This is a genomic window from Oceanobacillus jordanicus, from assembly GCF_022095695.1.
GTDB classification, from domain to species: Bacteria; Bacillota; Bacilli; order Bacillales; family Amphibacillaceae; genus Oceanobacillus_B; species Oceanobacillus_B jordanicus.
Genome location: NZ_JAIFZM010000007.1, coordinates 1 through 57,671 on the forward strand (window position 1 = coordinate 1; position 57,671 = coordinate 57,671).

Genomic DNA, 57,671 nt, shown 5'->3' on the forward strand with positions numbered 1-57,671 from the left:
ATTTTAGTTGCTTTTTCATGGGCTCTACGCTCTCCATATGAATTCTTACTCGCATTATTTAGAAACTTAGCCAATGTTTCTGTATCAATAGCCTGAATATCTTCAGGCATAGGATAATGCTTAAGCAATTCTGAAGAAGAAGTGCCAAAAACTTCTGAAAACATATCTTCATATTCTGGGAAGACTTGGTCCAAAAGAGCTATAATCTTGCGCTTAATATCTGAACTTTGGTCAACGAGAGAATAACGTAGCCTTTCTAATTGTTTTAATTGAAGTAAATCCTCTTCTAAAAAAGGCGTGGCATCAGGCATATCGATACGTATAACCTGTGCGATAAGAAAAGCATCTCGTGCGTCTGTTTTCGTCTTACGAATGAAGAAGTTCCGTAAAGCGTCCGATCTTAAGGGGTTAAATGCTGTTACTTTAAAACCAAGTTGGTTTAGGTATGTGAATATAGAAAGCCAGTAATGCCCTGTGGCTTCTAGCCCAATAACACAATTTTCTATGGTAAGTTGATGGTTGTTTATAAACGTTAATAGTTTCTCACTACCACGTTTAGAATTAGCGAAGCGTAGACTTTTACCGATAGGTTTACCAATATTGTCAATAAGACCAGCTTCGTGCTCCTTTTTACCAATATCAATACCTAGATAATGCATACTAACACCGCCTGTATGAAAAATTAACCAGATAGGAGAATCCTCCACTTCTTTATAGATAATCATGCTCGTTAGATATTCGACAACACGTGCCATCCAGCTAATTCGAGTATTCTATAAAGGGGAGGTGTCAAACTTTCCGACGAAGATTATACTTCAAGCGAAGCTACCGACACCCTCCACCTGATTACCCCCATCATACTATCTAAGTGGGGATCCTTAAATAAGGTTACCTATATCATACGAGCGGAGTATATTTCTGAAGCGGCTTTTCAAAGCCGAATCTTTCGGATTTCTCTTTTGCGTAAGTACTTTTATCCCTTCCTCTTTATATATATATTCATTTCCACATGCTCATCAAGTAGAGAAGTCTTTTCCGCAACGTCAACTAAAATTTTTTTCCCCCTCATCCTCTTTACACAAAAAAACAAACAAATTCATAAAAATTCGACAAATTCTATTAAAATTAGGTAAAATAGAAGAATAATAGATACTACATGAGATAAGTAGGGGGTGAAAAAGCTTCGACCTCTCAGACTTTTTCGTACATAATTTTTAATGCAATAATTGGAAAGCGTTTTCCCGAGAAAAGGAAGTGACAACAATGACAACGATGAATGGGATTTTTAAGTGGTTTTATGATTTAGGCAACTGGTTAGCTAAAGTGATGTACCTTCACTTTCTCTGGATTATCTTCACGGTACTAGGTCTTGGGATCTTTGGCATATCCCCAGCAACTGCTGGATTATTCTCCGTACTACATAAGTGGTTTGATGATGACTTTGACATACCAATCTTTCAGCACTTTTACTCGGTCTACAAAACACAATTTTTTAAAGCGAATGGCTTAGGTCTTATTATTATGGGATTAGGGGCCTTTTTGTATATCGATATGAATGTTTCGAAAGACATGATTGAATCCTTCCCATTACATTTATTATTATTATTCGTAACGTTTTTGTATTCAATTACAACCATCTACCTATTTCCTGTGTTCGTTAGATATAATCTTACGTTTTTCCTATATTTTAAACAGGCGTTTTTTGTTGCGTTAGCAAGACCTTTAGAAACAATCGCTATCGCAATTAGTATGCTGCTTTTATATTATCTATTTAGCTATCTGCCTGTTCTCCTATTCTTTATAGGGGCTTCTATGATTGCATTACCCATTATGTGGTTCGCCTATCGTGCCTGTGTGCAAATAGAAGAAAAGAAGGCAAGCTAGCGGTTTAACATTCTATTAAGGTGGGGGTGGGCAGATGTGGCGCGATAGGATTAGGTCTCGGCTTTTATATAAATATATTATTTCCTATCTGCTTGTATTTCTAGTTCCTTTTTTAATAATGAGCACGATCATTTATTATAATTCTGTATCAAGTCTCAGGCAGGAGATTGAACAATCCAATATTAATAAGTTGGAGCAGGTTGAACGTATTACGAATGAACGCATGAGCGAGTTAGAAACACTAGCGGCAAGAATTTCCTATGACCAACGATTAACGCCTTATATGATGAATCATGGTTATTACAGTAAAGAGGCAATTGATGAATTAGGTAAATACAAAGCAAACAGCTCTATCATTGAAGAATTATTTGTCTATTTTCATGATGAGGAAAAGATCTATTCTACAGGTGGCTCTTATTCCATTGATGCGATGCTGGAAAAAAAGTATAGCTTTCAGGATTGGGACAAAGAGACACTTTTACGTGATTTACATACCAAACTCCCATTTATCAAACCGGTTGATAATATGGTCATTAATAATGAAGAGCGTGGGAATATGGTTGCCTATTTATTTCCGATAGCACCCAATAATCCAAACCCATTTGGTACCGTAATGTTTTTCATTGAAGAGGATACCATCGCTGATCTAATTAAGAATATTTCTGGTGAATCAGAGGGGAATGTATATATTTTAAATGAAGATAATCAAGTGATATCTTCTGTCATTAGTGATGACGCGATAAAGACAGAACAATTGGATGGCTTGTCCTATGAGAAGCAAGGCGTTTCAACCGTTGAGTTAAATAATAAGGATTATTCGCTTGTCTCCATTGAATCAAACTTAAGTGGATGGAAATTTATTACCTTGATGGATACCGATCAATTCTTTAAGAGGCTAGATAATAGTACGATCTTGATCTCCGCTATTTTAGTTATCATCTTAATTATAGGATTTATACTGGCAATCATACTTGGGAAAAATCAATACAAACCGATACGGAACTTATTTGAAATCACAAAAAGAGATGGCAGGAAAAATACAGATTTAGAAGATACGAATGAATTAGAGACGATTCGTAAAACAATAACAGATGTATTTGAAGACCAGCAAATCTTGAATAAGACGATGTACTTACAGCGGCCTTTTGCTAGAGAACAGTTTTTGGTTAGACTCTTAAAAGGAGATATCCAAAATCAGGAGATCGATTCTTTATTGCATTCCTTAAATATTCAAATGGAAAGTGGACATTATTTTGTGGCCATGGTGTATTTTGAAAAAGGAACGTTTGGCGAAACAAATTTGCAGGAAAGAGAAAAGGTTTTTAGTAGCTTATCAGACATCATTTTAGAGAATGCTGTTGCCCATGGAATTGATTTATTCCATGAAGATACGATGGCTTTGGTTGTAAGTATGAACAGTAAAGATCTGAATGTTGATGAGAGACGAAAATCATTGGTGACCCATATTCAGCAATATATAGAGGAAACATCCAGCCATACACCAACAATTGGGGTGGGAGGGTTGTATGATCAAAAATCCCGAATCAATCGATCCTATATTGAGGCAGTGGCAACAATGGATTATAAATTCGCTAATCCTCAAGGTAGCCTTATATTCTTCGAAGAAATTAGTACCCATTCAGAGCAATCTCTGGGATATCCGATGGAGGAACAAATTAAGCTTGTGCAAAGTTTGAAACAGGGAGACAAGGCTGTCGCGACGGAAACACTACAAAATATGTTCCATAGCTTAGTCAATAGGGAGCATTCCATCCAGGTGCTAAAATGTATTTGCTTCGATATTATTAACACGGTGATTAAGACAATTTCGGAGATGGGATCCACAAATTATATGAAGGATATGAATCGAATTGTTGATTTTAATTCAGTCGAACAGTTACATCAAGAACTTCACACATTGATCGTAGCCGTATGTGATGAAATGGATAGTAAAAAAGAATGTCGTAATGACAAGATGGGGAACGATATTCTGGAGTATATAAATGCCAACTACAACTTATATGAACTTTCCTTAGAGAGCATAGCCATTGACGTAAAGTTGTCTGTTTCCAATCTTAGTCGATTTATTAAAGAACAAACTGGTGTTACGTTCACCCAATATGTACAGGATTTACGAATAAATGAAGTAAAGAAACAATTGAAGGAAACGGATCTTCCAATTAAGGAAATCGTGGCTCAAGTCGGCTACAAGGACGTTGCTAACTTCACCCGAAAATTCAAGAAGATCGTAGGCGTAACACCAGGCCAGTATCGCAAACTAAATAGGTGAAATAAGAAGGAGATCATGTTGAGAGACTTGGTCTCTTTTTCTTTTTTACTTTGCGAGAATAAGAGCTTTGTAAAGCGATTGTAAATAATACATAGTCCGTAAAATTGACATAGTACCGTAACAAAAAAGCTTTGTATTGTAAGCGTTTTCCGCTTTGTGAAGTGACTATCGTACAAGACGTAACATAAATGACATATTGTGAATAATTTCAGAAAATAATAACATGTAAGCAGTTACAACATACACAAACGAGAAGGAGGGACAAGCGATGAATACAAGCACAGCAACATCCAGGGAGCCGGAAATTGAATCTACTCATACTAATAAAAAGAACAAGAAAATAGTTCGTTCACCGAAGAAATTACCAAAGAAAAAAACCAACAAAAAAATTCTTCAAAATTGGCAGCTATACATATTTATATTGCCAGCATTTCTATACTTTTTAATTTTCCACTATATTCCGATGTATGGGGTGCAAATTGCATTTAAGAATTTTGTTCCGACACTGGGAATCTGGGGAAGTGAATGGGTTGGTCTTGAACATTTCACTAGATTTTTTGAATCCTATTACTTTTGGGATCTCATTAAAAACACATTAGGAATTAGTGTCTACGAATTAGCTGTAGGTTTCCCACTACCTATCATTCTAGCATTAGCGCTAAATGAGGCGAAGGATGGTCTGTATAAGAGAACGGTCCAAACTGTAACCTATGCACCACATTTCATTTCCGTTGTCGTAATGGCCGGGATGATCATTGCTTTTCTTTCGCCAGCAACAGGGATTATCAACCACGCTATTCAGTTAGTTGGGTTTGAACCAATTGCCTTTATGAGTGATCCCGATTGGTTTAAGACGGTATATGTCATGTCAGGCGTCTGGCAGAGTACAGGTTGGGGAACGATTATTTACCTTGCTGCACTAGCTGGAGTGGATCCGCAACACCATGAAGCAGCAATCGTTGATGGAGCTTCCCGTTTTCAGCGGATTTGGCACATCAACATACCCGCAATTGTCCCGACAATGGTTATTCTACTAATCATGAACGTAGGGAATATCATGGCAATGGGCTTCGAAAAAATATTATTGCTTCAAAACCCGCTTAACTTGGAATCATCCAATGTAATCGCGACATTCGTGTATCAAGCTGGTTTGTTGGATGCACAGTATAGCTTTGCAGCAGCGGTTGGTCTATTCAACGCCGTGATTAACGCCATCTTATTAATTACAGTTAATCAAATAGCGAAAAAGACCAGTGAGACAAGTCTATGGTAAGGAGGATTGTAAGGCTATGAGTACAGCTATAAAGGAGACAAACAAAGATAAGGTATTTAAAGTGTTTATTTTCCTTTTTCTTACTACCGCTCTGCTGATCGTTTTATATCCACTTATTTATATTATCAGTGCATCGATCAGTAACCCAGCAGCGGTAAATTCAGGGGAAATGTGGTTATTACCAAAGGATATTACATTTGAAGGATACCAAATGATCTTTCAAAACGATGCCATCTGGCGAGGGTATCTTAATACAATTTTTTATACTGCTTTCGGTACACTAATCAACCTGGCAGTAACGATACCAGCAGCTTATGCTTTATCCAGAAAGGATTTTTTTGGAAGGAATTTCTTCACTGGGATGTTTGTACTCACCATGTTCTTTAGTGGTGGACTCATTCCGACATACTTAGTAGTAAAAAGCTTGGGACTTATCGACACAGTCTGGGCGATGGTTTTACCGAATGCAGCAGCCGTGTGGAATATCGTCATTGCTCGTGTGTTTTTCCAATCCTCTATTCCAAAAGGCTTGGAAGAGGCTGCCATTATCGATGGGGCATCTAACTTCAAAATGTTTATGAAGATAATCTTACCATTATCTGCTCCAATTATAGCTGTTATGGCATTATTTTACGGAGTAGGTCACTGGAATGGATACTTCAATGCCTTGATTTATTTATCGGACAAAGATATGTACCCACTTCAACTTGTGTTACGAGAAATACTTGTTCTTCAAGAAATGGCGTCACAAAACTCCAATATGAGTGGAAGTATGGCCGAAGCATTGCATAGTAAACAGCAGCTTGCAGCAATCATTAAATATGGCGTTATGATTGTTTCCACATTACCAGTCATTATCGTGTATCCATTCTTACAAAGATTCTTTGTGAAGGGTGTTATGATTGGCTCACTTAAAGGATAGTAGATATAAATATTTAAGGAGGTGGTTATCCATTCCAAATAATCTGCCTGATGACGAAACCTTAACTAGATCAAAAATTTGAAAGGGGATTCAATAATGAAAAGAGGCATTATCTTATTATTAACAGCACTATTAGCGGTGTTCACCCTTGCAGCATGTAAATCCGACAAAGAAAGTAGCGGGGAATCAGCCTCCGCAAATGTGGAAGTGAATGAGGAAGGTTTTCCAATTGTTGATGAAGAAATCGAGTTATCTGTCATGGCTCCTGGTACTGGCATAGCAGAATGGGAAGACATGGCTACGCTAAAGGAATACTCAGAGATGACAAATATTAAAATGGAGTATACTACACCTCCATTAAGCGACTTTCAAACAAAATTAAACCTAGCATTTGCCAGTGGTGATGTGGCCGATATTATCTACGGTGCAGGGTCTAATAACCTTACACCTGCTATGGAAGTAGATTACGGAGAGCAAGGCGTCTTATTGCCATTAGAAGATTTGATCGAAGAACATGCTCCCAACATTAAAAAAATGCTAGAGGAAAATCCAGATATTAAAAAGTCTATTACAACGATAGATGGCCATATTTATTCGTTGCCAAAGATATCTGAAGGTTCTTCATCTTATTGGTATAAAGGACCACTATGGTTTAACGGACAGTGGCTAGATGCACTTGGTGTGGAAGAGCTACCTAAAACAACAGAGGAATTTTACGACTTGATGGTTCGTTTTAAAACAGAAGATCCGAATGGTAATGGAGAAGCAGATGAAATCCCATTACTCGATGTAAAAATGAATAGTTCCCGTGCATGGTTCCTAGCTGCGTTTGGCATGAAGGAATGGGGGATAGAAGAGAATGATGGGGAAGTAAGATATACTCCGACCACAGACAACTATAAAGAATACCTAACTTACATGAATAAACTTTATGAAGAAGAATTGCTAGATCCAGAAACATTCTCTCAATCAGATGAACAGAAAAAGGCAAAAGGACAGGATAATCGCTTAGGTATATTCCCTGACTGGTTCTCCTTCTTTACAACAGGTGAATCTGAAGAAGAAGCACTTAATAATCCAATGTTCCAGCCGTTGACAAGTCCGGTATCTGAAGAAGTAATCATTCCACTTAATCCAGGGATTAACAGAGGTGCATTCTCTATCACAAGTGAGAATCCGAACCCGGAAGCATCTATTCGCTGGGTTGACTACTTCTATTCGAAAGAAGGCTTTACATTCTTAAATGAAGGTCCTGAAGGCCTACTGTGGGAAGATCAAGATGGAGAAAGAGTTTATTTAGATACGCCAGAAGGCTATGATAGCTCGGAAGACTATCGTGGATCAATCACACCTGATTACGGCATTCCTGCACCTACCGTTAGTGGACCAATTGAAGGGAAGCCAAAGTCCGAATTTGAGGAATTTATCGATTCGGAAACGAATGAAAAAATTGTTCCTTATGGAGAGGTTCCATTCCCACTTGTTTACTTAACAGCTGAGGAACAAAAGCAAATTAACTCTATAGAGGTTGACCTGACATCCTATGTTGAGCAAATGGAAGCAAAATTCATCACAGGTGTAGAACCATTATCTAACTGGGATTCGTATGTAGAAACAATTCAAAATATGAATATCGACGAATATGTTGAAGTGCATCAAGCTGCTTACGATCGTTGGTCAGAGAGTTAAAAACCATTAATTGAAAACAAAATGAAGGCTCGTATGATCCCTTAGTGGGATAAACTCATACGGGCCTTCAAACTAAACAATTTAAGAGGTGACGTTAGGGCATGTTTCTCACAGAAGAAAAGCTGAAAGCAAGAATAAATGAACTGTCTTCCTATCGATATCGCGACACTATCTCATTATCGAAATGGTCGTTTGTTGAAGATGAAGAGGGAGAAATTGGTACATATCCGCCAAAACCTGATGGTAATTCTCCTACTATCGCAATTGGTGAACACTGGCGTGGACGAGATGTATATGCATGGATCTCTACAAATGTGACGATTCCAACAAGCTGGGCTGATAAAAAGATTGTTGGCCTTTTTGACTTTGGAAACACAGGTGGAGGGAATAATTCAGGGTTTGAATCTCTATTATTTTTAAACGGGCAACCATACCAAGGAGTAGATTCTAATCACAAAGAAGTGTTTCTTTCCGGAAGCTCTGCTGGAAATGACATTTCTCTAGATTTTAGATTATGGACAGGTCTTGAAGGTGGTGGAAAGCCAGTTATTCAGGAATACAAACTAAAATATGCCGAACTGGCATGGCTTGATGAGCAGGTTGACGATTTCTATTACAATGCTAAGGCTGTCATGGAAACAGTATTTGTATTAGAAGATAATCAGCCTGAAAAGCATGCCTTACTTCAAGCGCTTAATCAATCTATGAATTTCATTAGCTGGTTAAACCCAGGCTCAGAAGAATTCTATGAATCTGTCTACCGCGCAGGAAGTTATTTGCAAGAACAACTCGATTCCATGGAGAAAAATCATGCTGTGACCTTCCATAGTATTGGACATACACACATCGATGTAGCGTGGCTCTGGCGATTAAAACATACACGTGAAAAGTCAGCACGTTCTTTTTCAACGGTGCTTCGTCTGATGGAGCAATACCCGGAGTATGTTTTCCTACAAAGTCAACCACAGCTCTATGAATATATAAAAGAAGATTACCCGGAAATCTATGAAAAAATGAAGAAGAAAATTTCCGAAGGTACCTGGGAAGTAGATGGGGGCATGTGGCTGGAGGCGGATTGTAATATTCCGTCAGGTGAGTCGCTTGTTCGTCAACTATTGTTAGGGTCAAAATTTATCCGGGATGAATTTGGTAAAGAAAGCGAGTACTTATGGCTGCCCGATGTATTTGGGTATAGCTGGGCTTTACCACAAATCTTGAAAAAGTCTGGTATTAAGACGTTTATGACGACGAAAATCAGCTGGAGTCAGTTCAACCGTATGCCGCACGATACCTTTAACTGGCGAGGCATTGATGGTAGTGAGATTTTAACACATTTTATTACCACAACAGAGCCTTGGCCTGAGTCCCGTTACTACACATATAATGGATTTATGACGCCACAGGTAGTAAAAGAATCGTGGGATGCCTACAAGGATAAAAACATTAACCAGGACTTATTGCTGTCCTATGGATATGGCGATGGTGGAGGTGGTGTAAACCGGGAAATGCTTGAAATGCGACGCAAAATGGATAAGATTCCTGGTTTGCCAAATGTGAAACCGTCCACAGCAGGTAACTATTTTAATAAGTTACATAAGACGATAGATGAAACAAACGAATATGTGCATACATGGGATGGGGAGTTGTATCTGGAATTCCACCGTGGCACCTATACGTCGCAAAGCTTTATGAAGCGAATGAACCGAAAACTGGAATTGCTTTACAGGGAAAGCGAATGGTTAAGTGTGCTGGATAGTGTCGAGCAAAGCGCATTCGAAAACTACCCATTAGCTAAATTGACAGATGGGTGGAAGACGATTTTACGCAACCAATTCCATGATATTATCCCGGGATCATCCATTAAAGAAGTGTATGATGATGCCAGACAAGAATATAAACAGGCGAAGGAATTAGGCGAGGAAGTATGGGACAATGCTGCAACATCTCTTGTACAAGCGCAAGACTCTGTGTGGACGGTTTTCAATTCTGCCTCTTGGGAGCGTAATGATCTCGTGTTCATCCCAGGACATACTGCTTCAGGAAGCTGGGTCGATGCGGACGGTAAAGAGTTCGAAACACAATCTACAGATGAGGGCTGTTATATACGGGTTGAATCTCTCCCAGCTATGGGGTACAAGCAGATTGAATTCAAATCTACTAAAACAAAGCAAGAGGCGAAAGAAGCTTTCACTCTAGAAGCGAATCGCATCCAAACGCCGTTTTATGACCTGACATGGAATGAGAACGGCCAGCTGACAAGTATTACAGATTTAGAACATGGTCGTGAAGTACTTGCTGAAAATACGAGAGGGAATGTGCTACAGGTGTTTGAAGATAAACCACTTATGTTTGACGCGTGGGATATTGATATTTTTTACCAACAAAAGATGGAAGAAATTACAGAGCTTCAGTCTGTAGAAGTTCTGGAAGTTGGGAGCTTACAAGCGTCCATCCGGTTTGTCTGGAAATATGGCAAATCAGTAATTACACAAGACATGACTGTATATGCGAACAGCCGGCGAATTGATTTTGACACCCATGTAGACTGGCAGGAGCGGCAGCGATTATTGAAAGTAGCATTCCCTGTTGATATCCGCTCAACAGAAGCTACCTATGATATTCAATATGGAAATGTAAAACGGCCAACTCACTGGAATACAAGCTGGGACTATGCTCGTTTCGAAAGTGTTGGTCACCAATGGGCAGATTTATCTGAAGGAGCATATGGTGTAAGTATTCTTAATGATTGTAAGTATGGTTACGACATTAAAGACAACCTGATGCGGTTATCCCTATTAAAATCACCGATCCATCCAGACCCTTGGGCGGATTTGGGAGAACACCGATTCACCTATTCCGTCCTTCCGCATGAGGGAAGTTGGAAAGAAGGCGGCACGGTGAAAGAAGCGTGGTCATTGAATAATGCCTTAACCTTTAAGCAAGGGAATGCAAGACTGGATCAATTATCATTGGTTCATTGTTCAAAGGAGAATATCATGATCGACGCAGTGAAGAAGGCTGAGTACAGTGATAAAACGGTATTGCGTCTTCACGAATTTGAAGGAAATCGTTCCACTGTGGAGCTTTCCAGTGATTTGAACATCGTCTCCTGGCAAGAATGCGATTTAATGGAAAAACCGATTGGTGAGGTAGTCCAGGACCCTTCAATTAATGTTCAGGTTACACCTTATGAAATAAAAACATTCCTGGTCGAATTTGCCAAGTAAAGATAGAAAGAAGGATGCAGGTTGATGTCATGACGATTTACTTATTGTGGAGGAGACCTGCAATCGTTTTGACAATGAATCAATAAAATAGTGAATCACCTTGGAGGGTTACACGTGACAGATCAAAAGCATATCCATATTATTTCTCATACGCATTGGGATAGAGAGTGGTATTTACCTTACGAGAAACATCATGTTTTATTAATCAAGCTGATGGATCGCTTACTCGATACATTGGAAAAGGACCCAGAATTTAAAAGCTTCCATTTGGACGGGCAGACGATTATCCTCGACGATTATTTACAGGTCCGTCCTGATAGGAGAGAAAAGTTAGAAAAGTACATTCGTGAAGGAAGGCTTCATATTGGTCCTTGGTATATTTTACAGGACGAGTTTTTGACAAGTAGTGAAGCGAACATACGTAATTTACAGTACGGAATGAAGGATGCATTACAATGGGGCGGGATTTCCAAGGTTGGCTATTTCCCTGATTCATTCGGAAATATGGGACAGGGACCACAAATTTTAAGCCAGGCAGGCATTAACAACGCTGTCTTTGGGCGTGGGGTAAAACCTACAGGATTTAATAACATGGTTAGCGATGCAGAGCAATATGAATCCCCATATTCGGAAATGCTTTGGCGTTCACCAGACGGTTCTTCTGTCTTGGGCATCCTGTTTGCCAACTGGTATTGTAACGGCAATGAAGTACCAGTAGATGAAAAGGAAGCAAAGCAATATTGGGAGCAGCATCTTTCTTCCTTAGAAAAGTATGCGGCATCTCCTCATATGCTTATGATGAATGGCTGTGATCATCAGCCAATCCAAATAGACTTGCCTGAAGCAATTGAAACGGCGAAGAAGCTCTATCCAGAAATTTCGTTTACCCATTCTAATTTTAATAAATATGTTGAAAATCTAACCGCCTCTCTCCCGGATGATTTAAAGGTGATTGATGGGGAGCTGCGAAGTCAGCAAACAGACGGATGGGGAACGCTCGTCAACACTGCTTCAGCCCGTGTTTATATTAAGCAAATGAACCAGCTAGGCCAAGCATTATTAGAAAAAGTAGCAGAACCATTAGCGACATTTGCTTACTTAAATGGCGAGGAATACAATCACCATCTTTTGGAATATGCATGGAAAACGTTAATGCAAAACCACCCGCATGACAGCATTTGCGGCTGTAGTGTAGATGAAGTACATCGGGAAATGGTAACTCGTTTTGAAAAGAGTAAGCATGTAGCCGAAGCTGTTATTGATGAGAGCCTTGAAGCCCTTTCCAATAAAATTAATACGACCGGATTTGAGAAATGGGGCGAAGATGCACTAGCCTTTACTGTCTATAATACAACGGGATGGGAACGTACAGGCACGGTCTCCATTACACTTGATGTACGACGTGATTACTTTTCAGAAGGGGTCAAAAAGCAAGAACTTAAACAATTCCCGCTTGGAGAGAGAATCGTCGTGGACAAGGCAGGAGCAGAATATAGCGTTACAGTTGAAGATCTAGGGATAGCCTTTGACTATGACTTACCGGAAGAAAAGTTCCGTCAACCATACATGGCTAGAAGGGTCCGTCTTACATTTGAGGCACAGCAAGTTCCGGCGATGGGTTACAAGACATTTGCCTTAGTTCAATCCAGCTCAAGTCAGAAACAGGATTCCTTGATTCCTGGCGAAAACCAATTAGAAAACGACTTTTTGCATGTAAATATTAATGAGAATGGTTCCTTGACTGTAACGAATAAAGGGAATGGAAGAACTTTTGAAGAGTTAGGTGTTTATGAGGATAGTGGTGATATTGGCAATGAGTATATGTACAAACAGTCACATGATCAAAAAACACTTACAACAAAAGATGTTATCGCGAATGTGAAAGTGGTGGAGGACACCGCCTATCAAGCAGCATATGAAATTACCCACGAATGGGAAATTCCGAAAAGCGCCTCTGAATTGCTTGAACAGGAGCAAAAAGAGCTTGTCGGATTTAAAGGTAGGAAGTCTGGACGATCTGAGGAAAACATTCCATTTAAGATTACAACTATCGTTACATTAGAAAAGAATAGTAAAGGGATTAATGTGGAAGCAAGCTTTAATAACCAGGCAAAAGATCATCGACTTCGCGCATTATTTCCAACAGCTATTCAAACAGATGTGCACCATGTTGATTCCATTTTTGAAGTGGCTACACGATCCAATCAGCCTTCAGAAGAGTGGACAAACCCTGATAATTCCCAGCACCAGCAGGCATTTGTGGATGTTCGTAACGAAGAACATGGATTGACGGTTGCGAATCTTGGACTTAATGAATATGAGGTGTTACGTGATGGTCGGAATACGATTGCGATAACGCTGTTACGCTCTGTTGGGGAGTTAGGGGATTGGGGCCATTTTCCAACACCGGAGGCCCAATGTTTAGGGGAGCACACCGTATCCCTTCGCATTTACCCACATGCAGGGGAAGAGGATGCAACCAAGGCATATCAAGATGCATACCAATTTCAGGTGCCATGGACAGTAAAACAAACAGGAATCCACGATGGGGAGCTGCCAACAGCTAAGTCATTTTTAGAATGGAATGCTCCTAATCTATCATTTTCTTCGCTGAAGGTGTCTGGTCAGACCGGAGATGTGTTAACTCGCTGGTTTAATATGACAAACGAAAATAATCCTTTACTTGTTCGCACACTAAAGGGTACATCTTCCGCTTATAAAAGTAATGTGATAGAAGAAAAACAAGAAACACTTCAGTCCAATGAATCTTCCGAAGTGCAAATACCAGTAAAGCCGTATGAAATTGTAACAATTGGCTTCGAGAAATAGAAATCATATAGCGTGTTCAAAAAGTGGGCAATCTGCAGCTTTTTGAACACTGCTTTAAGACGAGGAAGTAGATTCTACGATATTGGAGCTCAAACTGAGTTACCTGGAACGGATGGCGGCGACTCCAGCGGGAAAAGCATGAGACTTGAGACCCCGGAGAAAGTGACGTTCTTTTGAGGAGGCTCAAGCCATGCCCGCGGAAAGCGTCCGCTAGCAGTGAAAGGGACGGAATTATTGTAGCTATAAGAATTAGAATAATAAATAAAGGGAGTGTAACATGATGCAAAAATCCATACCAGCCTCGATGAAGACGTTTATTGAAGAAGTAAAAACAGCTTACGCGCAAGACCAAAAAGCCCAGGCACTTTTCGAGAATTGTTTTTCCAATACATATGAGACCACCATACGCCCACAAGAAGATGGCACCACATTTGTGATAACCGGTGATATACCGGCAATGTGGCTTCGTGATTCCGCTGCACAGGTACGACCATATCTCATGCTGGCAGAGCATGACGAGGAAATGGCAAACTTAATTGAAGGCGTCATCCGAAAACAATTTTCTTTTATTCTTCATGACCCATATGCCAATGCTTTTAATGAGGAAGCTAATGGTAAGCGGTACCATGAAGACAATACCAAAATGACACCTCTGCTTTGGGAACGGAAGTATGAAATTGATTCGTTATGCTATCCTATTCAGCTGGCCTATCTCTTTTGGAAATCCACTGGTCGAACATCTCAGTTTAACGACGCGTTTCGTCAGGCCGTTAGCCTGATCATCGACACCTGGAAAACGGAACAAAATCATGAAGCGAATTCTACTTATCATTTCGAAAGAGATAATTGTCCACCACAGGATACATTATCACATGGTGGGAAGGGTGCGCCTGTCGCCTATACTGGCATGACATGGAGTGGTTTCCGCCCTAGTGATGATGCCTGTAAATATGGCTATCTAATCCCCGCCAATATGTTTGCAGTAGTTTCTCTAAGACAGCTGGAAGAAATTGCAGAAGAAGTGCTGCAAGATACGGATCTTGCTGTTGTTGCAAAAAATCTAGCAGATGAAATGGATAACGGTATTCAAACGTACGGGAAGGTGGAGCATCCGGAGTTCGGTACAATTTATGCCTATGAGACGGATGGACATGGCAACTATAACTTAATGGACGATGCCAATGTTCCCAGTCTTCTTGCCCTTCCATACTTAGGCTATTGTAAGTTGGATGATCCTATCTATCAAAATACAAGAAAATTCGTTTTAAGTGATGAAAATCCTTATTTCTACAAAGGAAAAGTTGCGAAAGGAGTGGGAAGCCCCCATACACCAGAGCAATATATTTGGCATATTGCCTTAGCGATTCAAGGAATGACTGCGCAATCTAGTGAAGAAAAAGAAGAAATCCTGAACCTATTCAAAGCAACAGATGCTGACACCCAATTCATGCATGAAGGCTTTCATGTGGACCAACCAGAGAACTTTACGAGGCCATGGTTTTCTTGGGCAAATTCCATGTTCAGCGAATTTTTAATCAGTAAAGCCGATCGCTATGTGAAAGGGAGCCCTTTAGCAAAGTAAAGGTTATTTTGGTTAGTAGATTAATAGAATTAATAGAAAAAGTGAGGTGTATTAGTTGGTAAAAGTAGCTGTAGTAGGAGATGATGAGCAGCATTTGAAAAATTGGTCGAAACTGCAAGAGGCAGAAGTTCTATCGATTGTTCCAGTAAAATCTACGACTCCAGGCAAGATTGCGTTTCAGATTAACGGTGGGGAACGAGTAGAAGATGTGGAGAAACTAAATGTAGATGTGATTGATCTTTGTGTACCTGTGGAGGACAGGCCGGAATTAATTCGGCAGTTTTCGAAGCAAGGGACACATATTATTTGTGCCTCCCCCCTTGCTTCCACTCTGAAAGAGGCATCAAGCATCATTACAGAATGCAAAGAGAAACAAGTCCATTTATATGTTGGAAATATGCGAAGATATTCTCCGGAATATGTTGATGCGAATAACCAGATACGCAATGGAAATATAGGGAGAGCAGGGGTTATCAGGCTGTCGAGAGGAGCACCACACCCTGGAGGAGAAAAGGATATCTTTTCCGAGCTTGGGATAGATGAATTTGAATGGCTTTTATGGACCTTCGGTGATGTGGAACGCGTTATCGCGAAGCATATAAAAAGAAAGCGACGTAACGGTACACAAGTTGAGTATGCTCTCCTATCCATCCGAATGATAGATAAGTCATTCGCCCATGTCGCATTATCCTGGGCTAAAACGGAAAATGGAACAAGCTTTGAGCTTACCGGAGACAAAGGAATGATCACACATAACAGCACAGATAGCAATCCCATTTCTTTACAGGTAACGGCCAGTTCACAAGAGGATCAGCTAGAGGAAATGATTCTCGACAAGTCGGTTTTACAAAGGCAGTTTGCGTATGTATTAGACCAGGCAAAAAATCCAAATAAACCAGTAAATCTAGCACATGACGCGTTAAAATCAATGCAACTAGTAGATGCTGCAAGGAAATCAGCTCAGACAGGACAACCTGTCTCGATCAAGGAAGCGAGGTGGTCTTATGAAAGTAGGGATGATTAGTTTTGCTCATATGCATGCAAATAGTTACGCAACATTTCTGATGGACCATCCTGAAGCAGAAATAGCGGCTATATGGGATGATGACGTTAAACGTGGTCAAGAAATGGCAACACATTTTGAAACGGACTTTTATCATGACCTAGATGAATTATTAAGCACAGACATTGATGCTGTCATGATTTGTTCGGAAAATGCAAACCATAAAGCACATGTTCTGAAGGCTGCATCCTATAAAAAACATATTTTATGTGAAAAGCCGATCGCCACAGAGCTGGAGGACGCGCAAGAGATGATTCGGGTCTGTGATCAACAGGGTGTCATTTTACAAGTTGCGTATGCTGTCCGCTTTGTCCCTGCGATTCAAAAAGTGAAAGCTGTCATTGAGTCAGGACGGATTGGTGACGTGATGGCAGTTAATGCAACAAACCATGGACAAATGCCAGGCGGCTGGTTTGTTGAAGAAGCATTGTCAGGCGGAGGGGCTGCTACAGATCATATTGTGCATATCATGGATTTGCTTCGCTGGATGCTACAGGATGAAGTGAAATCCGTCTACGCAGAATTCGATACGCTTTTCTACGATATTAAAGTGGAAGATGCAGGATTGGTAACGTTGGAGTTAGAATCAGGCATTATTGCCACCATTGATCCAAGCTGGTCACGACCAAAAACGTTTCCGCTCTGGGGAGATGTCACCATGGAGATTATTGGAACGGAAGGGTCCTTAGTTGTCGACGCTTTTAAACAGCATTCTGTTCTGTACAATGATCAAACAGGAAAAATAGAGCATAAGCCATGGTCTGAAGACATGGATGAAAGATTGGTCCATGATTTTATTGATTGTGTTAAAACAGGCAGAAAACCTGCAATTACTGGAATAGACGGATTGCGGACATTAGAAGTTGTGAAGGCAGCCTATCGCTCCAATGAATTAAAAGAAACGGTGACATTAGAGCGAAGCTAAGTTGCAGATAAAGGAGGGTGAGATATGAAGCTTGGTATGAGCTCATACAGTTTATTGGGAGCAATTAAAACAGGGGAGATGTCTATTTTAGATGTCATCCAGTGGACGGCAGACCAGGGCGGTGAGCATATTGAAATAGTGCCATTAGGTTTCACACTGGAAGACAACCCTGATTTAATAAAGTCGATCGTGCAAAAAGCCAAAGACGTTGGCATCGAAATTTCCAACTATGCGATTGGTGCAGATTTTCTTAAACCAGGTGAAGGTGCATTTGAACAAGAAATTGCCAGAGTGAAAAAGGAAGTAGACATTGCGCACCAATTAGGTGTGAAGTTAATGCGGCATGATGTCTCCTTTCGCCCAGCAAATGAGGCATCAATAAAACAATTTGAAACAGATTTACCTAAGCTGACAGAAGCATGTCAAATAATTGCCGACTATGCGAAGGAATATGGGATTGTAACAAGTATCGAAAATCACGGGTTCTATGTACAGGCTAGCGACCGTGTACAACGTCTCATCGAGAATGTAGAAAGACCGAACTTTAAAACTACGCTAGATACGGGAAATTTCCTTTGTGTTGACGAGGATCCTCTCGTTGGCGTGAAAAATAACATGGAGTATGCATCCATGGTCCATGCAAAGGATTTTTATGTTCGCCCAGCGTCCTCCTACAACCCGGGAGAAGGGTGGTTCCAATCCACTACCGGCAATTACTTAAGAGGCGCAATAACAGGTCATGGTGACATTAATCTACGGGAAGTTTTAAAAGTCGTGAAGGAAGCTGGCTATGATGGCTATCTTTCCATTGAATTTGAGGGCCTTGAAGAATGTAAGAAAGCTTCCAAGATTGGGCTAGACAATGTGCGGCGGATTTGGCAGTCATTATAAGGTTAAATAAGGAGGATACCTACGATGGGGAAAATAAAAGTTGGGGTCATTGGTGCAGGTTCCATTTCGGAAATGCATTTTGACTCTTATAAACATAATCAAGATGTTGAAATCCATGCAGTTTGTGATATAAATGAGGAAAGAGCAAAGGAAAAAGCGGAGAAATATGGTGCCGAAAAGTTTTTCAAAAGCTATCATGATTTACTGGCTGATACAGAGATTGATGCTGTGAGTATTTGTACATGGAATAACACACATGCTGAGATTGCAATTGCTGCATTACATGCAGGGAAGCATGTGTTAGTTGAAAAGCCATTATGTAAAACGGTGGAAGAAGCACTCGAAATTGAAAAGGCTGTCAAAAATAGTGGGGGCAAAACACTCCAAGTAGGTTTCGTTCGCCGATTTGGAACAAACACACAGGTATTAAAGGAATTTATTGATGCAGGCGAACTTGGGGAAATTTACTATGCCAAGGCATCCTGTCTGCGGGCGCTCGGTAATCCTGGGGGCTGGTTTGCGGATAAAGAACGATCAGGTGGTGGCCCATTAATCGATTTAGGTGTGCATGTGATAGACCTGTGCTGGTATCTGATGGGCAAACCCAAGGTGAAATCGGTTAGTGGAAACGCCTATTCTAATTTGGGAAACCGATCCAATGTGAAAAATAAATCATTCTACAAAGCAGCGGATTATGACCCTGATACAAACACAGTAGAAGACATGGCAAATGCCATTATTCGTTTCGAGAATGGCGCTTCGTTAATGGTCGATGTCAGCTTCACACTCCATGTAAAAAAAGAGACTATGGCTGTTAGTGTATTCGGTGATAAGGGTGGCGCAGAAATTGAACCAGAACTGGAAATCATAACAGAAAGAAATAATACGATTTTAAACGCCACGCCACAAATTGATGAATTATCGTTTGACTTCGTTAAAGGGTTTCAGAAAGAAATTAACCACTTTGTAACCTGTGTTAAAGGAGAAGCAGAAACGATCAGCCCAGTTGAAGATGGGGTAGAGATCATGAAAATGTTGGCTGGTGTCTATGAGTCTAGTGAAACAGGGAAAGAAATACATTTTAACAAATAGGAAACGATATAACTTCCTTACTGTATAAGTGTAACGAAAGGCTTTCTCTATAGAGATGTGGCGATAAGCCAGATTTTCTAAATTAAGAGTAAAAAAATGTAAGATTACATTTCATGGAGTAACCCTTGTACCAGATTAGTGGCAAGGGTTTTCTCCTTTTAACACGTTAGCAATGTATAAAATTTTAGTCAGAAAGCAGGAACGACGTAGTGAAAGTTTTTCTGAAAACGGATAAGAGAGGTGAGGGAATGTCAAACCCCGTTATTATAGAAGAGATTAGAGGCGAAAGCTTGGAAAATACACATCAAGGGTTAATTTGCATCCTAAATGAGGAGAAGGAAGTGATCTACGAAAAAGGGGATATTGACCAGTATGTTTTTTACCGTTCTGCGATGAAACCATTACAGGCAATTCCAGCTTTTACGACCAATATGGTAGAGAAGTATCGACTAACTCCTGAGGAGGCGGCTTTATTCACCGCATCCCAACGCGGAGAAGCATACCATCAGGATGCTTTGGAAAGCTTATTGAACAAGCTGCAGTTAAAGGAAGATGCCCTTGTTTGCAATCCAAGCTACCCATTAAACGATGCCCCAAAGGGTAACTATATTTGGGACCATAAACCAAGGCGCAGACTATTACATAATTGCTCAGGCAAACACTTAGGTTTTTTAGGATATATAAAAGAAAAAGGGTATGATGTAAACGGGTATGAACAATTAAATCACCCGCTTCAGCAGGAAATCCTTGAATATGTCGCGGATTTAGCTGAAATCGAAAAGAATAAAATTCAAACAGCGATAGATGGCTGTGGCGTACCTGTACATGCTGTTCCTTTAAGAAATATGGCCCTATCATTTTTGAAATTTGTTTGTCCAGATCTAATAGCCAATAAGCAAACGGCAGATGCCGTAAGAAAAGTTGGAGATGTGATGAATGCGCAACCTGAAATTGTCGCATCCCATGATTTTATTTGTACGGCACTTCTTGAAGATGAAAATATTATCGCTAAAGGCGGAGCACAAGGGGTCTATTGCCTTGCATTAAGGAAAGAGAAAATGAGTATTGCCCTTAAAGTGTTGAGTGGTTCTGAACTCGTTTGGCCAGTATTAGTTGCGGCTTTACTCAAAAAGATTCATTATCAAAACCAGGATACGATTGAGAGACTATTAAAAATAAGGTCAATGGATATCATGAACGATAACGGGAAACTTGTTGGTCAAACAAAGGTGTATTTGTAGGGGTCTTAAGTAAGTGCAGTTAGAGAATAAAAGGGCTTTTAAAAGGAGTGGGTGTCATGGAGATCGTGGTAAGGCCAATGGTAGCGGGGAACACTGGGGATTTTTCAAGTGCGAACAATACGGAATTCGGAGATATGAGGCTTGTGCAAAAGGATAACATGGTCTATCTTTTTATGAATATTGCTAAGCCAGTGTTTCAGATGGAAGATTTACGTGAATTAGGTGGAGAAGTGAGGAAATATGTAGCAAGTCAAAAGTTTGGAACAGTTACCCTTCAACTGAACCCGATATTTGAGGCCTTACGTGAATTGCCACTACAAAAGGCAGTGCAGTTTTTTATGGAGGGTTGGTTCCTTGCCAATTATTCATTTGATACATACAAACGCATAGAAAGACAGGCGGAATTCACACTACGCTATGACTTCTCTTTATACAAAAGCCAACTTCAGGAAGCGAAGGTACAAGCAGATGCTGTAAATATTGCCAGAGATCTTTGTAATGAGCCAGCAAATAAGCTTACACCTCAACGTTACGCTGAAAAGATAACGGAGATTTTTCAACATACAAACGTAGCCGTTGAAATTTTTGAAGGAGAAGAATTAACGAGACATGGCCTTGAAGCGATCAAGATGGTCGGAAAGGGCAGTGTTAACCCACCAAAAATGGCTGTATTGAGATTGAAGAATAGCGATGCTACACATGTTGGACTTGTCGGGAAAGGCGTTACCTTTGATTCCGGTGGGATTAATACGAAGACAGGCAAGGGCATTTGGGAAATGAAAATGGACATGGGCGGCTCGGCTGCAGTGGTAGGCGCTATGAAGCTGCTTGCAGATTTGAATTCTCCAGTACATGTTACAGCGGTTATTCCGTTAGTGGAAAATCTGGCAGGGACGAATGCTTATTTGCCATCAGATGTGATTCAATACAAGAACGGGCTACATGTCGAAGTTGGGAACACAGATGCGGAGGGACGTCTTGTTCTTGCAGATGGTATGCTATATGCCCAGTCCATAGGTGCTACGACGGTAATTGATGTGGCAACTCTTACTGGTGCGATTGGTCAGGCGCTTGGATTAAAAACGGCAGGGATCTTCAGTAACAAAGAAGAAGATTTGTGGGCTTATAAGGAGCTTGGGGAACAAACGGGTGATGATGTATGGCCGATGCCGTTAATAAAGGATTACCAAGATTACATGAAAAGTGACTATGCAGATCTAAACAATATGAGCTCCTCTAACTTTGGCGGGGCGATTACCGCCGCGATTTTCTTATCTAACTTTGTTGAAAAAGATACCAAATGGGTGCACATTGATATGGCAAATACAGTGCGTCCATGGAAGCAATATGGGTATCATGTAAAGGGGGCAACTGGATTTGGGGTGCGCCTCTTGAAAGAAATAGTATGTAGAGAGGGCGAATGAACATGCAACTAGAAGTTATCGTACAAAATAAACAGGAAGCAATTCAGGCAGAGGAGCTGGGAGCAGACCGGGTGGAACTCGTATCCGCTATCTCAGAAGGTGGCCTTACACCAAGCTACGGAACGATTAAGCAAGTACTTGAGGATGTGAAAATCCCCGTGCAAATTATGATCCGCCCTCATAGCCATCATTTCTTTTATACGGAAGACGAGTTCAAGGTGATCTGTGAGGATATCCAAGCCATTGAGCGGCTTGGAGGCAACCGGGTTGTTTTCGGGGCGTTAAATGAAGATCACACTATAAATGAAGCAATGTTAAGCAAACTTTTTCATCTGTTTCCTCACCTTGATATGACATTTCATCGCGCGTTTGACGAGGTGGTATCACAGGAAGAAGCTTATGAAACGTTGTCTAAATATAAAAAGAACGTTAAGCGCATTTTGACTTCTGGTGGAAAGGCAAATTGCGAAGCGGGGCTAGAGCAGCTTATTAAATTGGTTGAGATAGAGCGGGAGGTTCAAGGTCCAACTATTATGGCTGGCGCAGGACTTTCTGCGAATAATATAGAAAAAATCAAGCAGGCAACGGGCGGTACGCAGTTTCACTTTGGGAAAGCTGTTAGGATAGATCAGTCGTTTGCGAAGGGATTTTCTAAAGAGGAAGTGGAGAAGGTGAAATGTTAGCATTCCACTTCGTTAATTTAGATTGAGTTTGAAAGGAGGGGGAAAGATTGGATTTTTTAGAGATTTTAATTTGGCCACTTCTGATAACATTAATTTTTAGTGTAATAATGGCAATGATAAGTAAAAAAAAGGAGAAAGTGGATAAGGGATTTGTGTTAAATTATCATAGGTTATCCTACCGAAGATGGTATATAAGGAACCTATGGGGGCTACCATTTATTATTATTGTATATCTTGGGCTATTTGTTTTTTTAGATTTGTCTAAAACAGCATACATTGTTCTAGCCATTGCCCTTTTAATTTTTCCTATAGAGCTAATCTACAATTTTATTAAATGGAAAAAGACAGAACAGTAAGAATTAACATAAAAAAAGTGGAACAGGGTATGCCAGTTCCACTTGAATGTTCAAATGAGCAGCTTTTCCAAATCACTTGTTGTAAAAAGATCCGTCCTACTTATTCTTCCTCGTCATCTCGATACTCTAAAATATCTCCTGGCTGACAATCCAATGCTTTGCAAATCGCATCTAACGTCGTGAGGCGAATTGCTTTGGCCTTGCCATTTTTCAAAATAGACAGGTTAGCCATTGTGATTCCAACCCTTTCGGACAGTTCGGTAACGCTCATTTTTCTTTTTGCCAACATCACATCAACATTAATTATAATCGCCATGTTATCACCTCAGACCGTTAAATCATTTTCAGATTTGATATTTATTGCTTCTTTTAGAAGTCTTTGGAGAACGGCAGCAAAGACTGCTATCACTAGGGAAGCGCCAATTGGTACCATGCCAACGATGATAAGCCCTGGAGCATCATCCCACTCGGCAATGATATAAACAAGTGGCAGCGCGATAACATACAAGCCGCTGATCGTAATAGCACATTGTTTTATTTTCTTTAACGCGATTACCGATATATCAGAGAACGCTTTGTTCTTGTCAATATAACTTAAAAGCTTAAAAGCCTGATACAAAGCAAAGTAAAACGGGATAATCGATACATACATGATAAATAAAATTCCAAAGACCATGTAAGCCAACTGTGTACCACCACTTGCAGCCTGATCCATTGCTTCCAATCCTATTTTAGGTAATAAAAGAATAGCTAAAGCTAGTACAGGGATACCCATTAGGAAAACAGCTATTTTTAAAAAGGTAGTTGATCCTTGCTTCATTCGAAACACCTCACTAATTTTTTGTCTTATTTAATTTACCATGTTATTTATCGATTTACAATAAAAAAATATTAAATTTTAATACTATATTGTTGTGTTGCTTTGATTAAGAGGTGAGGAGGGTGTTTCTATTTGAGAGGTAAGAGCATAAAAAAATTGTCGTGAGAGGATTGTACCATTGAAAGGTGTTCATGGTTACATTACAGTGTACATGAAACAAATTCATGGTATAATCTAATAAGAAGCATATAAAATATTAAAAACCGTTCCATGCTGGACACATGGAACGGTACAATAGACCAACCCGACGTAAGGGGTGGCACACTTTAGGAAATAATCCCTCAAGGCCTGGCTAAAGCACATGAGGGATTATTTTTCATTTTTTCACGTTAGGAATGTATAAAATTTTAACTAGGAAGCATTTACGATGCAGCTAAAATTTTGAAGTACCAAGTATAAGAAAAACATAAACATTCCCTAAAAGACGAGGGAATGCGAGTTTTTCTAACCGGACATGATAAACGCGATTAACATACCGAATGAAATCATCAGTGTTAACACATCCTTCGTATCCATAGGCAACACCCCCCTTCATGGGAAAATTCCCAGGAGGAAATGTGCCTTACCCTCATGTGAAGCTAGTCTATTGTATTACGATTATATCATAAACGAACGTGAGTTCCTTATGTATTTATAATTAAATTTAAAATATTGCTCTATTAATAATCGGTAAGTTAAGACTTACACATAATTGGAAATGGACGGCCCTTTTCATGCTAAAATAGAGGAGATTATATAGATAAAGGAAGATCTACGATGGAAAAATCACAGGCAAATCGCAAAGATCCCGAATGGACGAAGAGCCGAATATTAAGTGTGGCACAGCAATTGTTCATGGAAAAGGGCTACCGAGCTGTCACAACGAGAGAGATTGCAGCACAGTGCGAAATAACGCAGCCAGCTCTTTATTACCATTATTCAGACAAACAATCCCTTTACATAGCGATGTTAGAAAGGTTTGTTTCCCACATTCAAAAAAGGTTACGTGTTGTTGGCGATGGTACAATTGCAGAGCGGCTTGAAGGAATGTTAGAAGTACTGTCTGCAGAGCATCCTACAAGCATGATGATGATGGTGCATGATATCTTAGTTGAATTTAAAGAGGAAAACCGTAAACGTATTTTTTCCTTGTGGAAAGAAACATATTTGGATCCGTTTATTAAAATCTTTGAGGAAATGCAAGAAGAAGAAATGCTCAGGGAAAGTATTCAGCCAGAGGATGCTGCCCGTTTTTGCTTATTAACATTGGGACAAACCATGTCACAATGGAAGCAAAAGCCCAAAACGTTAGCTGGACAATATAGTTTACTTGTCGATTTGATTTTGAACGGGACGACAAAGTCTTAAATAAGGCAGTTCTTTCCCACTTGGGAGTTAGAACTGTCCTATGTTTGTTTTCCCCATCATACGAAAAACAGTAAGATAGAACTGGTCATTTATAACTAAAGAAAGTTCGTACAATACAAAATTCATTTAGGTATTTCCTCCTGTTTTTTAAAATGAACCCCCATAAATCTAATCCGCCCCCAATTGGCTGTTTTTTTGTTGTATACTTATGATGATTTACAGCAGTAAAGCATGTAAAAAGGACTAAACCTATATCGGTTATTATATGCTGAGCTGGCGGAAGTAAATTAAATATAGGGCAGGAGGAAGCACATGGCATACTGTATAAATTGTGGTGGGGAAATAGCACCAGATGCACGATTTTGTAAGCATTGCGGGAAAGCATTAGAGCATGGGGGGCAACCTAACGAAAATACGGGGAATACATATATTAGTCAAAACGAGGAACAAGAACAGAACGTCACCCCGTCGCTAGAGGTGGAGCAACATAACGATCCTCAAGTTGATCAGGCAACAACTGGATCTAATGGAAATCAAAATAGGAAGAAAATGAACAAGAAGTCCAAAATCATTCTATTTTCTACTGCTGCACTTATCATTTTATTAATTGGGGTTTACGCTGTAGGCAACACGATGACTTCGCCAAAGCATGTATTGGATGAATTTCAATCTGCAATTGAAGAGGAAGATGCGGGCAAACTAGCATCCTTATTAACAACAGATGACGATGACTTAGAGATCACGGAAGAATCTGTAAAAGGGATGATAGCGTTATACAACGCAAAGCAGAATGAATTTAAGGTTGTACTGAATCATTTGGAGTACCAAGCAGATGGCGAAGTAGATCAGTTTGGAACATACGCACTTGATTTCCAAAAGGACGGGAAGAAGTTCCTCCTGTTTGATGATTACGAGATCACAGTAAATCCTGTTTACTTTGAAGTGGCAACGAATTATAAAGATACAGAGATTATCGTAGGCGATGAAGTTGTCGCAACAGCTGATAAGGATAATGCCCAATTAGAAATCGGCCCCTTTTTACCTGGCGAACATACGATTAGAGCAGCACTTGACACCGGATTCTTTAACTTAGAGAGGGAAGAAACGGCTGTAGGTGATCCTAACTTTCCAGCATATGTGGATCTTTATTTAGATGGAGATATGGTAACGTTTGATTTAGGGATGAAAGGCTATGATGAACTAAGTTCCATTAAATTATTTGTTAATGGCAAAGATACTGGTGTGGATTTATCAAAGCAAGATCAAGTTGGACCACTACTGATTGATGGATCAATGAATGTCTCATTTGAAGCAGAACTTCCATGGGGAACGGTAAGAACGAATGACCAGCCACTTACTGAACGTTACGTGGAGTTTAACCTAGGAAATAGTGATGAGTTTAAGCAACAGATCCAAGATATCTTGGTAACTTATAATGAGGAATTTGGCGAAGTCTACTCAACGGCAAATCCAGATGCCTTAACGACAGCAATACCAGATTTAAAGGATCGGATCGTAGAGGAGGCAGCATATAATCTGGATAACGATATAATGTATGATGGAGCTTTTCACGGGATGGATTTTTATCAGGATTCTTTTACGTTAGAAAAATCATATGAAGGCTTCTGGGAATTAACCGTCGATACAATAACCTATTACGAAGAAGCAATTTATGAAAAAGGCACCGATGCAGAATTAGAACAAGTAGAGGACGAAACGCGATATGTATTAGCTTATGACCAACAGCAAGAAACATGGGCGGTCAGAGGAATAGATTACGCAGGATCGATGGAAGAAGACCGCATGGAACGTGTTACGGTAGAGGAACCCGTTTTCCATACCTCTGATAAAGGAAAAGAAAAAGAATAAAATTCAGCGATGCTTCCTTGCTTGGCATGGAAGTATCGTTTTTTTATTGGTTTTTAATTAATTTGGTGGAAAGGGTCCCGCCAATGTAGGCAGATACCCCGCCCAAGGCGATGAAGATGATGGATTTGTATGTAAAGTCAGGGAGTAGAAATTCGTATGCTGCGAGTACGATCACGACAAATACTGCTAGGAAAAGAACTTGCTCGGGATTGAGTCGTTTTTGCAAGGTTGGCCTCCTTTTTTCATAAGTCACTTGTGGAATATTTTAACTTTTGGGTTGGGGAGGATCAAGGTGTTGGGGGATCGGCTGAGAGCGCGTGAACCTCGCCTTGATTGATTGGGTTTTCAATCAACCAAGTCACACTCTCAATCGACCACCATGCCGATGCAAGCAACTAAACCGCACGCCCACTCCCCCAAACTCTGTAGGCTATTTCCTACGCTCTTTTACACTTGCTGGTTCTTCTTTAAACCCAAACTTTATAAAATTCATGAGATCTCGGACCACTCCGATGTCTTTTAATATGATAAAAATGACAAGGATGATGGGACCGAGAAAAACGCCTACCATTCCAAATAACTGTAAACCAACGAATAAGGAGATTAAGACTGCCAGTGCATCAAGGTTCATGCTGGAGGACAAGATTTTTGGCTCGATTGCTTGGCGAACGCCAGCTGTGACACCATATAAGATGGCAAGTCCGATACCCATTCCGATATCTCCTGTAAAAAACATATACACGGCCCATGGCCCTAAAATGGTTCCTGAGCCGAGGTATGGGAGAATTTCTGCAGCACCTACTACAATGGCGATGGCCAAGGTATGTTCAGTTCCCAGTATGAGTAACCCGATAAACACGATTATCGAGGCAATAAACATAAGCAAAATTTGCGCGCGAATTAGCCCCCACACACGGTACCTCAGTATATTGCGAAAGGATTTAGCTTTATCCCAAACACTATTAGGCATCTTGGTGTTGACCTTCCCTAATAGTTTCTCCCAGTCTTTTCCGATGAAGTAAAAGCCTATAAATACAAACAGAAAGGCAAGGAGAAAGGAAGGAACGATGACAAAAAGTTGTGTAAGACCATTAACTAGCCCACTCCCGATCTCAGCAATGGAGGAAGCTAGTCGTGTACCCATTGAAGAGATGCTCTCCTGAAGTGCAGACTGTTGCTCACTAGAAAAGACATTCATAAACTCACCGAGTCTTTGCCAAATGGGTAGAATGGAATTATTAAAAAAGTCTTGTGCTTGGCCAGTGGTACTTTGGATCAACTCAGGTAATATTTTTGAGAGGCTCTTCACACCCCAAATGATTAAGAAGACCAACCCTGTAATCGCACCACCAAGTACAGCTAGGCTGATTAGTAAAACAACGAAAACGGCCAGACCATTGGGCAAATGGATTTTTGATCGAATGAACCGCACAAGCGGATAAAACATCCATACTAGCAAGGCAGCAATCCAAAAAGGATAGGATATTTTAAATACCCAAGCAGCTACCCAACATAATGCCAGGACAGAAAAGAGGACAACGATAAATCTTGCAATAATGAAAGCTTGGTTTTTAGTCATGGTTACTCCTCCAACATCTTTTAAACTTCGCAAAAGTATTTCTATTATCATATCAAAGATAGCCTAAAGAAAGTATTACAAGCAATTATGGCATCTAAGGTGAACCAAATATGATAACGAGCTACCCAAGAAGTATTTATGATAAAATGATTTCTGCAAGTAAAAGAAATTAGGTGTCATTGATGTTATTAATAGATAAATTAAAAATTATAAATCCTGCAGCTGGGACGATTGTGATGGCAATCGGGATCTTTCTCTTTTCTGCTATGGATGCCTTCGGGTTGCAGGAAGGTTTGCGAATAGTACTTGTCGTGGCTTTTTTTATGCTTGGTATGGTTATTTATACATTGCTAACCGTACAGATTTTTCGTAAAGGATTCTTCTACCCTTTTATACATAATCCAGTGAATTCCTTTTTGGTTGGATCATGGATAGCAGGAATTGCAATTATATGTGACGTTGTAATGAAGTATTTCCCCAAATTTGATTTCATTACGCAACTTATTGCTGTGATCAATAGTGCAATATGGATATGCTTTGTTATTCTATGTATTTATCAATTCAAACAGCTTTTCAAAAAGTATCACGTCTACACAATCCATGGAGTGCTGTTATTATCGGCAGTCGCGACGCAATCTGTGGTTATCTTATGGTTTCAGGCTTTTTCAAGAGTCCCTCTTCCATTAGTCGTGTTTATGATTAGCCTTGGTTTTAGCTTCTATGTTGTTGGAGTTGTCTTCATTAGTCTACGCTATCTTAAAAACTCCTGGACGCTTGCCGATGACTGGGCAAACACAAATTGCATCCTACATGGAGCCTTATCGATTACCGGCCTTGCGCTTGTTTTTTCTCAGCTCCTGTCTTCGTCGTTCATGACCGCATTTTGGGTAATAGTTTTTATCATTTTTATCTTCGTAGAGGGCATAGAGATAGGAAGAGCAATCAGCAGGATAACGAAATATGGCTGGAAAAAAGGAATCTTCACCTACCATATTAGCCAATGGTCAAGAAATTTCACCTTTGGCATGTTTTATGCCTTTACCCTGGCGTTGCATAGCGCGCTTTCAGAGGGGAGTCTGCTATATCGTTTGCAGTCTGTATTCTTACAGGTATGGGCATTAGTTGTTTTAGGCTTACTTGTAGTGGAAATAGTGCTGTGGCTAGGAACTCGTTTTCAGAGGGAGAAGTTACTGGAAAAAAGCAGTGTATAAGGGGGGGCTGAAGATGGAGAAAGAACGTGTTGGCGCGTGTGTAGAATGTGAGAAAGTTGTGTATTGTCACAGTGGATTTTTAGAAGGGGTGCAGGAAGGAAAGGAACTTTTCTGTTTTGCCTGTTATGAAAAGAAAAAAAGTTGACTTCCGTGGTAGAAGTCAACTTTTTTGTTAAGAGGTTAGGCTGTTATGTCTGCTGCCGGACCGAAGATTTCAAAGTGAATTGCTTCATCTGCAACGTGCATTTTTTTCAATGCAAGGTACATGCCACGCATAAATCCTTTTGGTCCACAGAAGTAAAACGCAGAATCTGTTGAAGGGATAATGCTTCTTAACCATTCCTCATCAATTCTTCCGTGTTTGTCACAAGATACCGGATCCTGTGGGTTGTCGTATACGAAGTAATGTGTCACATTATCATGCGTGCTCGCTAAGGTCTCTACTTGTTCTCTCATCGCATGATGCTTGCTTGATTGTGCTGCATGGATGAAAATGACCTCGCGCTCTGGCTGTTCTTTTAGAGTAGTTTCTAGCATACTCATCAATGGTGTTAAACCAACTCCGCCGCTAATCAGAACAAGCGGTTTTTGCTCTTCATTTAATGTGAAATCACCTGATGGAGCAGTGATTGGAATAATGTCACCAGCACGAACTTGCGTGTGCAAGAATGTTGAGACAACACCTGCTGGCAGGTTATCAAGTGCATCTTCTCGTTTTACACTAATCCGATAATAATCTTTACCTGGTGCGGTGGACAAGCTATATTGACGCAAATGGTCGTATGGATCATTTTTGATTTGTGCTTTTACGGTAATATACTGGCCAGGCTCATAGGCTTGGATTGCCAGCCCGTCTGCTGGTTTTAAATAGAAGGATGTAATAACATCGCTTTCCACAACTTTTTTCTCTACGATGAAATCACGGAATCCTAGCCAACCACCAGGCGTTTGCTCTGTTTGGTCATACATCTCTTTTTCCACTGAAATGAAAACATCCGCGATAACACCATATGCTTTTCCCCATGCTTCAATGATATCGTCTGTTGCAGCATCATCTAGGACTTCTTTGATAGCTAGTAATAAATATTTCCCAACGATAGGGTATTGTTCTGGCTTAATGTTTAAACTTCTATGTTTATGTGCGATTTGCTTCACGTGTGGCAGGATTTCTTCCAAGCGATCAATGTTTGCTGCAGCAGCATACACCGTATTGGCTAATGCTTTTGGTTGATCCCCTTTTCGTTGGTTCGTTTGGTTGAAAACATTTTTTAATTCAGGATGATCTTCAAGCAATCTTGAATAGAAGTGTTTTGTAATACTTTCTCCATGTTCCGCTAATACAGGAACCGTTGATTTAATAATGTCCATTGTTTTTTGATCTAATAATTCTGTTTGAGTTGTCATAAAAATTCGCTCCTTGTTAAAAGGTGTATTTTGAATACATCTTTATTGTAAGACGCTTTATTGTCTTTTACAATGGGGTTTAGGCAGAAGTATGTTACAATAATGTGAAAAGATGAACAAGAGGGTGTGCTTGCCATGAATTTAAAAAAATACACGGATTATTCCTTGCGTGTCTTAATTTTCACTGGATTAAAACATGGCGAGGAACGTGCTAGAATAAAAGAAATTTCCGATGTCTACAACATTTCGCAAGAGCATGTGCGAAAGGTTGTGCATGATCTTGTGAAACGAGGACTTATAGAATCCACCAGAGGAAGAGGTGGGGGGATCAGGCTGGCTAAGCCTGCACATGAAATCAATGTTGGCATGCTAGTGCGTGACTTGGAACAGGACTTCGCACTATTGGAATGCTTTGATAAAGGAGTAAATCATTGTGTGATTTCTCCAGGCTGTAGTCTCAAACATGTCATTAATAAAGCACTTGGCGCGTTTTTCAAAGTACTGGAAGAATATACACTGGAAGACCTGATTCATAATGAAGAAGAGCTAAAGGCATTGATGGGCTTAAGTACGTGAAATTCGAGAAGGGTATAGTTGTGGTTGATAGAATGGGTTTTGTGATTGATTGGAACGGAAAAGTAGTTGATAGAACTGCTTTCAAAGGCGATAGAAGTGGAATAGTAGTTGATAGAACTGTTTTTATGGTCGATAGAGCTGGAAACGTAGGCGATAGAACTGCCATCCCGGCCGATATAAACGCCATCCCGGCCGATAACTCCATACTGAGATAGCATCTCACAAAAACAGCGGCTCGTTCATTGAGCCGCTGTTGCTATATATTGATGGTAACCTTACCAATCTATATCTTCGTAGTCCGGATAGTCATCCTTATAAACAATACTACTAGGATCAACGTTATCTTCTTTTGCCACTTGTAAAACAGAACGCACTGCATCCTCATATGGCTTCCCTTGTTCTGCGAGTCGTTTTCCTATAACAGAGATGTTTTTCAAGCGTTTTTCTTTATCCCAATTTAAAAATTTCACATTAAGTTCGTCTAAGTATTGTGTGAAGTAGCCACTTACACTTGGCCCGTATTTATGGCTCATGTTGTTCTGCAGCATTTTAAAGGTCTGATTTTTTAGCGTTTTGCTTAAGGAATCCATAACCGCTGCTTGAAATGCTCTTACGGTTGTCACATGCTTGTCCCAAATTCGATTTGTCGCTGTTTTTCGTTCGTGAATGTCAATAAAGTCATTTAAAGCTAGGACGATAAACAGCATCTCGGGGTAGTACATTTTAAAGGATAAGTAGAGATTTTTATCAGAACCTACAACGCCTAGCCATTTCATCGTTTCCTTATCTAACCCATGATCCTTGAACTCGTATTCACGGTGCCCCATGTTGGTATGTCTCAAATTATAGCAAAGCCCCAGGACACGCATTCGCGCATTATGGTAGTGGATGAGTTCTCCCTCTTGCCCGACAACAGTGTGAAGGGATTCATACAATTGATCAAAATCATAAAAGTCTCCTGTGATGGATACACCAGCATAATTGGGGGTTGGTTCTATTTGAATCATATTAAAACACTCCATCCATTTATATGTTTTTATCCCGGTGCAACCGTCCGTAAGACTCCCACTTCAAAACATGAGGTGAAACCGTGAGTTTTTAGTGGGAGAAAACGGACGCTAACACCCCGATTGGTTCAGCTAACAATCAGTGGGGGAAGAATGAAAACCCCCACTGATTGAAGTTTCACTTTATACAAATTCAGCTTTCCCATTACTGTAACATAAATTTTCTATAACACTTTTAATATGTTACCTTTTCACCTTATAAGTTACCCTTTTCCTTTATTGCAACAATTGTTTCGACAAAAAATAACAAAAAAGTACAATTTTCTTGTTTATTTACTATCCTCAGCGGTACAATTTAACTATATTACTTACTTAATCTAGTAATATAGCAGGAGAAGGGGGAAGTTACGATGAAAGCATTAGTTTATTATGGTACAAAGAATGCGAAGGTAGAAGAAGTTTCTACACCAGAAGTAACACAAGGCACAGTAAAGGTAAAAGTGGAATATGCGGGTATTTGTGGTACAGATTTACATGAATACATGCACAAATCGTTTGTTACAGCTGACAAAATGATCTTGGGTCACGAGTTTACTGGGGAAGTAGTTGAAACGGGTGAAGGTGTGACAAGGTTCAAATCAGGTGACCGAGTAGCAGTGGAACCAATTTGGGGATGTGGAGAATGTGCATCTTGTAAAAAAGGAAATTACAATACGTGCCCTAACATGGAATCCTATGGTATCCATGAAGATGGCGGATTTGCTGAATACATAGTAGTGAAAGAAGAAAATGTATTTGTTCTTCCAGAGAGTCTTAGCTATGAGCTTGCCGCATTAGTAGAACCAACAGCTGTTGTGTTGCATGCAGTACGTAACAGTGAATTTAGAGTAGGGGACAAGGTTGCGGTATTTGGCGCAGGTCCAATTGGCTTGTTGTTGTCTGAAACATTACGAGCTGCTGGTGCGAGCAAGATTTTTGTCGTGGAAGTAAATGAAAAACGCCGCGAGCTTGCAAAGGAAATGGGCGCTGATGTGATAATTGATCCATCAAAAGAAGATGCTGTGAAGATCATCCAAGAGATGACAAATGGCGGCGTTGACGTTGCTTACGATGCAGCTGGTATTGAGATTACATTCAATAACGCATTGGACAGTACGAAACCAAATGGTGAGTTTATGGTAGTAAGTGTTTTCTCTAAACCGGTATCTTACCACCCTGCAACACAGCTTATTAGTGAAAAGAAAATCACAGCTTCCCTAGGATATAACAGTATCTTTGGTGAAGTGATTGATCTTCTAGCGAAGGGCTCTATCAATGCTGGCCCTGTCATTACAAATAATATCAAACTAGATGATATCATTGAAGAAGGCTTTAATAAATTAATTGAAGACAAATCTGAGTGTAAAATCTTAGTAAGCCCGAAATAGTAAATTTTTCCTAAGAGGGTCGGAAGTGCTGTTTTTCTACTATATTAAATAAGCTCAAAGTGAAACCCATAGCTGCTCGCATCATGGAGCAGCTATGGGTTTCATTCATTTCTAATACAAAAGTAAACTACTTACTCTTTTAAACAATCCAATAAAGTATATCCTAGAACAATCCCAGCAACGACCTGAATAGTGGGAGTTCCTTCCATTATGATTAACGGTATTTTCATAATACCTGCTGCAGCAGTATAAGGCAAAATGGCCATTGCGATCAGAAACAAGGTTGGAATTGCTATTGCCACAAACCTTATCCAATCAAATCTCCATGGTTTGTTCTGCTTTATTTCAATGAACAATTTTGGCAATCTCAGAAGGACTCCAATAACGATCGGAAAGATGATGCCATATAGTACGATAGGCATGATATCAAAATTCATACTGGCTTTTTCTTCTAACCAAACTTGAAATTTAATTCCTACATACACAATAAAACCCATACCGACCGTGAATCCGAAATAGTATAAAAACCTTTTAATAAAACCGTCTCCCCTTATATAAGATTTTACTTATATATATGTAAATAATTACTCACATGGCTAAGTTAAATTTCAAAGGAATGAATCAAGCATTCTTCATTATCAACTATTTTCTCCTCTTCTTCATACTCAATATTAAGTTCTAAAAAAGTCTTTTTCCAAAAGTGGACAGCAGGTTTATTTTCTGTTAGCTCCACAACAAAATATTTGCCTTTTTTCTGGTTAAACAATTCTTTTAATATTGCCAGGGCAATACCTTTCCTTCTATATTTTTTCAAAATAAAAATGTCGTTGATACTGTAATCATAATCTCTTTTTAAAAAAGGCTTTTCTAAGAGCAATAAAAATCCCACAACCCGCTCATCTTTTTTCAAAAGATATGGTGTCACCCCTGTGCTCTCCCATATTAAATCAAAGGAATCAAATTCGAAAAGGCCATCTTCTGATATATCCAAGCCCTCGGTAAACTCCGAGAGGTCATGTAAATATAGGGAATATAAATTTTGAAGAATATGTTTTTCATCCTTGGAAATGAACTGAAATGAGATAGTCATGGTTAAGCCTCTTTTACGGTTATTTAAATCCCTTACTTAGTTAATTCTACAGAAATTTACATTGTCCTTCCTGCATTTTTTAAACAAGAAAAGGCAATCAATTAATTGATCGCCTTGTTTAACTGTGGGTCTCTGCGTTTTCACCTACATGATTTTTCCCTACCGAATATGTACTACCTCGGGCAAGTGTCATCGTGAACTTCCACTCATGTTATTTCATTTCCAAGCTAACAAATACAACGCTCGTCCTTAAGATCTATTTCTGGTCTCTCATGTATGTAGCGTGTGTTTCACGGACACTGAAGAATAGGAAGATTATCGTAGGAAGTGCTGTATGGTGGGGAGGAATTGTACGTTGCAGAATGCTTGAAGGTAGGAAATTTTCACTAAATAAGGAAGTTATTTTACAAAAAGGATAATTTTACGTTACACTGCATTTGTAATAAAATTTTAAATAATAAGACTAATGCGTTATAGTGAAGCGGAAATTATACCATTTCCTACCTATGAGAGAGATAGTAGATATCGGTATTGTAAAGAAATGTCACTGTTTATAAGGAGGATTCAAAATGAGAAAAATGCTATTATTCTTCATAGCAGGGTTTGTATTAGGAATCTTTATATTACCAATGATACAAAAATCGCTTGGCTTTCCCTCTTCTGCCGAGGTGCTGGAGCGGGTATTCGGTGAGCCGAATGCAGTAACCATTCCAATAGTTATCTTGCTTACTATGCTATTTATCTATCTGACCGGACGGGGATTGTTCAAGCAGGCTAAAAAAGGAAAATAACAAAGGGGACAGATGTAAGCTACTCATCGTTAGTCAATCAGGTTTAAAAACCCATCACTATTTGTACGATCAAAAAAGTAATCAATTCCATAGTGTGAAGCAACTCCCATAATAATAGCCCACGCCACTATGCTTATGGTCATCCAAATTGTTATTTGCTTCTTGGTACCACCAAAGCTCATAGCAAGTACTGCACCGAGATGACTTCCAGTGATAAAGGGCGCAAGTAACGCTAGGCCAGGTAGGCCGTATTTTTTCCATACGAAGGCTGCCCGTCTTTGCTTTTTCTCCGATTTATTTTTTCCCTTCTTTTCTTTCCGTCTTGCTAACCAACGTTTTGTCTGATCTGTCAGTGTAATAAGGATAAGGATCGTAGTCATATTTCCGGCAAAGGCTATGATGGTGACAGGAATTGCCTGTAATCCTGTCGCTATTCCAATTGGGATAACTGCGACAACCTCAAAAAAGGGTGTGGCACCTAATAAAAAGACGATAATATATGCTAGATATATATTCATTTCTCATATTCCCTCCTCTTATTCTATTTCTCCGGATAATAGCGTTTTGATATACGATGAGGCGACTTCATGTATCTGCCTATGATATGGAATAAAACAAACTGACCATATCTCAAAATTAATAGATACGTTCAACTTCGTATCCTTTTTGCTCGAGTTCGCTTGGAACACTCGGATCAATTAGAGCGTGTACAGAACCGATAATAGCAAAATAGGTTTGACCTCTGTCACTTTGTAAGATTTCTTCGAGTTTATTTGCCATTCTAATGTTACGACTATCATTTAACTCTTGTTTGTACTCTTCATTAACACCTTCAAAGCTATCTGATAACTGGTTAACAAGTGAATCTCTCTTACTGTTACCATGCACCCAGTTATATCCTAATTGGTTTAACCAATCAGCTTGATCCTCATAGGCCCCGATATAATTTTCAAGTGTTTCAACTTGTGTGTCCATACTAAAGCCTGTCAACATTTCATACTGCCCTTCAATCGTTTCTAATTCCATTATTTTTTTATCTTCTTCTAAAGCACGTTGAAGAAAATACAAATCAACCCCGTACTCTGATGATAAATCGCTTTTCTCTGCAATAAATTCTGTTAATAAACTCTCTACAAACCATGGCTGGTATTGCTTGAAATTCTCCACAGACATCCCTTGTGCTTCAAATATATTTGAAAGTTTTCTAAAAGACTCCTCTGATAAAACTTTATCCAATGTCGTGCCATCATCAAATAATGCCATCTCGTTTAGTTCTTCTTCCGTCATATCAACTTCAAACATATTAATTTCTGGGAGAATTACATCCGAACTTTCATATGCTTCTTCAATTTTATTGGCAAGTGGGTAATAATCTTCATGACCTAAATGGATGCTCCCAAGAATGTATGCAGTGGTTTCACCATTATCAACCTTCCACAAGAATCCTCCATCTCCATCATAATTATATGTTGCATCATCAGTACTCTCTTCTGTTTCCTCGTTTAATTCCTCATTGTCTACGGGTGCTTCATCATTATTCGTACATCCAATTAACACAACCATCAGTAATAAAAAATATAGTAATGAATTAATTTTAGGCATCTTGTAAGTCGTCCCCTTCTAAAAAAATTATTTTCTTAACCGAAACGACGGACTATCCTCTTCTTTGTGAGTCACCTCTCTATTAATCTATTAACCAATGGCTACGAAGCATGAGAGCCCTTTCTGTGGCAGCTAAAGCACCTGCAAAACCTGCCGCTACATTCATCCAAATAGATAATGAAATTGGAGACTCAAACGTACCTATATTTTCAGAAATCCATGGAACTTGCGAAATAGATTCAATAATTTGGGGTAAAGTTAGAATGGTTATCGATAACAACGTGACAATGGCTAGCCCTCCAATCAGAAAACTGATTGTTGGAAAGCGTTTATGCAACCTCATGCGCAATCCTCTAATGGACCGTTTTTCTGGGTACACTGAAAATATTTCCAGTTTATCCGTAAGGTATTGAATACTATTAATCCCGCTTCCTTGGCTTTTCACCTCAATAATGCCATTTTCAACTGGCAAACTGGCCGGAAGTGTAGAATAGGCAATGTGTTTTCTATTGTGATATAAATCCACACTAGAATCCTCTGCGAAATACCTGGATTTCAATGCGTAATGGATTTTCTCATTGTTCTCGTTCGTGATGGTAATGTGGAATAACGAGTGCGTAAAGGCATGCCAAAATCGATACTCTTTTAACCGATGCCCATCACCCTTTTTCACTTTTCGAATTTCCATATGACGCTTCCTTCGACGAATAAATTGGAACATGAGACGTCTACCTTCCTTTCCTTATTTGTTTTTTAACCTAGGCAATCAAGGAGAAGACAAAAAATCACATCTTACGTAAAGACCGATCATTTCACCATTTTTAAGATGCTTTCTATTACTTTTTCACTGTAATCTTCAAGGTTTATCTCCACTTCGTATTGTGGCAACGATATCGAACCAGATATCGAACCCCGAATCATTGTTGTCATTACCTGGGGATCAAAATCACCAAGTTCTTTTGTTTTTTGTCCGTTTTGCAGAATGTCTTTTAACAACGTATGCAATTCATCGTCAGCATCGGTTTTCACTAAATAATAAGGAACATTTTCTGGTGTACGAGCATTAAAAACAATTTCAAGTAATGCTTTTGTATTTCCTCGATAGATAACCTGATATGCCAAACTTGCTTCAATAAAAGCAACTAACTTCTCCATATAGGATTGCTTCTGCTCCACTTTATCTTTAATAAAAGCTCGTTCTTCTTGTACCAGATAAGCTAACGTATTATTCAATAGATCATCTTTTCCAGAGAAATGATAAGAAATCAGCCCTGTACTGATCGCTGCTTTTTTTGCAATTTTGGATAGGCTCGTGTGGATGTATCCTATCTCTGTTAAAACCTCTATGGATGCTTTTATAATTTGTTCTTTTCGTGCGTCAGCAATTAAATAGTTTTTACTAGTCATTTCACCATCTCCTTCTTTGTTTTGATTGTACATTTTTTATTTTGATCAGTCAATCAGTTTTTATCTTAGGTTTAAAAAACTCCTTCTTATACCTTCTTGTCTAAAATGTTACAAATTCACAATTCTTAACAAAAAACCTCACTAATTCTCTTGCTTATTGTTTCATAACAAAATAACATGTACGGTAAGTGATCTAAAATGGAACGAATAGCGTTAGCTAAATAGGAATATTTATCTCACCTAAGTTCATTCCTTCATGAAACTAGAAAAGTATAGGAGCAAAAAAATTATGGATCCCATAAAAGAAGAAATGTCTAATCAAGTCTCTGAAGAAAAAACAAAAAAGCAAAAGAGAGCTTTATTCTATAAAACGGTATGGAGATGGCACTTCTATGCAGGTATTATCATCGCGCCATTCCTTCTGATACTTGCCGTGACGGGAAGTGTCTATTTATTTAAACCACAGATCGAAAACATGATCTACGCCGATTTTTATGATGTCACGCCACAAGATGAGAGACTTGCAGATTCTGAGATTATAGATCAGGCAAAAGAAACGCATCCGGGTGCGGTGATCACTAGCTTTCGACCAGGTGAGGATGAGACTCGCTCGAGTGAGGTTGGACTGTCGTCTGAAGGAGAATCTCTGACTGTTTTTGTGAATCCTTATACAGGTGACTCACTTGGTGAGCTAAATGATGAAGATCGCATCATGGATAAGATAGAAGAGTTCCACGGAGAATTAATGGTAGGCACGTTGGGTGATCGAATCGTAGAACTTGCTGCATCTTGGGGTGTGGTCCTCATTGTGACTGGAATTTTTCTTTGGTTACCTAGAAAAAGAAAAGGTCTAGCAGGTGTAGTCTATCCCCGTTTTCATAAAGGGAAAATGACTTTACAACGCGATTTGCATGCCGTTCCAGCATTCTGGATAGCGGCAGGGATGTTCTTTTTAATTATGACAGGTCTACCGTGGTCTGGCTTCTGGGGGACAAACTTCCAAACGATTGCAACAAACGCAGGAGTTGGTTATCCACCGTCCGTCTGGGTGGGGGATGCACCTAGCTCTGGTGTGCAAACAAAGGAAATAGCAGATGTGCCATGGGCTGCGGAAACGTTAGATGTGCCAAAATCGAATCTGCAGGGCTTAGTACCTGCTTCGATTGATGATATTACGTCAACCGCCAAGCGAGAGGGTGTCCATCCAAGCTATACGGTTATTTTTCCAAATGACGAAGAAGGGGTCTACACGCTATCTGCTTTTCCACCTAAAGCACGGGATGAAATTACCATGCACCTTGATCAGTATTCAGGTGCCGTCCTTGCAGATTATCGGTATGACAATTATGAATCAATTGGAAAGCTGGTTGCGTTAGGCATCACATTGCATAAAGGGACAGAGTTTGGCATCGTGAACCAACTTGTGAGTCTGGCAATTTGTCTCGGTATCATTTTTATCGTATTAAGTGGATTTTATTTATGGTGGAAAAGAAAACCACAGCATGGAATGGGAGCGCCAAAGTCTGGTGGACTCTTTAATACGAAACTCTTTTTCATCGTATTAATCGGACTAGGAATTCTGTTCCCATTAGTTGGCTTGTCCATTATTTGTATTTTACTTATCGATCTATTATTAATTAAACGGATTCCTGCATTGCGGCGGTTTTTCAATGCCTAATGTTAGAAGGAGGCTTATACGATGAAAAAAGGTATAACCAGTTTGGTTCTAATTGGGCTCAGTCTTGTGCTTGGTGCTTGTTCGTTGAATGCAGGTGTGGCAAGCCTTTATAAGGAAGAAACTCCCCTGCATGCTGCTATTCAAATCCCAGCATCTTTTAAAGATAATGCGGAGGACGTGATTTCTATTGAGCTTGAGCAGAACGGGGAACGCGTGGAAAGCATGGAAAGTCCAGACTTTCTGCATGCGGAAATATGGAAGCAGGATGGATCCTTATCGTTTCCAATGGAAGAGGTAGAGCAGGATGAAGATGGCGCTTTTTATGTAAAAAAGGAGTTTGACGAGGACGGACTCTATTTTATAAAACTCCATGCCAGTTCTAATGGTTCGATCATCACGCCCAAAAAGCAATTTATCGTAGGAGAGCTTTCAGATGAAGAACTAGAAATTTTGCAAGAGGGCGCCCAAGAGGAAGAAGTCGATCATAAGCATCATCACTGATCCAGGGGAGAGCATCGCCTTTGGGTGAGAGAGCATCAGCCATGAGCGAAAGAACATCCCCCGAGAGAGAAAGAACAACGCCAGAGAGCAACCAAGCGCTTCAACCGCCCTGCGACCTCAGCAATATATAGTATTTTTTTGGTAATTGATGTTGTTTTCTGTCTAGTTTTGTAGGTATAATAGAGTAGTGTTTATTAAGATTACCGGTAAAAGATTACTACTATAAAGATTGAGTTAGAGAAGGGGCACAAATATGAGAAGGTCTGAGCGCAAGAAGTCAAAAAAATTATGGCTAAAGATACCAATAATTGTAGTGCTATTGCTTTTGGTTGGAGTTGGGGTTTATGCTTTCTCCCTATACAACAATGCCAAAAGTACAGTCAATGAAAAGATGAATGAGCCAATAGAGTCAATTGATACAGCAGTTACGAAGAAAAAGGTGAAGGATTTGCAGCCTTTAAATATTTTACTTATGGGTGTGGATGCAAGGGGTGCAGACAAAGGGCGTTCTGATGCTCTTATGGTTTTGTCACTTGATCCCGATTCAGATCGCATGCAAATAATCAGTATTCCACGCGATACACGTGCAACAATTGTCGGTAGAGGTACAGAAGACAAGATTAACCATGCATACGCATTTGGTGGACCCGACATGTCGGTAGCCACTGTAGAAAACTTCCTCGATATTGAGTTGGATTATTTTGTCCGCATGAACATGGAGGGGCTTGAAGAGTTAGTTGATGAACTAGGAACCATTACAGTGAATAATGAAATTGCTTGGAATGATGGAAAGTATAATTTTACAGAAGGTCCTGTCGATATGGATGGCGCGAAGACGATGGCGTTTGTCCGGATGAGAAAGCAGGATAACGCTGGAGACTTCGGTCGTACCAAGCGTCAGCGTCAGGTAATTCAAGGAATAGTAGATAGAGGAGCTTCGGTTGGCTCTGTGAATAAAATTGGTGGCGTGATTGACGTTCTTGGAAACAACATGGCGACAAACCTAGACTTTGAAGACATGAAGAATTTGTTCTCTAATTACAGAGGCGTCCGTAAAAACGTGGATAACTACATGTTAGAAGGAAGTGGCACCACGATTGATGGCATTTATTACTATCTAGTGCCAGATGAAGAAATACAGAAAGTTCATTCCATGATTGCAGATATCAAATCATAAGGCGATATAACAGCACGTTCCTTCTCGGGAGCGTGCTGTTTTTCTATGCTCTTTAAAGGAATTCACTTTAGTGTGTTGAATTAATATAGTGGTAGAGATTTCTAGAAATAACACGGCAACAGGTTCAAAAAAACACAGTGAAAATGAGGGATGCTAGTGTCCGGGATTATAATAAAAGAAAACGTACATACAGATAAAAACTTAGTGAAAAGTCACTATCATCATGTTCATCAAATTTTATATGTGTTGGAAAGTAAAGGAGAAATTATATTTAACAATCAAGTTCATGCCTTTAAAAAAGATAATTTGGCATTCATTCCTCCCTATTCCAAACACTCAATCATCGCTGAAGATAAAATGACCGTCCTTGTTTTGGAATTTGATCTTCTACAACTAGACAACGGGATAAACGAAATTCTAAGAGAAGAAGATAACTTCGCAGAAACACGTATTATTGAACTTAACTTATTTGAATCTGTGCATGTGAGACAACTGCTTCGCAGGATGCTTTACGAGCAATCTCAACAGGATAACTATCGATTCATGGCTATTAAAATATTTCTTTCTGAATTACTACTTACACTTCTAAGGTCAAATAAAGAACAGAGTATTACAAATGCCAATAGTTTACGAGCAGAACGTTTACGAAAGTACATAGATGAAAATTATTTTGAAATTGTTGATGCAGGTGATATTTCCCAAAGGCTTGGAATTAGTACCCGACACGTAAATACAATTTTCAAAGAAAGTTATAATATTACTCCCATGAAATATTTAAACGAAGTACGAATGGAAACAGCGAAGAAATTACTTATGGAGACAGACAAGGACATTGCCTCCATTTGTTTTGAAATAGGGTTTGAGTCCCTTTCCACTTTCTATAGAAGATTTAAGAATTATATGAAGATCTCTCCCCATAAATATCGCGTAAATAATCACTACATACAAGGAATGAGTACAAGAGACAAAGTATAAATGCAAGCGCATTTATCGGAACTTTCATTTAATTTCCGAAATTGAGAATAATATTCTTCCTTTAATAAGACGAACGTTGATGAAATCTCTATGATAGGGATAACAAGAAAAAAGGAGGAATTGGGGATGGTAACACATAAAATTGGTGTAATTATGAACGGTGTGACTGGTCGAATGGGGACTAATCAGCACTTAATTCGTTCTATTGTAGCAATAAGAGAACAGGGGGGCGTTGAACTAGCGAACGGAAACACCGTCATACCTGATCCTATTCTAGTTGGAAGACGTGAAGCTAGATTAGAAGAGCTTGCGGCATCCCATGGTATTACCCGGTGGACAACTAACCTTGAGGAAGCCTTAGCTGATGACTACAATCAAATTTATTTTGATTCTCAGACAACGGTAAGAAGAGCAGAGGGTATCCGGAAGGCGGTTGCTGCTGGAAAACATATTTACTGTGAGAAACCAACTGCTACAAACTTAGAAGAAGCGATTAAACTTTCGGAACTTGCAACAGAAGCCGGGTTGAAAAATGGAGTTGTACAGGACAAATTATATTTACCAGGTTTGATGAAATTGAAGCGCCTCATTGATTCTGGTTTCTTTGGCGAGATATTAAGTGTGCGTATGGAGTTTGGCTATTGGGTATTTGAGGGAGATTGGCAGGAAGGTCAACGCCCTTCTTGGAATTACAGGAAGGAAGACGGGGGCGGCATTATTGTCGATATGTTTCCACATTGGAGTTACGTAATCCAACATCTCTTCGGTACAATTCGGTCTGTTTCGTGTATAGGAGCTACACATATTCCAAAGAGATTGGATGAAAAGGGAGAAACGTATAAAGCAACAGCAGATGATGCTGCATACGGAACCTTTGAACTAGAGAATGGGATTATCGTGCAGGCTAATTCTTCTTGGGCAGTCCGAGTGAACAGAGATGACTTGCTCACCGTTCAAGTTGATGGGACTGAGGGAAGTGCAGTGGCAGGCCTTCGTGATTGTAAAGTACAGCATCGAGTAAACACGCCAAAAGCTGTATGGAATCCGGATATTCCAAATCCATTTAAGTTTCAGGATGACTGGCTCGATGTTCCTGAGAACCAAGTCTTTGATAATGCGTTTAAGGTGCAATGGGAGATGTTTCTCAAACACGTTGTTGCAGACGAACCATATGATTTGGATCTCATGGAAGGTGCGAAAGGGATACAACTTGCTGAAATTGCCCTTCAATCATGGGAAGAAAGACGTTGGGTTGATGTTCCGAAAGTTAAAAATAAGGTAAATGCATAGGAGGATCTAAATGAATAATTCTATCCTACTACCAAATCAGTCTGGAGAATTGTATGCGCATACATTGAAACCTGGAAAAGACTTTGCTATTCCAAAGAAACAATTTGAAAAGCGTATAGCATTGTCAGCTGCACATGTTGTTGCCGACCCTTTGGCAACTATGGATCCCATTAATCAATGTGCAATTGATTGGGAGGAGACTTTGGCGTATCGCCGTCACCTTTGGTCCTTAGGATTTGGGGTGGCTGAAGCAATGGATACAGCACAACGAGGAATGGGGTTAAATTGGAATGCAGCCCAAGAATTGATAAGTCGCTCTGTAAAAGAAGCGAAGGCAGTGAATGGGCAAATAGCATGCGGCGCTGGTACGGATCACATACAGCCTACTTCACAAGTGACGATCCAAGACGTGGAAAGAGCTTATGAAGAACAGTGCGAATTTGTCGAAAAAGAGGGAGGACGTATCATTTTAATGGCAAGTAGAGCTTTGGCTGCTTGTGCTTCCTCTGCTGAAGACTACGTAAAAGTCTATAGCCATATTTTAAATAAAGTATCCGAACCAGTTATTCTTCATTGGCTTGGTGACATGTTTGATCCAGCGCTCAAGGGATACTGGGGGTATGAAGATATTGATCAGGCGATGGAAGTCTGTCTACGTATTATAAAGGAGAATGAGAAGAAAGTTGATGGCATTAAAATCTCCCTCCTTGATGATAAACGTGAAATACAGATGAGAGCATTACTTCCTGAAAGTGTGAAAATGTATACAGGAGATGACTTTAATTACCCTGAATTAATTAAAGGGGATGAAGATGGCTACAGTCATGCGCTCTTGGGGATATTTGATGCAATTGCTCCCGCAGCCGCTAGTGCACTCCATGCATTAGATGATGGGGACCTTCCTAAATATGATGCTTTACTGGAAAAAACCGTAGCCCTTTCTCGCCATATTTTCCAAGCACCTACTTACGCCTATAAGACCGGGGTTGTGTTTATGGCCTACTTAAATGGTCATCAATCCCATTTTAAGATGATTGGTGGGGCTGAAAGCCAGCGTTCGATTGTCCATCTTGCTGATCTATTTGTGATGGCGGGTGAAGCTGGGTTACTTCAGGATATAGAACTTGCAACATACAGAATGAAGCTTACTTTAATGCAGGCAGGGATAGAGCAGAAAAACGTTGCCATACAAAACGTATAGTCTGGCCATGTTTGATTAGGAAAGAAGGGAGATAGGTATGGGGAGTAATACAGAATTTTTAAAAAGAATGAGTTTAAATCAAATCACAACAGAGCAGCTAAATCTCGAAGAAGCGGTGCAAGCCTGTACGAAAGCAGAAGTCCCATGGATTTCTTTATGGAGACATAAGATAGAAGAAATTGGTCTTAAACAGAGTAAAAAGTTAGTGAAGGATGCTGGCTTACAGGTTTCCAGTCTTTGTAGGGGTGGAATGTTTCCTGCAGCTACGAAAACGTTAAGGAAAAAAAGTTTAGATGAGAACCGTAGAGCCGTAGAAGAGGCTGCAGAATTAGGGACAGATGTGTTGGTGCTGGTGTGTGGTTCAAGTTCTGAACATGATATTGAAGCATGCCGGGGATGGGTAAATGAAGGAATTGAAGAACTCGTACCGTTTGCTGCCTCACATGGTGTGAAATTGGGAATTGAGCCCTTGCATCCAATGTATGCAGCTGATCGTTCAGTTGTTGTAACGTTAGGAGAAGCAATGAGCCTAGCCGAAAAGTATGCGCCTGATCAAGTTGGGGTGGTCGTAGACGTCTTCCACGTCTGGTGGGATTCTGAACTATATCAGCAGATTGAGAGAGCAGAAGGTCGCATTCTAGGATTTCATGTTTCTGACTGGAACGTCCCAATAACGGACACGTTTAAAGCTCGAAAGTTAATGGGAGATGGAGTAATTGATATCCCAAGAATCAGGGCGGCAGTAGAAAAAGCTGGTTACCAGGGTCCTATAGAAGTAGAAATTATGAATGAAGATCTTTGGAATATGGCAGGAGATGAAGTGTTAGCAACAATTAAAGACCGATTTGTTCACTATGTCTAATAGACTTTTTTCTAAACGAGAATGGCTTTGTGCTATTCTCTTTCCTGCGTTTTCATTTGTTGTGTACGGCTACATAAATAGTGAGGGGGTGCATCTCTTGCAAATGCAAATTACAAGCAAGCTTGGGCAGAAAATAATTAGTAAAGTAGCAAAGTATACAGATTTGGATATAAATATTATGAGTATAGATGGCTTAATTGTTGCGAGTACAGATGATAGTAGAGTTGGAGAGCTTCATACAGGGGCAGTAGAGGTATTAAAAACACATAAAGAATTAATTATAGATCAACAGGAACTTACACGATATCCTGGTACGAAACAAGGTGTTAATCTACCAATTTACCACAATGATAAGGAAATTGGAGTTGTTGGGGTTAGTGGTGAGCCACATATCATTTACAAATTTACTGGTTTAATTAGAACAGCAGTAGAAGTAGTGCTGGAGCAGATACATATCGAAAGGCAGGAACACTACCAGCAAAGGCAATGGAATTATTGGTTGCACCAACTCCTCCATCCCAGTGGTTTTAATAAAGAAAAACTTGAAGAGGATGCAACCTATTCCCTGCAAATTAATTATCGTGCGGATTGGAGAGCAGTGGTATTATTTGGAACGATAGAGCAGGATGTACTGACTACGATAAAAAGAGAGATACAAAGCATGGATTTGGACACTCTATTTATTCTCCCCTTCTTGGAAAATGAAATTGTTATCGCAATACCTGGAGATTTTACCAGACTTGAATACTTATGCAACAAATTAGTGAAATTAAGCGGGAACTATACTCGTCTTGGAGTAGGTGAGGAAGGGTTTGGCCTTGTTGGAATAAGGAACTCCTATGTACAGGCAAAACATGCCCTTGCTTTTTCAGAGAGAAAAGATAGGATTTCCTATAGTTGGGATTGGGTAATGGAACGATTAACATTAGCCATCGACAATGAGCAATACATGTTGGTTTCATCAGATTATGAGAGTAAAATCCGGAATCTTGAAAGTACGTACCTGGAGACCATAGATGCGTTTTTAAATAACAATCTCTCTATAAAAAAGACCGCAGCCTTTTTGCATATCCATCGGAATACACTTTTATATCGTTTGGACAAGGTATACAAAAAGACAGGACTAGATCCGAGAGTATTTAACGATTCATGCATATTAAAGATTGTACGAACAAAACAGATTTGTGCAATGATACAAATTAATTAACTAAATAGTTAGTATTTTTGTTTATTTTGATAATTGTAAACGCTGTCATATTGTAGTTAAATGATATGTAAATGAAAAAGGAGTTTACTATGAATATCATTCTTGCACCAGATTCATTTAAAGGTAGTTTAACAGCAATGGAGGTAGCAAAGACAATGGAAAAAGCCATTCTGGATCTTGACCGAAGCCATCGGGTAACGCTAAAACCAATGGCAGATGGCGGTGAGGGAACAAGTGATGCGCTATTGGCTTCCTTATCTGGGAAACAAATCACAATAGATTGTACGGGGCCTCTAGGGGACAAAATTTCAACTAATTATGTCATGTTAGATTCTAAAGAGGCCGTCATTGAGCTAGCAAATATAGCGGGATTAGTGCAGGTCCCGTTAGAAAAACGAAATCCAGATGTCACGACAACCTATGGGGTTGGGGAGATTATTCTTAATGCACTTGAGAAAGGATCCACGTCAATTATCTTAGGAATCGGTGGAAGTGCCACAAATGATGGGGGGTTAGGAATGTTACTCGCCTTAGGGATGGAGGCGTGGGACAAGGAAGGTAGGCCAGTAGCAGGTTTTGGGGAAGACCTACACAAGATCAGTAGAGTTAGTTTTAAAAATCTAGACAAAAGGATTCAAAATGTAGACATAAGAGTAGCATGTGACGTTCGAAATCCACTATGTGGTGAGAATGGAGCAAGTGTTGTGTACGGACCACAAAAGGGAGCTAACAAGCAACAAGTTTCCACATATGACCAGAGTTTAGAGCGTTATGCCAGCCTAATCGAAGAGATAGTTGGGAGACCTCTGAAAGAGGAGCCAGGGGCAGGAGCAGCTGGTGGAATGGGATTCGCATTGCTGGCAGTTGGTGCTCAACTAGTGTCAGGGGCAGAGTTGTTGGCAAGTACGATGCATTTAGAAGAGGCGATTCAGCATGCTGATCTTGTGATTACAGGAGAGGGGCAAAGTGACAATCAAACTTTATTTGGGAAAGCCCCGGGGCATGTAGCATTACTTGCAAAAAAACACCATGTAACAGCTATCCTTCTATCTGGTAGCTTGGTAGGAGATTTAGATGCATTAAGGGAGAGGTTTTCAGGTTGTTTCTCAATTATTAATAAACCTTTAACTTTAGAAGAGTCCATGAAAGAGGCAAAAAATTTATTATACGAGCAGACAAAACAAATCATTCACTTTGCATCAAGTCAATCCATTACGTATCACAAAACGTTTATAAACTAATTTAATTTGGGGAGGATTCATGATGAAAAAAAGCGCTTTTAATTGGATGGTTGGTAGCTTATTGATCGTATTGTTTCTAACGGGATGTGGACAGGAGGACGCAGCTTCTGGGGAAGCGGATAAAGAATATACCATTAAATTTGCACATGTTGTAAGTCCTTCTACGGCAAAAGGGAAGGCAGCAGAAAAATTTGGTGAATTAATCGAAGAAAAGACTGATGGACAAATTAAAGTAGAAGTTTATCCAGATTCTCAACTTGGGAGTGATCGAGAAATAATTGAACAGATGCAGTCTGGTACCGTGCAAATGAATGCTCCGTTCACCGGTGTACTACCTACCTTTGTGAAAGATTTTGAAGTATTTGACCTACCGTTTTTATTTGAAGATAGAGATCATGCCTTTGAGGCAACAAATGGCGAGCTTGGTAACATCTTAGGAGATAAATTAGAATCTCAAGGAATGCATTTACTTGGTTTTTGGGACGGAGGATTTAAGCATTTGACGAACTCTGTACATCCAATTGAAACACCTGAAGACATGAATGAACTTAAAATGAGAGTATCTCAAAGCCCGCTTCTAATATCACAGTTTCAGGCAGTAAATGCAGGAGGAGTTTCCATCGATTTTTCTGAACTTTACACAGCTTTACAAACAGGTACAGTGGATGGGCAGGAAAACCCTCTATCAAATGTTGTAAGTAAAAAGTTTTATGAAGTGCAGGATTACCTTTCATTAAGCAGTCATGGCTACATGGCCTATCCATTGGTAATAAGCAGTAAGTTTTATGATGAGTTACCTGAGGATTTGCAAACTGCTGTAGATGAAGTTTCTAAGGAAGTAACAGAGTGGCAATGGGAAGAGGCGAAAACAGACGAAGAAGCATATATGGAAGAGCTAAATGATTCAGATATTAGTATAAATGAATTGTCAGTCGAGCAGAAGGAAGCTTTTAAAGAAGCAATGTCCAGTGTATATGATGAGTTCAATAAGCTAGAGGGCAGTGAAGAACTGCTAGAAGCAGTGAACAAATAACGGATGAGAATAGTTAAATCATAGAACGGTTGCTAAACCGTTCTCCCTTTTTTCTCTCAATAGATTTAAAAGGAGCATTTACATGAAAATAAATAAGTTGTTGAACAACCTAGAAGAATATGTGGCGGTACTATCTCTTCTTATAGCCTCTTTATTGGTCTTTCTGCAAGTAGTGCTTCGTTATGGGTTCAATATATCATTAGTTTGGTCAGAAGAGGTTTCAAGGTACATTATAATTTGGTTCATCTTAGTCGGGAGTAGTATAGCAGTTAGGGAGAAGGCCCATGCGACTGTAGATGCGGTGGTAGCATTTCTGCCAACAATACCTAAAAAGATTTGTTCTATTTTAGCAAATTTAATTGGAGTGACATTCAGTGTTATTCTTATCTGGTCAGGGTCCATTACGGTATCCAATGTTATAGAATTTGGTAATGTCACACCGGCTGTAGGGATTCCAATGGCCATCCCTTATTTAGCCTTACCTGTTGGTGGAGCATTAATGTTAATTCGGTTTCTTCAGTTATTCATACAGGACATTACCAATTTTAAAACCAGTGCTCCTCATGATAAACCTCCTATTTCGGATGGGAGGGGAACGCGATGATTATTGTTGTTTTTGCCATCTTATTAATTATTGGGGCCCCAATTGCCGTTGCAATTGGTTTATCAAGTTTTTTAGCCATGATACAAGAAGGAGTTTCAATAGATGTTTTCTCTAGAACCATTTTTGCAGGGATAGATTCCTTTACATTGATGGCAATTCCCTTTTTTATCTTTGCAGGGGATTTAATGTTAGCTGGAGGGACTTCAAAAAGGTTAATAGATTTCGCAAAGAAGTTGGTGGGCTGGACTACTGGAGGACTACCTATTGCCGGGATCATGTCTTCCATGCTATTTGCTTCCCTATCTGGATCGAGTCCAGCAACGGTAGCTGCAATTGGTGGCCTCATGATTCCTTCCTTAGATGATGCAGGATATTCACGTAAGTTTGCCATTGGTTTAATGACAACAGCGGGAACCTTAGGGATCATTATCCCCCCAAGTATAACTTTGCTAGTGTATGGTTCATCTGCAGAGGTTTCGATTAGTGATCTGTTTCTTGCTGGAATAGTTCCAGGTATTTTTATCGGATTGGTACTTATTTTAGTAAGTTTTATCATTTCTATTAAGGAAGGATTTAAACCAGAGGGAAAGGCCAGTTTAAGAGAAGTAGGGAAGTCATTCATTTCAGCAATCTGGGGAATACTCCTACCTGTTATTGTATTAGGCGGAATTTACTTTGGGATTTTCACTCCAACCGAGGCAGCTGCTGTCGCAATCTTTTACAGCCTAATCATCGGGTTGTTTGTTTATAAAGAATTGACGGTGAGAAGTTTAATTGACGTTACGAAAAAATCCGTCATCACCTCATCCATGATCATGCTCGTTATCGCGGCTTCCAATGTGTTCAGTTGGTATCTGACATACGAGCAAATACCTACAAATCTAGCTTCCGTTTTTCTTGAGTATGCTAATACAGAGTTGATATTTCTACTATTAGTTATTGTCATTCTATTGCTAGTAGGAATGTTTATGGATACAAGTGCAGCTGTGTTAATTTTTGTTCCATTATTCCTGCCAATGGTCCTCGAGCTCGGTATAGATCCGATCCACTTTGGAATCATTATGATTGTAGCACTTTCAATTGGAATGATTACGCCACCATTCGGATTAAATTTATTTGTCGCTTCAGGTATTAGCAAGACATCCTTAACTGTCGTGATAAAAAGTACAGCACCTTTTATTCTCGTTATGATTTTTGCCTTGCTCGTTATAACGCTTATACCGGAACTATCGCTTTTCTTATTAGATGTATTTGAATAATTTTTATTATGGTTGTTATAACAATCTAATAAGAGGGAGGGGCATTAGTAGTCGTTTTATTTATTAAGACACTTATAGAATGATCAAGCTGAAATGGAGCTTTGAGTCCATCAGCTATAAGAATCCCTGCAGCTTTATTAGTTGCAGGGGTTCTTAAATGTATATCTATAATGCTGATCAGAACATTGAAGCTGCCTTGTTTGTACCTCTTATAGCCAATCTAATGGGAACTATTCTCATAAAGAAAAACAAGCATTTTTTCCACGAATCTCTGGCAGCTTCTGCATTAGCGGCCTTTGAACCACCAAAGGTCATGGTCATTCCTCCGCCAACTACCATATGAACATTGGCAGGCAGTTTGACAAAGCTGTATGGGAAAGCTAAAAAATGTCCCGCTTTTTCATAATAGAGATAACGGTGGTGATTTGACTCGTTTTTCAGCTTTTCCTCCATTATTTTCACAAAGCATTCTGAAGGCCATAATTGATCATCGCCTCCAGCAATAAACATGATAGGGACTTTAATATCCTCTACAGAAATCCTTGCTTTGGTATTACCTTCTTTGTTATGAGATAACTGTGGCGTCTTACTCCTTCTCCTCCATATAAAGCTCTCCGTCTGTATAGCTACAAATAAATATATCTTCTACGGTAAGTCCGCGCTGCTTGATCTGACTAAAGAGCCAGTCTTTATTAACGCGCAGGATGTCTAGTTGTTCCTCCTGTACCACGCCGTCCACAATCACAGGCAGGCTAAATGGGGTGTCGTAATCAAAGACAGAAAAAGCACCCGAGGCTTCGATCATAGCGTATTTGACGGTTGAGATATCTGCGATGCCTTTATCACGAAGCTGGGTATAAAGGTCGTCAACCGTGTAGCCATTATCCCTCATGTTTTGTTGATGGCATTTTCCATTTTCAATAATAAGCGAGGGCCTTCCGTCAATAACGTCACGAGCTTTTTGGCTTTTCAATGTGAGTTTGGATACAATGTATTGAATAAGAACAAGGAGAAAAATTGGTAGGAGTGCTGTGAACAGAGATCTTTCCTGTTCTTCGATAACAATTACACCTAAGTCAGCGATCATAAGCGTGACCGCGATCTCCAAAACACTTATCTCCCCAATATCCTTTTTCCCTGTCAGTTTAAAAAACAGCAAAATTGCTATGAAAGCAATGGGGGTGCGATAGAGAATGAAAAGAGATTCTTCCACAGACCAAACTCCAATCTAAATATACTCGTATTTACCTTGTTCCATTTGTTGAAAATTATACCTTGCTAAACTTTACAAGTAGCAGAATTTGAGTGGAGGAATAGAAGAATAGTAGCCCGAATTTAAAAGGAAAAGTATGTTGCTCGTTTAATCGAGGGGCATGCTTTTCCTTATGGTTTGAACTGCAAGATGGTAGATTAAGCAATTGCAACACGCTACGCTTGCAAGCGATGCTGTGCAATGTTCTTCGTAGCTAGATAATCAGTAACCAAACTTGTCCCTTCCTCTATGGAATTTGCCGTGAGGCTGACCTTCTTTTTAGAGGGAATCTGGTCAACAAGATGGTCATATAACGGATCATAATAGTACTCAAGTAACAGTCTAACTGCTGAAGCGTATTGCTCTGTATTTAAGTCAGCTTCTATTTGGCTTGCAACAGGTGTATGGATTCGCTTTTTAATTCGTTTAAATGCTTCAATGCATGCTTGTTTTTGCTCCCATGGTTGGTAGTCCTCCAAAATTTGCTGAACACGCACTTCTATTGGCATGTGAAGGATAAGTTGTGTAGCCTGCTCCTTTTTTTCCAAAAGAGCTGTAGGCAACAATACTTTTCCTATACGTTTACTTTCCCCTTCAAACAGAACGTAAGGGGCGTCATGGATTAATTCCATCTCTTCAACAAATAAGGCGTCAAATGTTTTTTGATTGTATGGGTCCAAACCAATTTGCCCAAAAATCGAGCCGCGGTGATTCGCCATTCCTTCCAAATCAAGTACCGGATAGCCTGCATTTTTTAGATTTTGTAGTATTCTCGTTTTTCCAGATCCAGTATAGCCATTGAGTACAAAAGCCTCATGCTTCCAATTAGACGCATCTAGTGTTGATGCAACCCAATTACGATAACTACGGTAACCCCCAACTAATCGCTTCACTTTAATTCCCATTAAATCTAAAACGGTTGCAGAGGTTTTACTTCGCATTCCTCCACGCCAGCAAAAAACAGCTTTTGCTCCAGGTATTCCAGAAAATTCCTGGATAAAAGCAGGTAGCTTTGCTGAGATGATCTCAAGCCCCTTTTCTTTTGCTGCTTCAGGGCTTATCTGTTTATAGAGTGTTCCAACCTCTGCTCTTTCTTCGTCATTGAAAAAGGGGATGTTGATGCTACCTGGAATAGTTGCATCCTTATATTCAGAAGGTGAACGGACATCAATTATCGTTAGTTCACCGGCATGATGTAAGGCACGTAATGAATCTACGTTAATATCTTCAAACATGAGTAGCCCACCTTTCTCCTGATTTTTAGTGTGACGTACAAGCCAGGCAAAATTTTCTATGCTTCAACGTAAATATGTTTAGATTTCTTCTCGATTACTTCTCCAATCATAGCGGCTTCCACCTCTGCTTGCTGTAAAGCTTTAAGGAGATCGCTCGCCTCCTCTTCCGGAACCGAAAGTAATAAACCACCAGAGGTTACAGCATCACATAAGATCCATTGATCGACTTGGTCCATTGTGTCTTCGAAAACGATATCGTCCTGCAAATGGGCATAATTATTTTTTGTCCCACCAGGCACTGCACCTGCTTCAGCGAGTTCCTTTACCCTTGAGAGCTTTGGAACGTTTTCGTTTACGATACGCAGTGTGACATTGCTAGCTTTTGCCATTTCCGATGCATGGCCTAGTAAGCCGAATCCCGTTACATCAGTGGATGAATGGACGTCATACGGACGCATCGTTTCTGCTGCTGTCTTATTCAGTGTAGCCATTGTTTTCGTTGCCACATCGATTTCAGAATCTGTGAGCAATCCTTTTTTAAGAGAAGTTGTGGTGATACCTACACCAATGGGTTTCGTTAATATTAATTTATCACCAGGCTTTGCTCCAGCGTTTGTAAGGACTTTATCAGGATGGACAGTCCCTGTCACGGCTAAACCAAATTTGGGTTCTTTGTCGTCTATGGAATGACCACCAACTAGTGTGATATTTGCTTCTTTCAGCTTGTCCGCTGCACCACGTAAAATATCAGTAAGGATTTGTTTATCAAGCGTAGCGATTGGAAAAGCAACAATGTTTAATGCAGTTAACGGTGTGCCGCCCATCGCATAGACATCGCTAATCGCATTTGCTGCAGCAATTTGTCCGAATGAATAGGGATCATCTACAATTGGTGTGAAAAAATCAACCGTTTGTACAAGTGCTGTGTCGTCATTGATACGAAATACTCCTGCATCATCACTTGTGTCTAATCCTACAAGCAAATCTGGGTTTGGGGATACAGGAGGTAACCCTCTGAGAATATCCGATAAATCCGCGGGGCCAATTTTACAGCCACATCCGCGTTTGGATGATAGGGAGGTTAACTTAATCGTTGTTTCATTCGTCATAGATTCATCTTCCTTTCTAAAGCCTTGCTTTCTCCCTATTATAGTCCAACTATTCCGCAATTGCATGGTAATAAACTGAAATGGCAACATAGTCTGTGCAAATTTACTGTAGGTAAAAAGGAGTTAAGAATCTAATAGGGAACTGCCCAAATGTCGAGGAAAGACATGGTAAGACTGCTATCATTAACATTTCTTTTTAAGATACCAGTTCTTTTTTATTTCAATGTTTTAGTCAAAAAGGTCTAGGGTAAAAAAACTATGAGATAAATTTTAGGAGAGGTGATATTTTTGAGTAAAGTAGCAGTCATTACAGGTGGAGCACAAGGTATCGGTAAAGGGATTGCCGAACGACTGGGGAATGACGGATTTAATATTGTTATTAACGATATGAATATTGACCTAGCCCAGGAAACGGTAGAAGAATTTAAAAAGAATAACATTGATGCTATCGCGGTTGAAGGAAATGTGGCGAAACAAGAGGACCAATTTGATCTAGTTAAAAAAGCAGTTGATAAATTCGGTTCGGTTGATGTCTTTATTAACAATGCTGGCATTGACCAAGTAGAGGCGGTTGAAGATATAACACCAGATAATCTGGACAAAATCTTTAACGTCAATGTATACGGAACAGTCTATGGCACACAAGCAGCAGCGAAGCAGATGAAAGAACAAGAAAATGGCGGTAAAATTATTAATGCCTGCAGTATTGCCGGTAAAACAGCGTTTGAATTACTTGGCGCTTATTCAGCAACAAAATTTGCTGTCCATGGTCTGACTCAAGTTTCAGCTAAAGAGCTTGCCCAATTTAATATTAAAGTAAATGCATATTGCCCAGGTATCGTTGGTACAGGCATGTGGGATCGTATTGATAAAGGAATGGTAGAATATAAAGGCTTAAAAGAAGGGGAAGCTTGGCAAGAACAAGTAAACGGCATCCCACTAGAGCGCTCTCAAACTCCAGAGGATGTTGCAAACTTAGTGTCTTATCTTGCTTCATCTGATGCTGATTATATGACAGGACAAGCAATCAACATTGATGGTGGAATTGAAGTACACTAATTTATAATTGAAATGAAAAGGAAATGGGGAATCTTCAATCGATAAGGTTTTCATTTCCGTTCTACATGAAGCTGGCGGGTGCTACCCGGCAGCTTTTTCATCTTTTTATGTCGTTAATGTCTATTGCGAACAATGGCTGGTTGCATTATATTGGAATTAGTTAATAGAGCAAAGAAAATGATTATTTCAATAGTGGGGAGAATGCCTATGAAAGGATTGTATGGTTTATTTGAGTGGGTCGCACGAATGGCTTATGTGAATGTATTATGGATTCTATTCTCTATCCTTGGTGCCGGAGTGTTAGGTGTGGGACCAGCAACATTGAGTGCATTCACCGTAATAAGGAAGCGGCTGAGAGAGGGAGAAGGGTTTTCCACATGGAAGGTTTTTGCTAACACATATCGGAATGAGTTTTGGAAAGGAAATA

Annotated in this window: 56 protein-coding genes (1 of these 56 running past the window's edge); 38 read left to right on the forward strand and 18 right to left on the reverse strand. The window is 39.7% G+C overall.

The features are described from left to right. The coding region (locus tag K3T81_RS09500; protein ID WP_476703941.1) for an IS110 family transposase at nucleotides 1-659 on the reverse strand (659 nt) is incomplete at its 3' end. A gap of 604 nt (nucleotides 660-1,263) precedes the next feature. On the opposite strand from K3T81_RS09500, the gene K3T81_RS09505 reads away from it, so the two are divergent. The 16 genes from K3T81_RS09505 to K3T81_RS09580 all read left to right on the forward strand — a co-directional run bounded on the left by K3T81_RS09505 (nucleotide 1,264) and on the right by K3T81_RS09580 (nucleotide 23,371). Next, a complete protein-coding gene (locus K3T81_RS09505) occupies nucleotides 1,264-1,884 on the forward strand; it encodes a YesL family protein (RefSeq protein ID WP_106897661.1) in 621 nt (206 codons plus the stop codon). Between the two features lie 34 nt (nucleotides 1,885-1,918). Beyond that, nucleotides 1,919-4,174, forward strand: coding sequence for a helix-turn-helix domain-containing protein (locus K3T81_RS09510; RefSeq protein ID WP_238019614.1), 2,256 nt, complete (start codon nucleotides 1,919-1,921; stop codon nucleotides 4,172-4,174). Between the two features lie 268 nt (nucleotides 4,175-4,442). Further along, on the forward strand, nucleotides 4,443-5,447 hold the full coding sequence (locus tag K3T81_RS09515) for an ABC transporter permease (RefSeq protein WP_106897659.1): 1,005 nt from the start codon (nucleotides 4,443-4,445) through the stop codon (nucleotides 5,445-5,447). A 16-nt stretch (nucleotides 5,448-5,463) separates the two neighbouring features. Continuing rightward, the gene (locus K3T81_RS09520; RefSeq protein ID WP_106897658.1) at nucleotides 5,464-6,369 is read left to right on the forward strand and encodes a carbohydrate ABC transporter permease; all 906 of its coding nucleotides are present in this window, start codon (nucleotides 5,464-5,466) and stop codon (nucleotides 6,367-6,369) included. Between the two features lie 96 nt (nucleotides 6,370-6,465). Then, entirely contained in the window at nucleotides 6,466-8,058 is a 1,593-nt protein-coding gene (locus tag K3T81_RS09525) for an extracellular solute-binding protein (RefSeq protein WP_106897657.1), read from the forward strand. A 101-nt stretch (nucleotides 8,059-8,159) separates the two neighbouring features. Then, the gene (locus tag K3T81_RS09530) at nucleotides 8,160-11,285 is read left to right on the forward strand and encodes an alpha-mannosidase (RefSeq protein ID WP_238019616.1); all 3,126 of its coding nucleotides are present in this window, start codon (nucleotides 8,160-8,162) and stop codon (nucleotides 11,283-11,285) included. A gap of 114 nt (nucleotides 11,286-11,399) precedes the next feature. Beyond that, entirely contained in the window at nucleotides 11,400-14,114 is a 2,715-nt protein-coding gene (locus K3T81_RS09535) for an alpha-mannosidase (RefSeq protein WP_238019618.1), read from the forward strand. Between the two features lie 280 nt (nucleotides 14,115-14,394). After that, nucleotides 14,395-15,696: a glycoside hydrolase family 125 protein gene (locus tag K3T81_RS09540; protein ID WP_238019620.1), complete on the forward strand. Its 1,302-nt coding sequence runs from the start codon at nucleotides 14,395-14,397 to the stop codon at nucleotides 15,694-15,696. 55 nt (nucleotides 15,697-15,751) lie between these two features. Next, nucleotides 15,752-16,720, forward strand: coding sequence for a Gfo/Idh/MocA family protein (locus K3T81_RS09545; RefSeq protein WP_238019622.1), 969 nt, complete (start codon nucleotides 15,752-15,754; stop codon nucleotides 16,718-16,720). Then, entirely contained in the window at nucleotides 16,701-17,684 is a 984-nt protein-coding gene (locus K3T81_RS09550) for a Gfo/Idh/MocA family protein (protein ID WP_238019624.1), read from the forward strand. Before K3T81_RS09545 ends, K3T81_RS09550 begins: the two co-directional genes overlap by 20 nt. A 24-nt stretch (nucleotides 17,685-17,708) precedes the next feature. Then, nucleotides 17,709-18,575, forward strand: a complete 867-nt coding sequence (locus tag K3T81_RS09555) for a sugar phosphate isomerase/epimerase family protein (protein WP_238019626.1) — start codon at nucleotides 17,709-17,711, stop codon at nucleotides 18,573-18,575. 24 nt (nucleotides 18,576-18,599) lie between these two features. After that, the gene (locus K3T81_RS09560; protein WP_238019628.1) at nucleotides 18,600-19,667 is read left to right on the forward strand and encodes a Gfo/Idh/MocA family protein; all 1,068 of its coding nucleotides are present in this window, start codon (nucleotides 18,600-18,602) and stop codon (nucleotides 19,665-19,667) included. 248 nt (nucleotides 19,668-19,915) lie between these two features. Next, entirely contained in the window at nucleotides 19,916-20,908 is a 993-nt protein-coding gene (locus K3T81_RS09565) for an asparaginase (RefSeq protein ID WP_238019630.1), read from the forward strand. Nucleotides 20,909-20,964: 56 nt separating this feature from the next. Further along, nucleotides 20,965-22,332 (forward strand): M17 family metallopeptidase, encoded by a 1,368-nt coding sequence (locus K3T81_RS09570; protein WP_238019632.1) that lies wholly within the window; start codon nucleotides 20,965-20,967, stop codon nucleotides 22,330-22,332. Between the two features lie 2 nt (nucleotides 22,333-22,334). Further along, nucleotides 22,335-23,015 (forward strand): copper homeostasis protein CutC, encoded by a 681-nt coding sequence (locus K3T81_RS09575; RefSeq protein WP_238019634.1) that lies wholly within the window; start codon nucleotides 22,335-22,337, stop codon nucleotides 23,013-23,015. Nucleotides 23,016-23,062: 47 nt separating this feature from the next. Continuing rightward, the gene (locus K3T81_RS09580; protein ID WP_238019636.1) at nucleotides 23,063-23,371 is read left to right on the forward strand and encodes a hypothetical protein; all 309 of its coding nucleotides are present in this window, start codon (nucleotides 23,063-23,065) and stop codon (nucleotides 23,369-23,371) included. Nucleotides 23,372-23,471: 100 nt separating this feature from the next. On the opposite strand, the gene K3T81_RS09585 is transcribed toward K3T81_RS09580, so the two are convergent. From K3T81_RS09585 to K3T81_RS19655, 3 genes are all read right to left on the reverse strand, one after another. Further along, on the reverse strand, nucleotides 23,472-23,687 hold the full coding sequence (locus K3T81_RS09585; protein WP_036575782.1) for a helix-turn-helix domain-containing protein: 216 nt from the start codon (nucleotides 23,685-23,687) through the stop codon (nucleotides 23,472-23,474). Nucleotides 23,688-23,696: 9 nt separating this feature from the next. Then, a complete protein-coding gene (locus K3T81_RS09590; protein WP_238019638.1) occupies nucleotides 23,697-24,191 on the reverse strand; it encodes a DUF2975 domain-containing protein in 495 nt (164 codons plus the stop codon). A gap of 504 nt (nucleotides 24,192-24,695) precedes the next feature. Then, nucleotides 24,696-24,767 carry a putative holin-like toxin gene (locus tag K3T81_RS19655; protein WP_220473663.1) on the reverse strand — a complete coding sequence of 24 codons (72 nt, stop codon included), beginning with the start codon at nucleotides 24,765-24,767 and terminating at the stop codon, nucleotides 24,696-24,698. Between the two features lie 240 nt (nucleotides 24,768-25,007). On the opposite strand from K3T81_RS19655, the gene K3T81_RS09595 reads away from it, so the two are divergent. Then, nucleotides 25,008-25,598 (forward strand): TetR/AcrR family transcriptional regulator, encoded by a 591-nt coding sequence (locus tag K3T81_RS09595; protein ID WP_238019640.1) that lies wholly within the window; start codon nucleotides 25,008-25,010, stop codon nucleotides 25,596-25,598. A gap of 312 nt (nucleotides 25,599-25,910) precedes the next feature. Then, nucleotides 25,911-27,467, forward strand: a complete 1,557-nt coding sequence (locus K3T81_RS09600; RefSeq protein WP_238019642.1) for a zinc ribbon domain-containing protein — start codon at nucleotides 25,911-25,913, stop codon at nucleotides 27,465-27,467. A 43-nt stretch (nucleotides 27,468-27,510) separates the two neighbouring features. Here the strand turns inward: K3T81_RS09600 and K3T81_RS09605 are convergent, their stop codons facing one another. Next, nucleotides 27,511-27,693 carry a hypothetical protein gene (locus tag K3T81_RS09605; RefSeq protein ID WP_238019644.1) on the reverse strand — a complete coding sequence of 61 codons (183 nt, stop codon included), beginning with the start codon at nucleotides 27,691-27,693 and terminating at the stop codon, nucleotides 27,511-27,513. Nucleotides 27,694-27,897: 204 nt separating this feature from the next. Beyond that, complete coding sequence (ytvI, locus tag K3T81_RS09610; protein ID WP_238019646.1) at nucleotides 27,898-29,046, reverse strand: sporulation integral membrane protein YtvI; 1,149 nt, start codon at nucleotides 29,044-29,046, stop codon at nucleotides 27,898-27,900. Between the two features lie 182 nt (nucleotides 29,047-29,228). Here ytvI and K3T81_RS09615 point away from each other — a divergent pair, with 182 nt between their 5' ends. Together K3T81_RS09615 and K3T81_RS19475 are read left to right on the forward strand one after the other, a co-directional pair. Further along, nucleotides 29,229-30,257 carry a TDT family transporter gene (locus K3T81_RS09615; protein ID WP_238019647.1) on the forward strand — a complete coding sequence of 343 codons (1,029 nt, stop codon included), beginning with the start codon at nucleotides 29,229-29,231 and terminating at the stop codon, nucleotides 30,255-30,257. Between the two features lie 13 nt (nucleotides 30,258-30,270). Continuing rightward, the gene (locus tag K3T81_RS19475) at nucleotides 30,271-30,402 is read left to right on the forward strand and encodes a hypothetical protein (protein ID WP_275949830.1); all 132 of its coding nucleotides are present in this window, start codon (nucleotides 30,271-30,273) and stop codon (nucleotides 30,400-30,402) included. A 35-nt stretch (nucleotides 30,403-30,437) separates the two neighbouring features. Here the strand turns inward: K3T81_RS19475 and hmpA are convergent, their stop codons facing one another. Continuing rightward, nucleotides 30,438-31,661, reverse strand: coding sequence for an NO-inducible flavohemoprotein (gene hmpA, locus K3T81_RS09620; protein WP_238019648.1), 1,224 nt, complete (start codon nucleotides 31,659-31,661; stop codon nucleotides 30,438-30,440). A 135-nt stretch (nucleotides 31,662-31,796) separates the two neighbouring features. On the opposite strand from hmpA, the gene K3T81_RS09625 reads away from it, so the two are divergent. Together K3T81_RS09625 and K3T81_RS09630 are read left to right on the forward strand one after the other, a co-directional pair. Beyond that, nucleotides 31,797-32,237: an RrF2 family transcriptional regulator gene (locus K3T81_RS09625; protein ID WP_238019649.1), complete on the forward strand. Its 441-nt coding sequence runs from the start codon at nucleotides 31,797-31,799 to the stop codon at nucleotides 32,235-32,237. Next, complete coding sequence (locus tag K3T81_RS09630) at nucleotides 32,234-32,452, forward strand: hypothetical protein (protein ID WP_238019650.1); 219 nt, start codon at nucleotides 32,234-32,236, stop codon at nucleotides 32,450-32,452. The genes K3T81_RS09625 and K3T81_RS09630 overlap by 4 nt, the downstream gene beginning before the upstream one ends. Nucleotides 32,453-32,512: 60 nt before the next feature. Here K3T81_RS09630 and K3T81_RS09635 read toward each other — a convergent pair whose 3' ends face one another. Then, nucleotides 32,513-33,244 (reverse strand): DUF6904 family protein, encoded by a 732-nt coding sequence (locus K3T81_RS09635; RefSeq protein ID WP_238019651.1) that lies wholly within the window; start codon nucleotides 33,242-33,244, stop codon nucleotides 32,513-32,515. Between the two features lie 410 nt (nucleotides 33,245-33,654). Here K3T81_RS09635 and K3T81_RS09640 point away from each other — a divergent pair, with 410 nt between their 5' ends. Then, entirely contained in the window at nucleotides 33,655-34,671 is a 1,017-nt protein-coding gene (locus tag K3T81_RS09640; protein WP_238019652.1) for a 2,3-butanediol dehydrogenase, read from the forward strand. A gap of 131 nt (nucleotides 34,672-34,802) precedes the next feature. On the opposite strand, the gene K3T81_RS09645 is transcribed toward K3T81_RS09640, so the two are convergent. Both K3T81_RS09645 and K3T81_RS09650 read right to left on the reverse strand, forming a co-directional pair. Further along, nucleotides 34,803-35,168 (reverse strand): hypothetical protein, encoded by a 366-nt coding sequence (locus tag K3T81_RS09645; protein ID WP_238019653.1) that lies wholly within the window; start codon nucleotides 35,166-35,168, stop codon nucleotides 34,803-34,805. Between the two features lie 104 nt (nucleotides 35,169-35,272). Continuing rightward, on the reverse strand, nucleotides 35,273-35,761 hold the full coding sequence (locus K3T81_RS09650; RefSeq protein ID WP_238019654.1) for a GNAT family N-acetyltransferase: 489 nt from the start codon (nucleotides 35,759-35,761) through the stop codon (nucleotides 35,273-35,275). A gap of 569 nt (nucleotides 35,762-36,330) precedes the next feature. Here K3T81_RS09650 and K3T81_RS09655 point away from each other — a divergent pair. Beyond that, a complete protein-coding gene (locus K3T81_RS09655) occupies nucleotides 36,331-36,552 on the forward strand; it encodes a hypothetical protein (RefSeq protein WP_238019656.1) in 222 nt (73 codons plus the stop codon). A 29-nt stretch (nucleotides 36,553-36,581) separates the two neighbouring features. Here K3T81_RS09655 and K3T81_RS09660 read toward each other — a convergent pair whose 3' ends face one another. The 4 genes from K3T81_RS09660 to K3T81_RS09675 all read right to left on the reverse strand — a co-directional run bounded on the left by K3T81_RS09660 (nucleotide 36,582) and on the right by K3T81_RS09675 (nucleotide 39,561). Next, nucleotides 36,582-37,070 (reverse strand): small multi-drug export protein, encoded by a 489-nt coding sequence (locus tag K3T81_RS09660; protein WP_238019658.1) that lies wholly within the window; start codon nucleotides 37,068-37,070, stop codon nucleotides 36,582-36,584. A 118-nt stretch (nucleotides 37,071-37,188) separates the two neighbouring features. After that, nucleotides 37,189-38,154 carry a TraB/GumN family protein gene (locus K3T81_RS09665; protein ID WP_238019660.1) on the reverse strand — a complete coding sequence of 322 codons (966 nt, stop codon included), beginning with the start codon at nucleotides 38,152-38,154 and terminating at the stop codon, nucleotides 37,189-37,191. Nucleotides 38,155-38,236: 82 nt separating this feature from the next. Continuing rightward, nucleotides 38,237-38,842, reverse strand: a complete 606-nt coding sequence (locus K3T81_RS09670; protein ID WP_238019662.1) for a hypothetical protein — start codon at nucleotides 38,840-38,842, stop codon at nucleotides 38,237-38,239. Nucleotides 38,843-38,961: 119 nt separating this feature from the next. Beyond that, nucleotides 38,962-39,561 carry a TetR/AcrR family transcriptional regulator gene (locus K3T81_RS09675; protein WP_238019664.1) on the reverse strand — a complete coding sequence of 200 codons (600 nt, stop codon included), beginning with the start codon at nucleotides 39,559-39,561 and terminating at the stop codon, nucleotides 38,962-38,964. A gap of 289 nt (nucleotides 39,562-39,850) precedes the next feature. On the opposite strand from K3T81_RS09675, the gene K3T81_RS09680 reads away from it, so the two are divergent. The 12 genes from K3T81_RS09680 to K3T81_RS09735 all read left to right on the forward strand — a co-directional run bounded on the left by K3T81_RS09680 (nucleotide 39,851) and on the right by K3T81_RS09735 (nucleotide 52,589). Continuing rightward, complete coding sequence (locus K3T81_RS09680) at nucleotides 39,851-41,239, forward strand: PepSY-associated TM helix domain-containing protein (protein ID WP_420830815.1); 1,389 nt, start codon at nucleotides 39,851-39,853, stop codon at nucleotides 41,237-41,239. Nucleotides 41,240-41,260: 21 nt separating this feature from the next. Beyond that, a complete protein-coding gene (locus K3T81_RS09685) occupies nucleotides 41,261-41,740 on the forward strand; it encodes a FixH family protein (protein ID WP_238019666.1) in 480 nt (159 codons plus the stop codon). Nucleotides 41,741-41,993: 253 nt separating this feature from the next. Beyond that, nucleotides 41,994-42,917: an LCP family glycopolymer transferase gene (locus K3T81_RS09690; RefSeq protein WP_238019668.1), complete on the forward strand. Its 924-nt coding sequence runs from the start codon at nucleotides 41,994-41,996 to the stop codon at nucleotides 42,915-42,917. A 156-nt stretch (nucleotides 42,918-43,073) separates the two neighbouring features. Continuing rightward, on the forward strand, nucleotides 43,074-43,892 hold the full coding sequence (locus K3T81_RS09695) for an AraC family transcriptional regulator (RefSeq protein WP_238019670.1): 819 nt from the start codon (nucleotides 43,074-43,076) through the stop codon (nucleotides 43,890-43,892). Nucleotides 43,893-44,018: 126 nt separating this feature from the next. Then, nucleotides 44,019-45,182: a Gfo/Idh/MocA family protein gene (locus K3T81_RS09700; protein ID WP_238019672.1), complete on the forward strand. Its 1,164-nt coding sequence runs from the start codon at nucleotides 44,019-44,021 to the stop codon at nucleotides 45,180-45,182. A gap of 10 nt (nucleotides 45,183-45,192) precedes the next feature. After that, complete coding sequence (locus tag K3T81_RS09705) at nucleotides 45,193-46,383, forward strand: dihydrodipicolinate synthase family protein (protein ID WP_238019674.1); 1,191 nt, start codon at nucleotides 45,193-45,195, stop codon at nucleotides 46,381-46,383. Between the two features lie 37 nt (nucleotides 46,384-46,420). Next, nucleotides 46,421-47,245, forward strand: coding sequence for a sugar phosphate isomerase/epimerase family protein (locus tag K3T81_RS09710; protein ID WP_238019676.1), 825 nt, complete (start codon nucleotides 46,421-46,423; stop codon nucleotides 47,243-47,245). Nucleotides 47,246-47,348: 103 nt separating this feature from the next. Next, nucleotides 47,349-48,452 carry a CdaR family transcriptional regulator gene (locus K3T81_RS09715; protein WP_238019905.1) on the forward strand — a complete coding sequence of 368 codons (1,104 nt, stop codon included), beginning with the start codon at nucleotides 47,349-47,351 and terminating at the stop codon, nucleotides 48,450-48,452. Nucleotides 48,453-48,541: 89 nt separating this feature from the next. Then, the gene (locus tag K3T81_RS09720; RefSeq protein WP_238019678.1) at nucleotides 48,542-49,693 is read left to right on the forward strand and encodes a glycerate kinase; all 1,152 of its coding nucleotides are present in this window, start codon (nucleotides 48,542-48,544) and stop codon (nucleotides 49,691-49,693) included. A gap of 22 nt (nucleotides 49,694-49,715) precedes the next feature. Next, entirely contained in the window at nucleotides 49,716-50,726 is a 1,011-nt protein-coding gene (locus K3T81_RS09725) for a TRAP transporter substrate-binding protein (RefSeq protein WP_238019680.1), read from the forward strand. Nucleotides 50,727-50,808: 82 nt separating this feature from the next. Then, a complete protein-coding gene (locus K3T81_RS09730) occupies nucleotides 50,809-51,330 on the forward strand; it encodes a TRAP transporter small permease (RefSeq protein ID WP_106897625.1) in 522 nt (173 codons plus the stop codon). Next, entirely contained in the window at nucleotides 51,327-52,589 is a 1,263-nt protein-coding gene (locus K3T81_RS09735) for a TRAP transporter large permease (RefSeq protein ID WP_238019682.1), read from the forward strand. The genes K3T81_RS09730 and K3T81_RS09735 overlap by 4 nt, the downstream gene beginning before the upstream one ends. 177 nt (nucleotides 52,590-52,766) lie before the next feature. On the opposite strand, the gene K3T81_RS09740 is transcribed toward K3T81_RS09735, so the two are convergent. The 4 genes from K3T81_RS09740 to selD form a co-directional block, all read right to left on the reverse strand. Beyond that, complete coding sequence (locus K3T81_RS09740) at nucleotides 52,767-53,231, reverse strand: acyl-CoA thioester hydrolase/BAAT C-terminal domain-containing protein (protein WP_338044638.1); 465 nt, start codon at nucleotides 53,229-53,231, stop codon at nucleotides 52,767-52,769. Further along, nucleotides 53,176-53,802 carry a DUF421 domain-containing protein gene (locus K3T81_RS09745; RefSeq protein ID WP_238019686.1) on the reverse strand — a complete coding sequence of 209 codons (627 nt, stop codon included), beginning with the start codon at nucleotides 53,800-53,802 and terminating at the stop codon, nucleotides 53,176-53,178. Before K3T81_RS09745 ends, K3T81_RS09740 begins: the two co-directional genes overlap by 56 nt. A 215-nt stretch (nucleotides 53,803-54,017) precedes the next feature. Then, a complete protein-coding gene (gene mnmH / locus K3T81_RS09750; protein ID WP_238019688.1) occupies nucleotides 54,018-55,076 on the reverse strand; it encodes a tRNA 2-selenouridine(34) synthase MnmH in 1,059 nt (352 codons plus the stop codon). 56 nt (nucleotides 55,077-55,132) lie between these two features. Continuing rightward, nucleotides 55,133-56,185: a selenide, water dikinase SelD gene (selD, locus tag K3T81_RS09755; protein ID WP_238019689.1), complete on the reverse strand. Its 1,053-nt coding sequence runs from the start codon at nucleotides 56,183-56,185 to the stop codon at nucleotides 55,133-55,135. Between the two features lie 288 nt (nucleotides 56,186-56,473). Between selD and K3T81_RS09760 the strand changes: the two genes are divergently transcribed. Both K3T81_RS09760 and K3T81_RS09765 read left to right on the forward strand, forming a co-directional pair. Continuing rightward, a complete protein-coding gene (locus tag K3T81_RS09760) occupies nucleotides 56,474-57,244 on the forward strand; it encodes an acetoin reductase (protein ID WP_106897614.1) in 771 nt (256 codons plus the stop codon). Between the two features lie 207 nt (nucleotides 57,245-57,451). Further along, nucleotides 57,452-57,671 carry the beginning of a YesL family protein gene (locus K3T81_RS09765; protein ID WP_238019691.1) on the forward strand. 419 nt of this gene lie beyond the right edge of the window, so the window shows 220 of its 639 coding nt (coding positions 1-220); the start codon lies at nucleotides 57,452-57,454; the stop codon falls past the right edge of the window.

Excerpts from the sequence above, each read along its gene's own strand:
- K3T81_RS09505 (WP_106897661.1), top strand. The coding sequence starts at position 1,264 with ATGACAACGATGAATGGGATTTTTAAGTGGTTTTATGATTTAGGCAAC.
- K3T81_RS09510 (WP_238019614.1), top strand. The coding sequence starts at position 1,919 with ATGTGGCGCGATAGGATTAGGTCTCGGCTTTTATATAAATATATTATT.
- K3T81_RS09515 (WP_106897659.1), top strand. The coding sequence starts at position 4,443 with ATGAATACAAGCACAGCAACATCCAGGGAGCCGGAAATTGAATCTACT.
- K3T81_RS09520 (WP_106897658.1), top strand. The coding sequence starts at position 5,464 with ATGAGTACAGCTATAAAGGAGACAAACAAAGATAAGGTATTTAAAGTG.
- K3T81_RS09525 (WP_106897657.1), top strand. The coding sequence starts at position 6,466 with ATGAAAAGAGGCATTATCTTATTATTAACAGCACTATTAGCGGTGTTC.
- K3T81_RS09530 (WP_238019616.1), top strand. The coding sequence starts at position 8,160 with ATGTTTCTCACAGAAGAAAAGCTGAAAGCAAGAATAAATGAACTGTCT.
- K3T81_RS09540 (WP_238019620.1), top strand. The coding sequence starts at position 14,395 with ATGCAAAAATCCATACCAGCCTCGATGAAGACGTTTATTGAAGAAGTA.
- K3T81_RS09550 (WP_238019624.1), top strand. The coding sequence starts at position 16,701 with ATGAAAGTAGGGATGATTAGTTTTGCTCATATGCATGCAAATAGTTAC.
- K3T81_RS09555 (WP_238019626.1), top strand. The coding sequence starts at position 17,709 with ATGAAGCTTGGTATGAGCTCATACAGTTTATTGGGAGCAATTAAAACA.
- K3T81_RS09560 (WP_238019628.1), top strand. The coding sequence starts at position 18,600 with ATGGGGAAAATAAAAGTTGGGGTCATTGGTGCAGGTTCCATTTCGGAA.
- K3T81_RS09565 (WP_238019630.1), top strand. The coding sequence starts at position 19,916 with ATGTCAAACCCCGTTATTATAGAAGAGATTAGAGGCGAAAGCTTGGAA.
- K3T81_RS09570 (WP_238019632.1), top strand. The coding sequence starts at position 20,965 with ATGGAGATCGTGGTAAGGCCAATGGTAGCGGGGAACACTGGGGATTTT.
- K3T81_RS09575 (WP_238019634.1), top strand. The coding sequence starts at position 22,335 with ATGCAACTAGAAGTTATCGTACAAAATAAACAGGAAGCAATTCAGGCA.
- K3T81_RS09585 (WP_036575782.1), bottom strand. The coding sequence starts at position 23,687 with ATGGCGATTATAATTAATGTTGATGTGATGTTGGCAAAAAGAAAAATG.
- K3T81_RS09590 (WP_238019638.1), bottom strand. The coding sequence starts at position 24,191 with ATGAAGCAAGGATCAACTACCTTTTTAAAAATAGCTGTTTTCCTAATG.
- K3T81_RS09595 (WP_238019640.1), top strand. The coding sequence starts at position 25,008 with ATGGAAAAATCACAGGCAAATCGCAAAGATCCCGAATGGACGAAGAGC.
- K3T81_RS09600 (WP_238019642.1), top strand. The coding sequence starts at position 25,911 with ATGGCATACTGTATAAATTGTGGTGGGGAAATAGCACCAGATGCACGA.
- ytvI (WP_238019646.1), bottom strand. The coding sequence starts at position 29,046 with ATGACTAAAAACCAAGCTTTCATTATTGCAAGATTTATCGTTGTCCTC.
- K3T81_RS09615 (WP_238019647.1), top strand. The coding sequence starts at position 29,229 with ATGTTATTAATAGATAAATTAAAAATTATAAATCCTGCAGCTGGGACG.
- K3T81_RS19475 (WP_275949830.1), top strand. The coding sequence starts at position 30,271 with ATGGAGAAAGAACGTGTTGGCGCGTGTGTAGAATGTGAGAAAGTTGTG.
- hmpA (WP_238019648.1), bottom strand. The coding sequence starts at position 31,661 with ATGACAACTCAAACAGAATTATTAGATCAAAAAACAATGGACATTATT.
- K3T81_RS09625 (WP_238019649.1), top strand. The coding sequence starts at position 31,797 with ATGAATTTAAAAAAATACACGGATTATTCCTTGCGTGTCTTAATTTTC.
- K3T81_RS09635 (WP_238019651.1), bottom strand. The coding sequence starts at position 33,244 with ATGATTCAAATAGAACCAACCCCCAATTATGCTGGTGTATCCATCACA.
- K3T81_RS09640 (WP_238019652.1), top strand. The coding sequence starts at position 33,655 with ATGAAAGCATTAGTTTATTATGGTACAAAGAATGCGAAGGTAGAAGAA.
- K3T81_RS09645 (WP_238019653.1), bottom strand. The coding sequence starts at position 35,168 with ATGGGTTTTATTGTGTATGTAGGAATTAAATTTCAAGTTTGGTTAGAA.
- K3T81_RS09650 (WP_238019654.1), bottom strand. The coding sequence starts at position 35,761 with ATGACTATCTCATTTCAGTTCATTTCCAAGGATGAAAAACATATTCTT.
- K3T81_RS09655 (WP_238019656.1), top strand. The coding sequence starts at position 36,331 with ATGAGAAAAATGCTATTATTCTTCATAGCAGGGTTTGTATTAGGAATC.
- K3T81_RS09660 (WP_238019658.1), bottom strand. The coding sequence starts at position 37,070 with ATGAATATATATCTAGCATATATTATCGTCTTTTTATTAGGTGCCACA.
- K3T81_RS09665 (WP_238019660.1), bottom strand. The coding sequence starts at position 38,154 with ATGCCTAAAATTAATTCATTACTATATTTTTTATTACTGATGGTTGTG.
- K3T81_RS09670 (WP_238019662.1), bottom strand. The coding sequence starts at position 38,842 with ATGGAAATTCGAAAAGTGAAAAAGGGTGATGGGCATCGGTTAAAAGAG.
- K3T81_RS09675 (WP_238019664.1), bottom strand. The coding sequence starts at position 39,561 with ATGACTAGTAAAAACTATTTAATTGCTGACGCACGAAAAGAACAAATT.
- K3T81_RS09680 (WP_420830815.1), top strand. The coding sequence starts at position 39,851 with ATGGATCCCATAAAAGAAGAAATGTCTAATCAAGTCTCTGAAGAAAAA.
- K3T81_RS09685 (WP_238019666.1), top strand. The coding sequence starts at position 41,261 with ATGAAAAAAGGTATAACCAGTTTGGTTCTAATTGGGCTCAGTCTTGTG.
- K3T81_RS09690 (WP_238019668.1), top strand. The coding sequence starts at position 41,994 with ATGAGAAGGTCTGAGCGCAAGAAGTCAAAAAAATTATGGCTAAAGATA.
- K3T81_RS09700 (WP_238019672.1), top strand. The coding sequence starts at position 44,019 with ATGGTAACACATAAAATTGGTGTAATTATGAACGGTGTGACTGGTCGA.
- K3T81_RS09705 (WP_238019674.1), top strand. The coding sequence starts at position 45,193 with ATGAATAATTCTATCCTACTACCAAATCAGTCTGGAGAATTGTATGCG.
- K3T81_RS09710 (WP_238019676.1), top strand. The coding sequence starts at position 46,421 with ATGGGGAGTAATACAGAATTTTTAAAAAGAATGAGTTTAAATCAAATC.
- K3T81_RS09715 (WP_238019905.1), top strand. The coding sequence starts at position 47,349 with ATGCAAATTACAAGCAAGCTTGGGCAGAAAATAATTAGTAAAGTAGCA.
- K3T81_RS09720 (WP_238019678.1), top strand. The coding sequence starts at position 48,542 with ATGAATATCATTCTTGCACCAGATTCATTTAAAGGTAGTTTAACAGCA.
- K3T81_RS09725 (WP_238019680.1), top strand. The coding sequence starts at position 49,716 with ATGAAAAAAAGCGCTTTTAATTGGATGGTTGGTAGCTTATTGATCGTA.
- K3T81_RS09730 (WP_106897625.1), top strand. The coding sequence starts at position 50,809 with ATGAAAATAAATAAGTTGTTGAACAACCTAGAAGAATATGTGGCGGTA.
- K3T81_RS09735 (WP_238019682.1), top strand. The coding sequence starts at position 51,327 with ATGATTATTGTTGTTTTTGCCATCTTATTAATTATTGGGGCCCCAATT.
- mnmH (WP_238019688.1), bottom strand. The coding sequence starts at position 55,076 with ATGTTTGAAGATATTAACGTAGATTCATTACGTGCCTTACATCATGCC.
- selD (WP_238019689.1), bottom strand. The coding sequence starts at position 56,185 with ATGACGAATGAAACAACGATTAAGTTAACCTCCCTATCATCCAAACGC.